Genomic DNA, 53,829 nt, shown 5'->3' with positions numbered 1-53,829 from the left:
GCCGTGAGCGCAGCTCGGCGGAGTTCGGCAGGCCGGTCAGCGAGTCGTGCGAGGCGCGGTGGGCGAGCTGCAGCTCGCGCCGCTTGCGCTCCTCGATGTCCTCGACGTGGGTGAGCAGGAAGCGGGGGCCGTCGGCGGCGTCCGCGACCACGCTGTTGCGCAGCGACACCCAGACGTAGCTGCCGTCGCGGCGGCCGAGGCGCAGCTCGGCACGGCCGCCCTCGGCCGAGGTGCGCAGCAGGGTGCCGATGTCCTCGGGGTGCACCAGGTCGGAGAAGGAGTAGCGGCGCATCGCGGAGGCCGGGCGGCCGAGCAGCCGGCACAGGGCGTCGTTGGTGCGCAGGATGCGGCCGTGCTGTTCGCCGCCCATCTCGGCGATGGCCATGCCGGACGGCGCGTACTCGAACGCCTGCCGGAAGCTCTCCTCGCTGGCGCGCAGCGCCTGCTGCTCGCGCTCCAGGCGGACCAGGGCGCGCTGCATGTTGGAGCGCAGCCGGGCGTTGCTGATCGCGATGGCGGCCTGGAAGGCGTACATCTGGAGGGCCTCGCGGCCCCAGGCGCCGGGCCGCCGGCCGTTGCGCGGGCGGTCGACGGATATGACGCCGAGCAGTTCGCCGCTGGAGCCGCCCGCTCCGCCCGGCGTGTACATGGGGGCGAAGAGGCGGTCGGAGGGGTGCCACTCGTCCTCGAAGCGGGGCGCCGGGCCGTCGGTGAACCACTGGGGCACATCGTCGTCGTCCAGCACCCAGCCCTCGGTGTGCGGTATGAACACGAGGTCGCCCCAGCGCTCGCCCATGCCCAGGCGCCGGTCCCATGCCTCGCGGGAGCCGACCCGGCCGGTGATCAGGGCTTCGGCGGCGGAGTTGCCGGCGAACGCGGCGACGACGAGATCGCCGTCGGGGCGTACCAGGTTCACGCCCGCCATCTCGTATCCGAGGGCGTTGACCACGCCGTCGGCGACGGTCTGCAAGGTGTCCGCCAGGCTGCGCGCCGTGTTCATGTCCGCCATGACCTGGTGCAGCTGCCGCAGGGACGCAAGACGGACGTACGGCTCCGACTCGGTCTCCATGCTCGCCCTCCCCCCGAGACCTCGCAGCGAATCAAGGGTCGTCGTCTTCGGCGCCTCGTGGTTGCTCCAGCAGTTTCACCGCCACTGAATCACAGCGCGCTGCTCACCCGGTACACAGGGTCAACAATTCCTGCCCCTTGTGACTCAAGTCACAGCAAAACGTGAACAACTGGGCGGGGTTTCAGCGTTTTCCGAGCGTTCACCGCATGGCCTCTTTCCGGTCCCGCTCCGCCGCTGGTCCTAGGACCCGGCTCGGGCTCGGGCCCGATGCGTCGGGCACAGAGCGCAGACTAGCGTTTCCGGCGTGCTGAAGACGCCTTCTCCCGCCGCCCTCACCGCTTCCGGGCATGCTGAGGGGGTGAGCAACGACGAGTTCCGGGCCGCGATGTCCCGGCTGGCCGCGGGCGTGGTCCTGGTGACCGCGCAGGAACCGCCGCTCGATCCCGACGACCCGGACGCGCCGGGCGTGGAGGACGTCGGCATGACCGCGACGGCCTTCCTGTCGGTCTCCCTCGATCCGCCGCTGGTGCTGGTCAGCCTGCGGGAGGGCTCGCGCATGGACGAACTGCTCGCCGAACAGCCACTGTGGGCGGTATCGGTGCTGGCCGAGAGCCAGCGGCACATCGCGGGCCGCTTCGCCATGAAGGGCCGCATCAGCGACCGGCTCCTGTTCGAGGACATCGCGTACACCCGAGGCGAGGTCACGCACGCCCCGCTGGTCGGCGGCGCGCTCGCGACCCTGGAGTGCCGCACGGAGCAGCGGGTGGCGGCGGGGGACCACACCCTGGTCATCGGGCGGGTGCTGACGGCGCGGGTGCCGAGCGCGGAGGGCGGCCCGCTGACGTATTACCGGGGCCGCTACCGGCAGTTGGGCTGAGCCCTCGACGCGCGAGGAAGGGTCCTACCCCCAGTCGCGCCCCGCGCGCCCGCGCTTGGTCTCGGCGCGCTGCTTCTTCTCCCGCAGCCGGCGCTCGTTGATGCCCCGCGGTATCCGGGTGGGCCTGCGGGGCTTGGGCGGGGGCGCGCTGGCCTCCGCGAGGAGCGCGGCGAGGCGGACGGCGGCGGTCTCGCGGTTGCGCCACTGGGAGCGGTGCTCGGACGACCGTACGGTCACCACCCCGTCGACGAGCCGGGTGGCCAGCCGCTCCAGGGCGCGCTCCTTCCACACCGGCGGCAGCGCCTCGGTGGCGGCGAGGTCGAAGCGCAGCTCCACCTGGGAGTCGCTGGTGTTGACGTGTTGCCCACCGGGCCCCGAGGACCTGGAGAAACGCCACATCAGCTCGGCCTCGGGGAGCGAGACGGAGCCGCGGATGACGTAAGGACCGGACATGCCCTCCATGTTCCCGGCCGGGGCCCGTCCACGTCATCCGGATTTCCCGGATCCCGCGGAGAAGTCCGGGTAAAAAAGGTAAAGGGGCGCGGAACCACCGGGACCCCCCTGGACGTTCTTCCGGGTGCCGGTAGCTTCGTCGGCACGCACAGGGACAACTAGGAAGGGACTCCCAACATGGCTGTAAGCCTGTCCAAGGGTGGCAACGTCTCGCTTTCCAAGGAGGCTCCGGGCCTGACGTCCGTCACCGTGGGGCTCGGCTGGGACGTCCGCACCACCACGGGCACGGACTTCGACCTGGACGCCTCCGCCATCGCGGTCAACGCGCAGGGCAAGGTCTACTCGGACGCCCACTTCGTCTTCTTCAACAACAAGCAGACCCCGGACAGCACCATCGTGCACACCGGCGACAACCGCACCGGCGAGGGCGCCGGCGACGACGAGTCGATCAACGTCAACCTGGCCGGCCTCCCGGCCGACATCGACAAGATCGTCTTCCCGGTCTCCATCTACGACGCGGAGAACCGCGGCCAGAACTTCGGCCAGGTGCGCAACGCCTACATCCGCATCGTCAACCAGGCCGGCGGCGCGGAGATCGCCCGCTACGACCTGTCGGAGGACGCCGCCACCGAGACGGCCATGGTCTTCGGCGAGCTGTACCGCAACGGCGCGGAGTGGAAGTTCCGCGCGGTCGGCCAGGGTTACGCCTCGGGCCTGGTCGGCATCGCCCAGGACTTCGGCGTCAACGTCTGACGTACCGCGCCTGCGCCCTTCCCCGCCCGAGTACCGGGGAAGGGCGGCAGACGGCGCGCCGAGCGCGAACACGGCGGCGCCGCACCGGCAGCGGTACCGGCATCCCCGGTCACGGGTGGGCCGGTTTGCCGTCGCCGTACAGCCAGTCCTTCCAGATCCCACCGAAGTCCTCGTCCGGGAAGCGGTGTCCGACGAACGCCGTGAAGTCCGCGGTGCTCGCGTTGCCGTAGCGGTGGGCGGCCGGCCAGGCGCGCAGCAGGGCGAAGAAGGCCTTGTCGCCGACCTTCTGCCGGATCTTGTGGAGCACCATCGCACCGCGCTCGTACACCGGCGACCCGGAGATGTGCGCGGCGCCGGAGGGGTTCGCGGGCGGGAACGCCCAGAGCGCGCTGTCGTGGGCCCGGTAGTAGTACTGGAAGGTCTGCTCGGCCGTGTCCCCGCCGTGGTCCTCGTCCCACAGCCACTGCGCGTAGGTGGCGAACCCCTCGTTGAGCCACATGTCCCGCCAGGACGCGGGGGTCACGCAGTCGCCGTACCACTGGTGCGCGAGCTCGTGGACGAGGGTGCCCAGCTCCGGCGCGCCGGGGAAGACCGGGCGGTTCTGGGTCTCCAGCGCGTACCCCGCGTCGTCCGGCCGGTCGATGATGACGCCGACGGAGGAGAAGGGATAGGGCCCGAACGTGTCCTCCTCCCACTTGACGACCTCGGGAAGCTTCGCGAGGACACCCGCGCTCGGCCCGGCCTGGGTCGGATCGACCGCGGTGAGCACCGGCAGCCCGCCGGGGCCCTTGGACCGGGCGATGCCGAAGTGCCCGATCGCGACGGTGGCGAGGTAGCTCGCCATGGGCTGCGCGGTGTGCCAGTGGTAGCTGGTACGGCCGCCGCGGGTGGACTGGTCCGCCAACTCGCCGTTGGACACGGCCTGCAGGCCCTTGGGGACGGTCACGGTGATGTCGTACGTGGCCTTGTCGGAGGGATGGTCGTTGCCGGGGAACCACGCCATGGATCCGACCGGCTCGCCGAGTCCGAGCGCGCCGTCGGCCGTGGGCAGCCAGCCCTCCGCGGAGCCGTCGGGGTCGGTGAGGGTGCCGGGGACGCCGGAGTAGCGGACGGTCGTACGGAAGGTCCGGCCCTTGCGCAGATCGTCGTGCGGGCGGACGGTGAGTTCCTGCCCCGCCCGGTTGTAGCGGGCGTCCCGGCCGTCGACGCCGACCGAGTCCACGTGCAGCCCGGAGAGGTCCAGGTCGAACGCGGACAGGTCCTTGGTGGCGCGGGCCGTGATGACCGCCGTACCGGTGAGGCGGCGGGTGGCCGGGGTGTAGTCCAGGGTGAGGGCGTAGTGGCCGACGTCGTACCCACCGTTGCCCGCCTTCGGGAAGTACGGGTCGCGCACGCCCGCGCCACCCGGTGTGCCGCGCACCCCGCTCCCGCACCCGGTGCCGGCCAGGGTGAGCACCAGCGCGACCACGGCGGCCGGTACCAGGCGTACGGATCTGGACATGTCAGCGATCTTAGGCGGAAGCGGATCACGGGGGGAGTCGGCTCCGCGGGCGGGTCAGGCACCGCTTCGCACGCCGCCCGCCTGCGGAAACGCCTCCGGGACACAGCCGGCTCACAGGAAGGGCCGGAGTCCGGGACCGGCACCGCGCCCGGCGTCCCCGCGCCGCCGTGACACCATCGGTCCGTGCTCGATATCGGCTACGCCCTCTCCAACCGCTTCCCCGATCCCCCGCAGACCGACTACCGCCGCGCGGACGTCCGCGCGCTGCGGCACGATCTGTTCTGCGGCGACGTGTACCTCGCGGACACCAAGACGGACCGGGAGCTGTCCACGGCCTGGGGATGGGTGCCGGTGCTGGACTTCGCCTGGGCGCTGTGCGACATCGTGGAACGGCTCGACCGGGATCCGATGGGCTCCCGCGCCGCCCGGCCGCAGCGGGCGGAGCTGGACTTCACCGAGTCCAGTGACCGGATGCTGTTCGAGCGCCGCTTCGGCTGGGTCGACATCGCGGCCGACTGGCAGCCGCTGGACGAGGCCCCCCTCTCCTTCGCCCACGCCGAACTGCGCCGCGAGGCACGGGACTTCCTCCAGGACCTGGTCGCCGACCTCGTCGACCTGCACGAGGACCTGGGCGAGAACCCGGCGATCTGGACCCTCCAGGCCCGCTTCCCCCGCGTCGCGTAAGGCCCCGCCCCCCGCCGTACGCCTCCTACTCCACGCGTATCCCGAGCGCCGCCGCCAGCGCCGGTGCCAGGTCGAGGAGCTGGCCGGTGTCGATCACCGCGCCGGACAGCCGGTCCAGACCCCGCGCGATCTCCAGCGGGGCGGCGCCGCGCAGATCGACGTCCTTCAGCGTGGCCCCGGTGAGGTCCGCGCCCTTCAGCGCGCAGTCCACGAACTCCACCCGCTCCAGGCGGGCGCTGCCGAAGTCCGGTTCGACCAGGACACAGGACTCGAAGACGACGTCCCGCAGCCGGGCCATGCGCAGATTCAAGTAGTCGATCTTGCCGCCGCGCACCACGACCCGCTCCAGCACCGCGCCGTGCAGCTGGGTGCCGCCGAGGCGCGGGTCGGTCAGCTCGACATCGCGCAGGGTGGCCTCGGACAGGTCGGTGCCGACCCCGCGCAGGCCGGTGAGCGCGCAGTCCAGCACGCGGGCGTGGCGCAGCCGGGTCCCGTCGGCCGCGCAGCCGCGCAGGGCGCAGTCCATGAACCGGGCGCCCGCCGCGTCCTGGCCCGTCAGGTCCGCGTCGCGGAACTCCAGCCCGTCGTAGTCCCCGTCCGGGTCGAGCCCGTCGCCGGTCCACGGCCGCAGCGGCGGCAGCCGCAGCTCCGGCCGCCGTGCGCTCCGTCCCACCCGGCTCCCGCCGGTCGTTCCCCTCGCCATGGGTCCCATGCTGCACCCCGCCACTGACAATCGTCCTCACCCGAAGCCGTCCGGGTCGCGGCACCCAGATGCGATACGTCCCGATCCATGCTGTTCTGGCCAGATGAGCATCGGCCGAACGGGTGAGTTCCGGGCCGCCGCGGAGGGTACGGATCCGCACCGCTGGTGGGGGCTGGTCGTCATCGCCCTGGCCCAGCTGATGGTGGTCCTGGACGCCACGATCGTGAACATCGCGCTCCCCTCCGCGCAGCGCGCCCTGCACATGTCCGACGGCAACCGGCAGTGGGTGATCACCGCGTACACCCTCGCCTTCGGCGGGCTGCTCCTGCTGGGCGGCCGGATCGCCGATCTCGTAGGGCGAAAACGCGCCTTCGTGACCGGTCTGACCGGCTTCGCGCTCGCCTCCGCGCTCGGCGGGGCAGCGACCGGCTCCGGGATGCTGTTCGGCGCCCGTGCGCTGCAAGGGGCCTTCGCCGCCGTGCTCGCGCCCTCCGCGCTGTCCCTGCTGACCACGATGTTCACCGACCCGCGCGAGCGCGGCAGGGCGTTCGGCGTCTTCAGCGCGCTGGCGGGCAGCGGTTCGGCGATCGGGCTGATCGTCGGCGGGGTGCTCACCGAGTACCTGACCTGGCGGTGGTGCCTGTACGTCAACGTGCCCATCGCGGCGCTCGCGGTCTTCGGCGCGTTCACGCTGCTGCGCGACCGGCCGGGGCACGGCGACGTCCGGCTCGACGTGCCCGGCGCCCTGCTGGGCTGCGGAGGTCTGGCCGCGATCGTCTACGGCGTCGGTGAGGCCCAGCCGCGCGGCTGGACCGCACCGCTGGTGCTCGCGACGCTGGCGGCCGGGGTGGCGCTGCTCGCGGCGTTCGTGTGGTGGCAGGCACGCGCGCCGGACCCGCTGCTGCCGCTGCGCATCCTGCGCAGCCGGGACCGGGCGGGATGCCTGCTGACGATGGCGTTCGCGGTGATCGGCATGTTCGGGGTGTTCCTGTTCATGACCTACTACCTCCAGGTCGTCCTCGGCTACTCGCCGTTCCGGACCGGGCTCGCCTTCCTGCCGATGACCGCCATGATCCTTGCCGGGGCCACCCAGATCTCGGCGCGGCTGCTGCCCCATGTGCCGCCGCGGCGGCTGCTGGTGCCGGGGATGCTGCTGGCGGCGAGCGGGCTGCTGCTGCTCACCCGGCTGACCGTGCGCTCCTCCTACGCCGCGGAGATCCTGCCCGCCCTGCTGCTGCTCGGGCTCGGCATGGGGCTGACCTTCATGCCGGTGTTCGCCACCGCGACGGCGGGGGTCGCGCCGCGGGACGCGGGGATCACCTCCGCGACCGTCAACACCGCCCAGCAGGCCGGCGGTTCGATCGGTACGGCGCTGCTGAACACGATCGCCACCACCAGTGCCGCGTCCTATGTCGCCGCCCGACCGCACCGGCCCGGCGCGGTCCCGGCCGGCACCGTGCACGGCTACGCCGTCGCCATCGGCTGCGCCGCCCTGATCATGCTCGTCTCCGCCCTGACCGCGGGCCTCATGGTGACCGCCCCGGCACCGAAACACGGCATGCGGGCCGGCCGCCCGGTGCGGGAGCCGGTGGGCTGAGAACGGGACGCGCCCCGATCTCGTCGATCGTCCTGTTCACCGGCGCGGACGAGGGCGCGGAGCCGGCGCCCCGAGCCGGAACCGTCGTCGCACCCGGTGAGCGGCAGGCCGCAGGCGGCTGTCGCGGCGACGTCGCCATGGCGAGGCGGACGCGGTCGTTCATCTGGTCGGCCGGCCCCTCAGTGCCGTCCCGCCACCCGGTCCGCCGCCTTCGCGAGCCGCGAGGACTCCGTCGCCGGGCGGCGGCGTTCGCGCTGATCGGCGGTGTGGTAGGTGGCGTACATGCCGTGGACGCCGAGCCAGCGCAGCGGCTCGGGCTCCCACTTGCGGACCTTGTGGCCGACCCAGGGCAGCTCGGTGAGTCCGGTGCGGCCGGCCTGCCCGGAGTCCTGCTGGACGAGGTCGCGCAGGGTGCGGGCGGCGAGGTTGGTGGTGGCCACCCCGGAGCCGACGTAGCCGCCGGCCCAGCCGAGCCCGGTGGCGCGGTCGAGGGTGACGGTGGCGCACCAGTCGCGCGGCACACCGAGGACACCGGACCAGGCGTGGGTGACGGCGACCCCGGCCAGGGACGGGAAGAAGCGCACCAGGATGTCCCGCAGCGCCTCGACCGTCGCCCGCTGGGTGCGGCCGTCGTTGTCCGTGCGGGAGCCGAAGCGGTACGGCACCCCGCGCCCGCCCAGCGCGATCCGGCCGTCGGCGGTGCGCTGCGCGTACATGTAGGCGTGCGCCATGTCGCCCAGCGTCTCCCGGCCCGCCCAGCCGATCGCCGCCCACTGCTCCTCGGTCAGCGGCTCGGTGGCGATCATCGAGGAGTTCATCGGCAGCCAGGTCCGCTTCTGGCCCTTGAGCGAGGCGGTGAAGCCCTCGGTGCAGCGCAGCACGTAGGGGGCGCGGACGGTGCCGTAGGGGGTGACGGCGTGCTTGGGGCGGATCTCGGTCACCGGGGTCATCTCGTGGATCACCACGCCCAGCGCCTCGACCGCCGCCGCCAGTCCCTTGACCAGCTTCGCCGGGTTCAGCCGGGCGCCGTGCGGGGTCCAGGCGGAGCCGACGGCGTCCGCGACCCGGATCCGCTCGGCCGTCTGCCGGGCGCCGTACAGCTCACGGTCCTTCTCCCCGTACGACAGCTCGTGCTCGTGGAACGCCTTCAGGCGGGCCAGTTGCGCGGGCGTCGTGGCCACCTCCAGGACACCGCCCTTGTGCACGTCGGCGTCGATGCCCTCGGCCTCGGCGACCGCGATCACCTCGTCCACGGTGTCGTTCATCGCCTGCTGGAGCCGTACCGCCGCCTCGCGGCCGTGCAGCTTCGCGTAGCGGTCGCGGCCCGCGATGCCGTTGTACAGCCAGCCGCCGTTGCGGCCGGAGGCGCCGTAGCCGCAGAACTTCTGCTCCAGGACGGTGATCCGCAGAAAGGGCGCGGCCTTCTTCAGGTAGTACGCGGTCCACAGGCCGGTGTAACCGCCGCCGACGATCACCACGTCGGCCGTGGCGTCACCGGGCAGCGGCTCCCGCACCGCCGGGAGGCCGTCGTCCGCGTACCAGAAGGAGATGCCACCGTTCACGACACTGCTCGCCGAGCTGCTCATGGCCGGGAACCTAACCCCTGAGCACGGTCAGTGTCTCCTTCGGATTCCATGCTTTTCCGCGGCCTCTGGTCAGCGGATAGCAGGCCAGGCCGATCAGCATGGCGAGGAAATGCCCGATGTCGGTGAAGGTGGGCGAACCGGCCACGGGCAGCGCGAAGACGGCGAGGACGACGGCGAGGTAGGCGTAGCGCCAGGGGGGCGCGATGCGGTAGGTGAGCACGGCGACGACGCCGGCCAGGGCGTAACTGACCCCGATGTCCAGGGTGTTGACCGCCGAGTGGGGCGCGATGCCGTCCCGGATCGCCTTCAGCAGCAGGCCCTCGCTGACCAGGGAGGCGAGCACATGGGAGGCCGCGCACACCAGGAGCCAGCGGGCGGTGCCGAGCCAGCGTTCGGCCGGGGCGTGGAAGACGGTGTACAGGAACGCGTACGGCAGCCAGTGTCCGCCGTCGATCCACATCGCGCTGGTGACCAGCACCCGCAGCGGGGTGCGGGACAGCTCGTGGATGTTGGTGGACCTGCGGCGCAGGAAGTGCTGCTCGAAGCCGGGCGACATGTGGTGCACCGCGACGGTGGTGACGAACAGGACCGCGAGCCAGACGTAGGTGCCCGGGGCGCTGCGGACGTAGCCCGCGACCGCCCCGAGTCCACGGCGGAAGGGGCCGGCTCGGGTCACGCCGCCAGTATGCGTCGACTCGCGCGGACACGCCGCCGATTGGCCTATCCACACATCTACGGATTATTCGGTCATAACGTACCCAGTATGAAGAGATGTCACCTCGCTTACGCCGCTAGTGCCGTCGCGGCCCTCGTCGGTACGGGAATCGGACCGGGCGCCGCCCCCGCGGCAGCCCTCCACCAGACCCTCGTGGTCCACCAGGGTGAATCGATCCAGCGGGCCGTGAACCACGCGCGGCCCGGCGACACCGTGCTCGTGCTCCCCGGCACCTACAAGGAGAGCGTCACCATCAGCACGCCCCGCGTCACCCTGCGCGGGACGGGCGCGCACACCGTGATCGAGCCCGCCGCGAAGACGACGGCCGGCCCGGCGGCGGGCAAGGACACCAAGGCCACCAAGAGCTGTGCCGAGGGCGGCAACGGCATCTGCGTGATCGGCACCAAGACGACGAACGTCGAGGGCGTCACCGTCGCCGACCTGAAGGTGACCGGCTTCGCCCGCGCCGGGGTGTTCGGCATGGCGACCGACACCATGACCGTGCACGGCGTCCAGGCCGTAGGGAACGCCGTATGGGGCATCGCCCAGGAGCGGTCCGTGCACGGGAGGATCACCGGCAACTACGCGCAGGGCAACGGAGACGCGGGCGTCTTCCTCGCCAACACCATCACCGAGGAGGCCGGCGCCCTCGACACCCGGCAGACGGTGATCGACCACAACCGGCTGGAGGACAACCGGATCGGCGTCACGGTGCGGCGGCTGCGCAACCTCTCGGTGGCCGAGAACCACATCGAGGGCAACTGCGCCGGCGTCTTCGTCGTGGGCGACGAGAACAAGCCCAAGGCCGGTGACCTGGAGGTCGCCTACAACGACGTCACCGAGAACAACAAGTTCTGCGCCAAGACCGACCGGCTGCCCGCCATCCAGGGCTCCGGCATCGTGCTGACCGGCGCCGAGAAGACCGCGGTGGACGGCAACCGGGTCACCGGCAACTCGGGCAAGTCCCCGCTGTCCGGCGGCATCGTGCTGTTCAAGAGCTTCGTCGGCGTCACCAACGACCACAACCGCGTCAGCGGCAACGCGCTGGCCGGCAACGCCCCCGCGGACCTGGTGAACACCGAGACCAAGGGCATCGGCAACAGCTTCGACCACAACGCCTGCCGGGTCTCCAAGCCCGCCGGCCTGTGCTGACCGCCCGACCCCGCCCCCGCTGGACCGACGCACGCCGAGAACGAAGGAAGGCGGCAGATGACCACCGCTGAGACGGCACCGCCGAACCGGGCCACCGCCGAGGCCCCGACCGCCCCGCCCCCGCCGATGCGGCTGCGCGAACTCGCCTTCGGGGCGGCCCTGTCCGCCGCCGTACGGGCCGCCGCCCGCCTCGGCGTACCCGACGCCCTCGGGGACACCCCGCTGAGCGCCGAGGCCCTCGCGGCCGCGGTGGGGGCCGAACCCGGCCCGCTGCGCCGCATGCTGCGGGCCCTGGCCTGCTACGGCGTCTTCGCCGAGCGGCCCGACGGCACCTTCGCGCACACCGACATGTCCCGGCTGCTGCGCGAGGACGACCCGAACAGCCTGCGCGCCATCGCGCTGTGGTGCACCGAACCGTGGACCTGGGCCGCCTGGCCCAAGCTGGACGAGGCGGTGCGCAGCGGCCGCAACGTGGTGGAGGGCCTGTTCGGCAAGGAGTTCTTCACCTACCTGAACGAGGACGCGCCGGAATCCGCGGACGTCTTCAACCGGGCGATGACCCGTTCCAGCGAGCAGTCGGCACGGGAGGTCGCGGCCCTGCTCGACCTGTCGGGCGCCGCGTCCGTCGCCGACCTCGGCGGCGGCCAGGGCCATGTGGTGGCCTGCCTGCTCGACAAGTACCCACAGCTGCACGGCAGTCTGCTGGACCTGCCGCGCGTGGTGGAGAACGCGCTGCCGCGGCTGCGCGAGGGCGGCGACCTGGCCGGCCGCGCGCAGATCGTGCCGGGCGACATCCGCGAGGCCATCCCGGTCAAGGCGGACGTCTACGTCATCAAGAACATCCTGGAGTGGGACGACGAGAGCACGGCCCGGCTGCTGCGCAACGTCGTCCAGGCGGGCGGCCCCGGCACCCGCGTGATCGTCATCGAGAACCTGGTCGACGACACCCCGTCGATGCGGTTCAGCACGGCGATGGACCTGCTGCTGCTCCTCAACGTCGGCGGGGCCAAGCACACCACCGACAGCATGGTGAGCCGGCTCACCGCAGCGGGGCTCGACGTGGACGGCGCCCGGCCGGTGAACCCGTACCTGCACGCGTTCGAGTGCCGTGTGAGGGCGTGACCGCGGAGCCGTACCCGAACCGTCGGTCGCCGGGCCCGTCGCACCACGGGCCCGGCGACCGATGTCCGTCCGGATCGAACGCGCGTATCAGGAGCGCTCCCAGACGTAGAAGCGGCGCGCCATCGCGTCCTTGGGAGAGCGCCAGGTCTCCGGGTCGTACGCGCTGACGTATGCCGTCAGCCGTTCGCTGACGTCCCGGAACTCGGGGTGTTCGGTGACCTTGGCGATGGCCGGGCCCGGTTCGCGCTCGGACTCGATGAGGTGCATGTACACATCGCCGAACTGGAAGAGACTGCGCCGGGTGACGCCCACCAGCTGGGGCAGCTCCCCCCGGTCGGACTCCTCGAAGATCTTCGCGATGTCGGGGGCGGAGCCCGGAGCCATCCGGGCGACGATCAGGGCCTGGTGCACGGTGCTTCCCTTCGGGTGCGATGGCGCTCAGTCGGCGAGCGCCGGGGCGGGCCGGTGTCCGGCGGCGGCCTTCTCGATCTTGTCGCGGATCAGGGCCATCTGGACCTTCGAGTTCTTGTTGATGTTGTCGGTCATCCAGTCGTCGTCGACCGGGGCCTCCGGCTTCATCGCGAAGTCCTGCGTCCACACCATGCGGGTGCCGGCCGGGACCTCCTCGTAGGCCCAGTGGATGTCCATGTGGGCGAAGGGACCGGTCTCCACCCGGCGGGCCCGGACGGTGCGGGTGGCGCGGTCGGGCTCGCGCTCGGAGACCCAGCTCCAGACGGTGCCGTTCTCGTCCGGGTGCATGGTGAGCCGGAAGGTGGTCTTCTCGCCCTCCCGCTTGAGCACCTCGACGGCCGCGTACTCGCTGAACAGCTGGGGCCAGCGCTCCAGGTCGTTGGTCATGTCCCAGACCAGGTCGAGCGGGGCCGCGATGGTGATCTCGTTCTGGGTGTGTCCTGCCATGTCAGGCTCCTGCCATCAGCGTGTTGTTGACGAGGTTGAGGAACTGCTGGGGGGTCTTGCAGCGCTCGGCGTCCACCGGCATCGGGGTGCCGTGCTCGTTCTCCAGCTCGCCGACGATGCCGAGCAGGCCGAGCGAGTCGACGCCGAGGACGTCGAAGCCGGTGTCCGGCCTCTCGTTGAGCTGCTCCGGGCTGACCGTGACCCCGGCCGCCTTCTTCATGAGGGCTGCGAGTTCTTCGACGGTGATCTTGGACATTGCTCTCCTCCTTTGCTGTTCACCGCGCGCTGGGGTGCCGCAGCACCAGCGCCGAGTTCGACCCCATGAGGCCGCGGCTGAGGACCAGCGCGGTACGCGGCTGGGCGACGCGGGCGCGGCCGGTGACGAGGTCGAGGTCGTGGCAGACGTCGTGGACGTTCGGGGTCGGCGGGATCAGGCCGTGCTCCATCGCGAGGACGGCCGCGGCGGTGTCCAGGACGGGGGCCGCGCAGTAGCCGCGCCCGGTGCCGGTCTTGGGCGCGGTGACCGGCACCCGGCCGCCGTGCGCGCCGAGGGCGTCGGCGATGGCCAGCGCCTCGGCCCGGTCGGCCGCCGGCACCCCGAGGGCGTCGGCGAAGACGACGTCGACCTCCTCGGGCGCGCACTCGGCCTCCGCCAGCGCCTGCCGGATGGCCTGGGCGAGGCCCGCGCGGGACTCCTCCCAGCGGGAGGCGCCGGTGAAGGTGGCCGCGTGCCCGGCGACGAAGGCCCGGATGTCGGCGCCGCGGGCGCGGGCGGCACCGGCGGCCTCCACCACGAGCATCGCGCCGCCCTCGGCGGGCACGAATCCGCACGCGTCCTTCGTGAACGGCCGGTAGGCGCGCTCCGGTTCGCTCGACCGGCTCAGCTCCGCGTAGCCCAGCTGGCAGACCATCGAGTACGGCGCGAGCGGGGCCTCGGTGGAGCCGGCCACGATCGCGTCGGTGCCGCGCCGCACCGCACGGGCCGCGTGCGCGAGGGCGTCCAGACCGCCGGCCTCGTCGGAGGCGACGACCGAGCAGGGGCCCTTGAAGCCACGGCGGATGGAGACCTGGCCGGTGCTCGCGGCGTAGAACCAGGCGATGGACTGGTACGGCCCCACGAACCGGCTGCCCTTGCCCCACAGCCGCTGCAGCTCGCGCTGGCCGAACTCGCCGCCGCCGGAGCCCGCCGCGGTGACCACCCCGATGGAGTACGGCGACTGGTCGGTGTCGGCCTGGCCGAGCCGGGCGTCGCTGAGGGCGAAGTCGGCCGCGGCCATGGCGTAGTGGGTGAAGCGGTCGGTCTGGACGAGGAAGCGCTCCTCGATGGTGTCCGCCGCGTCGAAGGCGCGGACCTCGCCGGCCACCTTCAGCGGCAGGCGCTCACAGCCCTCGCGGGTCACCCGGTCCAGGACGCTCAGTCCCTCGTGGGTGGCCTTCCAGAAGGTGTCGGTGCTGATGCCGTTGGGCGCGACCACGCCGATGCCGGTGACGGCCGCACGCCGGTCCTGGGGTTCGCTCATCTCGTCCTCACTCCCTCGGCCGGGTCAGGATCACCGCGGACTGGAAGCCGCCGAACCCGCTGCCCACGGAGAGCACGCTGGTCAGCTTCCGCTCGCGAGCCGTACGCGGCACGTAGTCGAGGTCGCACTCGGGGTCGGGGGTCTCGTAGTTCGCGGTCGGCGGTACGGCCTGCTTGGCCAGGGCCAGCACGCAGGCGACCAGTTCGATGGCGCCGATCGCCCCGAGGGAGTGGCCCACCATGGACTTGATGGAGCTCATCGGGGTGTCGTAGGCGTGCTGCCCGAGCGCCCGCTTGACGGCCGCCGTCTCGTGGCGGTCGTTCTGCCGGGTGCCGGAGCCGTGCGCGTTGACGTAGTCGATCGCCGTGGGGTCGAGCCGGGCCTGGTCGAGGGCGGTCGAGATGGCCCGCGCCATCTCCAGGCCCTCCTTGGTCAGACCGGTCATGTGGTAGGCGTTGCCGAAGGTCGCGTAGCCGCCGAACTCGCAGTAGACGTGCGCCCCGCGGGCCCGTGCGTGCTCCAGCTCCTCCAGGACGAGCACCGCGCCGCCCTCGCCCATGACGAAGCCGTCACGGTTGTTGTCGAAGGGCTTGGAGGCGTGCGCGGGGTCGTCGTTGTTCGGTGACGTGGCCTTGATCGCGTCGAAGCACGCCATGGTGATGGGGGATATGGGCGAGTCCGACGCACCGGCTATGCAGATGTCGGCCCGTCCCTCCTGGACGGTGTGGAAGGCGTAGCCGACGGCGTCCAGGCCCGACGTGCAGCCGGTGGAGACGGTCTGCACCGGACCCTGGGCGCCGAATCGTTCCGCCACCGCGGAGGCCGCCGTCGCCGGGGTGAAGGCCCGGTGCAGCTGCGGCTGGGCCCGCTCCGGGTCCACGTCCCAGCGCTCGCCGCCATGGCTGACCAGCACGTAGTCGTGCTCCAGACGGGTGGTGCCGCCGACCGCGGTGCCCACCGACACCGCGATCCGCCAGGGGTCCTCCCGCGCCAGGTCCAGGCCCGAGTCGCGGACCGCCTCGTCGCCCGCGACCAGGGCGAACTGGATGTAGCGGTCCGCCCGTGCCACCTGTTCGGCGTCCAGGCCGTGCGCCGCCGGGTCGAAGTCGCACTCGGCGGCGATCCGTGAACGCAGCTGGGAGGGGTCGAAGAAGGTGATGCCCCGCGTCGCGGTCCGGCCGTTCGCGAGCAGATCCCAGAACGCGGGGGTGCCGATGCCGCCCGGAGCGACGATGCCTATGCCGGTGACCGCCACGCGCCGGGTCATGACCGGACCCCTCCGCCGTCGGCGCCCGCCCCGGCCGGCTCGGCCCCCGGCTCGGTCAGCACCGCGGCGGCGCCGATCACCGACGTCTCCTCGGTGTCGACGTGCCCGAGCTGCGGGCGGGGCGCCAGCGGGCCGAGGTGGAAGACCATCCGCGCCTCCACGTCGCCGACGTTGCGGAACCGGTGGCGCATGTCGATGGGGATCATCAGCCCCTGCTCCGGGCGCAGCACGTGTGTCTCGCCGTCCAGGTCGACCTCCAGCTCGCCGCAGACGACGTAGACGAACTCCTCGGAGTAGGGGTGGTAGTGCTCACCGATGCGGTCGCCGGGCTGCACGATGGCCACACCCATGAAGCCGCTGGTGGAACCGACCGTGGCCGGGGTGAGCATGGCGCGCAGATCACCGCCGCGCCGCGTGTTGGGCTCGACCTCGCTGAGGTCCACGATTCTGGGACGGGGTTTGATCACGACATTCCTCCGGTGGATGTGATCGGGCTTCGGTGGGTGTGATCGGGCCGCCGGGTGTGGCCCGGAGAGCGGACGGGGCCGCTCAGACGGCCGGCGACCGGCGGTCGGTGACCAGCTCCATCCGGGCGGCCTCGCCGGCCAGCAGCTCGCGCACCTCGGCGGCCAGCGCGGCGTCGCCGGGCAGCGGGTCCACGTCCGCGCCCTCGGCGGCGAGGTCCACCAGCCGCACCACGACGTCCTCGCGCTCGAAGACCGTGCTGCGCAGCACCTGGCTCGACGGGTCGTCGGCGGCCGCCGAGTCCGCCTTGGCGAGCAGCTCGGCGAGCTTCATCCCGCGGCCCGCCCTGGCCGGGTAGTACAGGGCCCGCCGGGTGCCCTCGGGCCGGTCGTCCGCCATCACGTGGTGCACGGCGGGCAGCGCCGCGCGGGTGAAGAACAGCCGGGCCGACTCCTGGTCGTTCAGGTCCCGGTCCTGCTCCAGGTAGGGGTTGATGGCCTCCTCCACGGCCCGCACCTCGGGCGAGCGCGACACGTGCCGCAGCGCGGCCAGCAGGTCGCCGCGCACCTCGATGGCGCGCACCACCCGGTTGCCGTGCATGAACAGCGAGGTGCGCAGCAGCCGCGTGGAGTCGTCCACCCGAGGCTCGGGCGCCGCGTAGTCGGCGAGCAGCTTGGCGACCTTGTCCTCGGTGCCGGGCTTCACGGTGAAGGTCAGCGCGTGCCGGATCACTCCGTCGCCGATCCGCACCTCCGTCTGGAGCCGGCCGCGGGCGGGCGCGTCGGTCTCGTAGGCGCGGCCGGTCTCGCGGACGATGTGGAAGCGCAGCGAGCGGGTGTTGCGCACGCAGGAGTGCAGCGGCTCCACCATCCGCACGTGCTCCTCGCTGTTCACCCAGGTGAGGAACGGCGGGGCGCTCTCCCACTCGCTGGTGATGAGCCATTGGGATGGATTCTCGATGGACTGGCAGAGTTGGTCGCTGACATGGCCGGGCACCGACGCAACCTGGTTGCAGAGCTGCTCGTACGCCTCCAGGAACTGCTGCTGCGCGCCGTCGAAGACGTCGACCAGCAGGACGACCCGGAGCCGCGAGCCGTCGAACACGGACTGGGAGACACGCTTCGACGCGTCGCGCGCCGGTACTTCTGACAGGCGTTCAGAGGTGGTGGTCATGGTGCGGGCATCTCCTTGGCGGGGGATCTCGGGTGCGCCGGTCACCGCCGTGACGCGACGTCAGCGCTTCTTGATCCTGTGCCGACGCCGGTAAGCCCGCGACTCGTAGGAACCACGTGGGTGATCCCGTGCGCAAATGGCCCCAACAACGGTGATACCGGGCAAGAGACTCACAGGCGCCTTGTACGCACCCCTGCCTCTGGAGGCTCGATGCATCACACAGCCGACCACCGGGTTCCCGTCCTCATCGTGGGCGGCTCTCTGGTGGGCCTGTCCACGTCCCTGTTCCTCGGCCGCCTCGGCGTGCGCCACATGCTCGTGGAACGGCACTCCGGGACCTCGCACCACCCGCGCGGACGCGGCAACAACGTGCGCACGATGGAACTCTTCCGGGTGGCCGGCATCGAGCCGGACATCAAGGCGGCGGCCTCCCTGCTCGCCGACAACCACGGCATCCTGCAGACCCCCACCCTCGTCGGCGACGCCGGCGAATGGCTGTTCAAGGAGATCGACCCCGGCGGCGGCCTGCGGAGGTTCAGCCCCACCTCCTGGTGCCTGTGCAGCCAGAACGACCTCGAACCCGTCCTGGTGGACAGCGCCCGCGAACTCGGCGGCGACCTGCGCTACCACCACGAGATGGAGTCCTTCGAGCAGGACGCCGACGGGGTGACCGCCGTCGTCCGCGACCGCTCCACCGAGGAGCGCTACACCGTACGGGCCGACTACCTCGTCGCCGCCGACGGCCCCCGCAGCCCCGTCCGCCGCGCCCTCGGCATCGGCCAGAGCGGCCCCGGCGATCTGTTCGCCAACGTCAGCGTCACCTTCCGCTCCACCCGGCTGGCCGACGTGGTGGGCGAGCGCCGCTTCATCTGCTGCTACCTCACCCACCCGGACGCCGACGGCGCCCTGCTGCCCGTCGACAACAAGGAGCGCTGGGTCTTCCACGCCCCCTGGCACCCCGAACACGGCGAACTGCTGGAGGAGTTCACCGAGGAGCGGCTCCAGCGGCACATCGCCGCCGCGGTCGGCGTGCCCGACCTCGATGTGCGGATCACCGGAATGGCGTCCTGGCGCGCCGCCGAACGGGTCGCCGACTCCTACGCGCGGGGCCGGGTCTTCCTCGCCGGCGACTCCGCCCACGAGATGTCCCCGACCGGCGCGTTCGGCTCCAACACCGGCATCCAGGACGCCCACAACCTCGCCTGGAAGCTCGCCGCCGTCCTCGACGGCTGGGCCGGTCCCGCGCTCCTGGACAGCTACGGCGCCGAGCGCCGCCCGGTCGCCGTCGCCACCAGCGCCCGCGCCTCCGCCCGCTCCGTCGAGCACAGCCACCCCGGCTTCGCCCCGGCTCCCGGCGTCGGCGGCGCCAAGCGCGGCGGCATCCTCAACGTCGTCCTCGGCTACCACTACCCCGAGGGCGCCGCCGTCGGCACCGACCCCGAGGCGCCGGTCGTCCCGGACGCCCTCTCCCTCACCGGCCGCCCCGGCACCCGCGCCCCCCACCTGTGGCTGCGCCAGGCCGCCCGCCGCCTGTCCACCCTCGACCTGTACGAGCGCTCCATGGTGCTGCTCACCGACGCCCCGGACGACGCGGGCTGGTACGAGGCCGCCCGGCGCGTCGCCGCCCTGGACGGGGTACGGCTCGACGCCTACCGGATCGGCCCCGGCGGCGACGCCGACCTGATGTACGACACCGAGGGCGACGACTGGGCCGAGCTGCACGGCGTCGGCACCGACGGCGCGGTCCTCGTCCGCCCGGACGGCTTCGTCGCCTGGCGCGCCGAAAGCGCCTCCCCCGACCCCCAGGCCGCCCTCCGCGAGGCCCTGAAGACCGTCCTGCACCGGCCCTGACCTGCCCCCACAACCCCACAGGGCCGCCCAACCGGGCGGCCCTGTGCCATACGAGCCCCCTGTCGGATTCGAACCGACGACCTTCGCTTTACAAGTTCGACCTCGCCTCGGCTGAGTCGGAGCGCACCACGCGCACGAGTGCCGTAAGTGTCCGCCGGTCGTCACCACTGTTCGTGGGCGTTGATGTCAACGTTGGATGTCAACAGAACAGGTCCGGGACGGGGCAGACCTCCAATGGCTCGCCCGGCCGGTCGACCCAACCCAACCAAACATGCCGTTAAGTGCACCGCCACAGCGTCCGGCAAGTCCGCCGGACTGCATGGGCTGGCTGCACTCGGGACAAGCAGGCGCTTCGCCGGTCACGTGGAGCACCCGTAACGGAGTGACTGCTTCGTCCTGAAGCAACTTGGACAGGGTTTCTGCCTTGTTTCGGGCGCGTGTTACTTGCACTGCTTATCAACAGGCGTCCGCACTCGTCCACCGTTGTCCGTCCGCGTTGTCACGCAGTTAGACACTCATCGGTCATTGTGGCCCGGTGGGCTCAAGGCTGCCGACCATACTGTACCAATGCCCCAATATGCCGTTGCAGACTGGCCTGTCGCTCACCGTCTTTCGGCGAAGGCATCGTCGATGCTGGCATCCCAGATCATCAACAGGCTGAAAGGGACGCTGTCTTTCGAGTCACAGAAACCCTGTACGCTTCATGAAGCATCCACCTCATCAGAACTCGAGGAATCCCAATCCCCATCGACTGCCGCTTGAATTTCATTCTCCAGGCTTCTGCGGAACTGGTCTATCTCGTAATCGACCTGTTGTAGCTCTTCGTGGACGATTCTCGCATGCACGCGAGCCCCTTCGAGTGTTTTTGTTACGTCAGTCAATTCCTTCTTGGCCTGATTAGCTGCGGTGGGCTTAGCCGCCAGGTAGTCACGCAGGTTCTTCTGTTGAGCCTTGTAAAATCTAATCTGATGTCCAGCATCCGCCACCAATTGCCGAGCCTGCTCACGCCTAACAATTAGCTCTTTGGCGCGCTCAAACGCCTCGGAGGACTCGTCGCCATCTTCACGCATTCTTTCCAGTAGCTCATCAAGTGTTCTCGCGCGAGCTACTGAAACGCGCATTCCTTGTGTTTTGGGGGTCGACACTGAGTTACTGGGGGCGCTCAGTGCGACGGCCTCTAGGGTCTCTTTACTGACCTCGGCCCCTAGGTGCTCTTGAGCGAGCGCGAGGAATTCACTGGGACGCAGAAGATAGAAGGGCACTCCTGCCCTATCTTTCATTTCGGTCACGAGCTCCGGCCTAGGCCCCAGTCGGTACTCTCTATCTCTCCTAACCCAGTCTTCTTTGTTGTCACGAGTGACGAAGAGTATCGCCCTTGATCCGCGACCGGCCTCTTTGATGATTTGTTCCCAAAGGACTAGGTCGCCAATGGCTCGCGACTTGTCCTTATGTGCGTCACAATAGCCTGGGGGAATCTTCTTTTCAAACCTAATGTCCGCCTGTTTGCTTACGGCATCCAACTCGTCTGCAGACAAGGGGGGTCCAACCCTGCCTGCAAGCATTTCATCTACGGCGCGCAGGATGTGATCATCACGCAGTGCGCTTGCAATGGTGATATCGGAAGAGTCGCGCATCGCAATAACATCTCTGACGATGCTTGCAATTGATTTACTGAGCTCATTTGCCGCGTTAGAGAACCTGTCCTGTGGCGCTCCGCATGCTTCCCTAAGACGCTCCAGAGACCCGAACGCCTGTTTCTTAATGGCGTCAAACTCTTCCAGAAAATTCTTGTAAAGCGCCGCCTGGTCGCGAATCGCATTAAATCGTCGCTCATGGAACTCTTGGCCCACTCGATGAGGGATCCAGAGTCGCTCCCCTGCCGCCCTGAAAGCGTTAATCTGCTCCGTTCGAACATCGGGGATCACGCGATACAGATCAAGCAAGACGTTTGCATCTAAGACGACAGTGGCCTCTTTAAGCGCTTTCTCTAGCTCGGCAGCAGACGGGTTATAGTGCCCCGGAAACCAATCTCTGAGATTGCCTGCCGACAAAACTTCTTCCTGGCTCACTGCCACCCCCGAGCGTCTAGATGAACAGGTACTCTATCGGATCTCTTGCGCGGTTTCCTGTAGTCCAGGACCACTCATCGACAAGGTCGGCGGAGCGGCTTTGGGCTGGAGCTGCTTTGGGGCGAGTGATCATGGCCCCGTAAGCTTGCGGCGCGTCGGGCAGTCTGTGGACCTGCCCGGTAAAGCACGACGTTGGGGCCATGATCTTAGAGGCTCGCGCCAAAGCGGCTGCCTAACTGGCCGTTCTCTATCCGTTCGTGTGCTCGGTCTGCTTCGAACGGGGTCCTGGATCGGGTGAGTTGGGTGACGTCGAGGCATGAAGGAAGGGCCTCTTGGTAGCTCGCGGTTGTCGAGTCCAGCGAGAAGCAAGAGGCCCTGTTGTCGAAGTGTCGCGTGGTCGCGGTAGCCGGGTCCAGTCCGTCCACTCCTGGGTGTGACTGTCTCGCCCATAGGTTCGGGAACGCGGCCGACCGGCCGGAGCGCCGCCCCCGGTACGGCTCGGACATGAGCGATGCCGAGTGGGCCCTGGTGCGGGACCTGCTCCCGGTACCGGGATGGCTGGCGGGCCGGGGCGGCCGTCCGGAGAGCTACTGCCACCGGCAGATGATCGACGCCGTGCGCTACCTCGTCGATAACGGCATCAAGTGGCGGGCGATGCCGTCCGACTTCCCGCCCTGGCCACGGGTGTATGCCTTCTTCGCCCGCTGGCGGGACACGGGACTGGTGACCGAGCTGCACGACCGGCTGCGCGAGGCCGTCCGCCTGTCTGAGGGCCGCAGCCCGGAGCCGAGTGCGGCGGTCGTGGACTCGCAGTCGGTGAAGGCGGACGCCACCGTCACCCTCACTTCGCGGGGATACGACGCCGGGAAGGAAATCAATGGGCGCAAGCGCCATCTGCTCACCGACACCCTCGGGCTCCTGCTCGCCGTGCTGGTCACGCCGGCCTCCACGACCGACCGGGACGCTGCTCGCATCCTGCTGCCCGCGGCAAAGAATCACTTCCGGCGGCTGGCGCGCATCTGGGCCGACGGCGGTTACACCGGCCACCTCACCGACTGGACCACCCAGCACCTCGGAGTCGTCCTCGACATCGTCCGCCGCAGCGACGATGCCAGTGGCTTTGAGGTCCTGCCCCGCCGTTGGGTCGTCGAGAGGTCCTTCGCCTGGCTTTTGCGTAGCCGGCGCCTGGTCCGTGACTACGAACGGCGCACCGACACCAGCGAGACCGTCGTCCTGTGGTCGATGACCATGCTCATGAGCCGCCGCCTGGCCGCCCAGTGCCGACAGCGTCCTGCTCCGGCGCGGGCAGCATGAACCTGCCCGATTTCTCCTCGATCAGCCAGCCCCGTTCCACCAGCCGTTTCAGCCGGGCCCGCGCTCCTTCGATACGAGAGGCGGAGGCGCTGTCCCAGCCCAGCACCACCGCGGCCCGCCGGGCACCCAGCCCATCGGCTCCCGCCTCCAAGGCGGCGGCCATCAAAGCCTGGTAGTCCACCGACAGCACCTCGATGTCGGCCGCGTCCTGGCGGTGCGGCACCGCCCGGCGCGGACCCACCGGCTTCCGCTGCGACACGACGGCCACGGCGGGCGCATCCTCCTCGGCCAGCGCCTCCAGATACTGCTCCAGGCCGATCACCCGGCGCCTGAGCACCTCTTCGGCCTCTGCCAGAGCCGCCCGCACTCGCTCCAGCTCGGCTTCGAGATCCTCCACCCGCACCATCGCGGCCTTCTGCCGCGCTTCCAACACCGCCCGCATCGACGCCATCCGCCACCCCCACGACATCTCGGTCAGCAACGGACCGAGGCTTCCGCGCCAGTCGCCATCTCATGCTGGACCAGCGGAAACCGCACATGAGGTTCGGAAAGAGAACGACGTCTAAAGCCGTGGAGCCGACCGCCCCAGCCACAGGGTTTCTTCCCACGCCATGCCCGCAGCCGCCGAGCGCGCCGCCTGGCGCGGCCAGCCGGGGCGAAGACAGGAGGCAGGCCGCGCCGCAGAGGCGGCGCGCGCCCGCGCCGTGCGCGGGCCTTGAACCCGTAGAGAAAGTTGTAACTCACTCTGTCGAGTGGGGCTTGAACTCGTTCGCGCACGCCGGAAGTTCGGCGCCCTGGCGGTGGGCGAGAGGAAGGAAGAGCGCTGGTCGGATCGTCCACGTGATCCGGGTCTTGGCGTGGGTCACTGACACCGTGCACGGCTCGGCGCGCAGCAGGGCTCGTCGGGTCTCGATGCGGCCCTCGTACAGCCACTCCCATGCTTCGTCCGAGGCGTCCGCGTCCAGCGCGGGTGAGATCGTGCGGAGTGCGACCGCTACCCAACGGTCGGCCTGTGGTGCCGAGTAGGCGTCGAACGATGCCAGCAGTGCCGGCGGCTGCCGCTCGGCCAGGTCTTCGGTCCAGCACTCACACCAGAAGCCTCGTTTCAGCACGAGCGTCCTCCCCATCGAGGGTCCGCGTACAGCTCCGCGGTGACTGTGTAGCCCTGGTCGCCGCCGTGGACGACCACCCGGTGAGCGATGGTGCTGACCATGTCCAGGCCCCGGCCGTGTTCCGCGTCGTAGTCCTGGTGCTCGATCTTCGGGGCCGTGTCCGTGCCGCCGTCGTCCGTGACCGAGACCGCGATGACCTGAGCGGAGACCGCGAGGGCCAGGTGGAAGATGCCGGAGTCCAAGCCGCTCGCGGTGTGGCGGATCGCGTTGGTGCTCAGCTCGCTCACGATGAGTGCGGCGTCGTCCGCCAAAGGGGAACCACGGAGGATGTCGCGGGTCCAGCGGCGGGCTCGGTTCACTTCTTCCGGGATTCCTGGGCAACTCAGTCCCCAGACCCTGGCCGTGCTCATATACTCGTGCATACGAGTTCCTTCGTGCTGGTCGCCATGTGCAGCGGGTTCGGGCTAGACGAGTTTCACGCCGTCGTGGGCGCGGACGGCCGGCGGGGTCGTCGCGTCGAGTGCGTCAAGGACGCGGATCGCGTACGCCTCGTCGGCGAGCTCGGTGACCTCTTCACGGGTGGCCCAGCGCAGTGCGCGGGTCTCCACGCCGGTGGTGGGCGTGCCGTCGGCGGCCTGGCAGCGGAAGACCAGGGAGACGATCAGGCCCTTCATGTTCTTGTAGACGCCGGTCAGGGTCGCCGGAAGTGCGATCTTGATGCCGGTCTCTTCGAGGACTTCGCGCTGGAGGGCTTCCGGGATGGTCTCTTCGCGTTCGAGGACACCGCCCGGCGGTTCCCAGTGGCCGTTGTCCCGGCGCTGGATCAGGAGGGCCCGGCCCTGGTCGTCCACGACGACCCCGGCGACGCTCACGGAGTGCGGGCGTTCTGTACTCACGTTCCTCGGCCCTCTCGGCTGGCTAGGCTCACACCGTAGCAACGCAGCTCACCCACTCGTCTAGATATCTAAAGGAGTACATGTGAGTCCCCTCCCCTCGGGCCTGCTCGGCGATCTCGACCCCACGAGCGACCGCGCGGTCTTCAGGCAGATCGCCGACCACCTGCGCGAAGCCATCGACCGCGGGCGGTTCCGCGAGGGGGAGAAACTGCCCTCCGAAGCCGAGCTTGTCGAGCACTTCGGCGTCTCGCGGATGACGGTCCGCAACTCCTTCTCCATCCTCCAGGGTGAAGGGCTGGTCCACGCCGAACACGGCAGGGGCGTCTTCGTACGGCCACGACCGCCCGTACGGCGGCTCGCCTCCGACCGCTTCGCCCGGCGCCACCGGGAGCAGGGCAAGGCGGCGTTCATCGTGGAAGCCGATGCCGCCGGCAGCCACGCCACCGTGGACAGCCTGGAAGTCAAGGAAGAGAAGGCCGACCAGGAGATCTCCACACGTCTCGGGGCCGTGCGGCGGGTTCTCGCACGGCGGCGCCGGTACCTGCTCGACGGGAAGCCGGTCGAGTTCGCCACCTCCTACCTCCCGCTCGACATCGCCCGCGGAACCCCCATCGCCGAACCCAACCCCGGCCCCGGCGGCATCTACGCCCGCCTCGAAGAACTCGGCCACCACCTCGACCACTTCGACGAGGAGATCCGCGCACGGATGCCCACCCCGACCGAAGTCAAGACCCTCCGGCTCGCCCCCGGCGTCCCCGTCATCCACCTCGTCCGGACCGCCTTCGACACCGAGGGACGGGCCGTCGAGGTCTGCGACACGGTCATGGCGGCGGACGCCTACGTCCTGTCCTACCAGCTCCCGGCGACCTGATCCCATGGGTGGCGGAGGGAGGTCGGTAGCAGTGGAGAGCTGGTGGCTCACGCAAGGAAACCAGCTCGTGGGCACGCTGCGGTTGGATCAGTCCGACATGTTCTGGACGGACTGTCGATTCGAGCCTGGCCCCGGATGGCCGGCGATCTGCCCACTGTTCGCGGCCTCGCGGGATGCCTGGTTGGCGCATGACCTGGAGGCCGCGTCGGCCGCAGAGGCGCGCATCAGCCAAGCAGACCTCGTCCTTATCCCGAATGGGGACAGGGAGCCAACGAGGGACTTCGTGGTCCGCATCCACGGAGACCGAGCCCGACTCAAGCGGTGAGTGCGGGGCGCTCCAGGTCTGGCGGCTTGGAACTCGTGCACCCCAACACCCCTTCTCGTATAGGCGAGTGCGCGAGTTGTATGGCGAGGTGATCCCGCGATCCCGATCAAAGGGTTCGCAAGAGTGTGCCACCGCGTCAATGACGAAGCCTCCACCAAGATGGCGCTCGGCGACATCGCACCCGAAGCGGTGCATGCGGCCTGCCCCATCGCCCCCGAACGCCCCGGCCTGGCCGTGGCGGGCGACACCTCCGGCGACTGGTCCCGCATCCGCACGCCGTACCTCTCCCTCGGCGACGCCGCCGAGACCTGCCAGGAATCGGCGTACCTGGTGCCCGACCTGGCCGCGCTGAAGCCCTTCCGGCCGGACGTACCCATACGCCCGGTCGAGTCCGCGGCACCCGTCGTCCTGCCCCCCGGTCACCGACTGACCTTCCCCGCCCGACTCCGGAAGGAGCCGCATCATGCGCGCCCGCCTGGCCCGCGTCGACGCGGTACTCGTCCAAGCGCTCATCGCCGCCGCGCTGTCCTTCGCCCACCTCCACGACCTCGCCATGGCGGCCGGACAGGACGGGTGGAAAACCTGGGCCTACCCCGTCTCCGTCGATCTGCTGCTGGTCGCCGCCTGGCGTCGACTGCGCTCCGGTACGACCAAAGCGGCGGCCTGGTGTTGGTTCGTCACCCCACTCGCCGCCTCCCTCGGCGCCAACGCCGGCCTCTTCGACCTCGGCAATGCCCCGGCCTGGCTGCGCATCCTCGTCGCGGGCTGGCCCGCCGTCGCCTTCCTCGGCGGAACCCTCCTCGCCCACACCGCGCCCGAGACAGACCCCGACACCGAAGTCATCGAGGGCGAGGAGGACCAGGAGGACGAGCCCGAAACCGCGCCCGAACCGCCTGCCCAACCGGCCATCGAGGCACCGACACAGACCCCACCTGTACCGGTCCCATCCGCCCTGGTCGAACACGCCCACAAGGTCGCCGCCGAGCATCACGCCCGCACCGGTGCCCCCATCGACACCCCGACCCTCCGCGCCCGCCTCGGCCTCCCGGCCCCCAATGGTCGAAGCCATCGCCGCGCACATCTGAAGATGCGCCGGAGGCCGGCGGCGGGATGGAGATCCTGGGGCACAGCCAGATCAGCATCACCATGGACGTGTACACGCACGTGGCCTCGGACACGCAGCGCGAGGCCATCAGCCACATGGATCGCCTGCTCAGGCGGCGTGTCGAGCGGGAGTGACCGCCCGCGTTGATGTCACCCGTGGATGTCGAACGCCCCGGACCGATCATCGGCCGGGGCGTTCGCGCTGTTCAATCCAAGAGCCCCCTGTCGGATTCGAACCGACGACCTTCGCTTTACAAGAGCGGCGCTCTGACCAGCTGAGCTAAGGAGGCGTGCCGCGCGTGCTGCGCGGGCGTGCCTGTGCAGTGTACCCACGTCACCTCGCGGGCCCGTCGAAAATTTCCGCGAAGTTCACCGGCGCCCGTGTACTGACAGACCGCGTGGCCGCCGGGTACGGTCTCGAAGCGGTTCACTCGCGTGGACCGCGCAACCACCTTCCTACAACGGATCGTCCGGCACGTTCCTGCCGGTAGAAGGGGGCCCATTCACCATGGCCACTGTCACGTTCGACCAGGCGACCCGGATCTATCCGGGCTCCACCAAGCCCGCCGTCGACAAGCTCGACATCGCGATCGAGGACGGCGAGTTCCTCGTCCTGGTCGGCCCGTCCGGCTGCGGCAAGTCCACCTCGCTGCGGATGCTCGCGGGTCTGGAGGACGTCAACGCCGGCGCCATCCGCATCGGCGACCGCGACGTCACCCACCTGCCGCCCAAGGACCGGGACATCGCCATGGTGTTCCAGAACTACGCGCTCTACCCGCACATGACCGTCGCCGACAACATGGGCTTCGCGCTCAAGATCGCCGGCGTCAACAAGGCGGAGATCCGGCAGAAGGTCGAGGAGGCCGCGAAGATCCTCGACCTCACCGAGTACCTCGACCGCAAGCCGAAGGCCCTGTCCGGCGGTCAGCGCCAGCGTGTCGCGATGGGCCGCGCGATCGTGCGCGAGCCCCAGGTCTTCCTCATGGACGAGCCGCTGTCCAACCTGGACGCCAAGCTCCGCGTCTCCACCCGCACCCAGATCGCCTCGCTCCAGCGCCGGCTCGGCATCACCACCGTCTACGTCACCCACGACCAGGTCGAGGCCATGACGATGGGCGACCGCGTGGCGGTCCTCAAGGACGGTCTGCTCCAGCAGATCGACACCCCGCGCAACATGTACGACAAGCCCGCCAACCTCTTCGTCGCCGGCTTCATCGGCTCCCCCGCCATGAACCTGGTCGAGGTCCCGATCACCGACGGCGGCGTGAAGTTCGGCAACAGCGTGGTGCCCGTCAACCGCGAGGCCCTCAAGGCCGCCACCGACAAGGGTGACCGCACGGTGACCGTGGGCGTGCGCCCCGAGCACTTCGATGTCGTGGAGCACGGCGGCGGCGCGGCGGCCTCCCTCACCAAGGACGCCGCCGACGCCCCGGCCGGCCTCGCCGTCTCGGTGAACGTCGTCGAGGAGCTGGGCGCCGACGGCTACGTGTACGGCAGCGCCGACATCGACGGCGACCTGAAGGACCTGGTCGTGCGCGTGAACGGCCGCCAGGTGCCGGAGAAGGGCGCCACCCTGCACGTCGTCCCGCGCCCCGGCGAGACCCACGTGTTCTCCACGTCCACCGGCGAGCGGCTGTCCGACTGAGCCCTCCCCGGCACCCTCCCGGCAGAGGGCCCCGCGGTACTCCGCGGGGCCCTCTTCGCATGATCGTTACGGAACCTGGCGTCAACCCGTTACCCAGAAAACCGTCCTTTCTCATCCCCCGTAAGAGTGACGGAACGTCCTCGCCTCATCACCGGCCGCTACCCTCACACGCGTGAAGCACTCCATCACCACTCAGACGCGACGCAGCCACCGGGGCCCTGCCCGCCGGGTCGGCCGCTCCCTCGCCCTCGTCCTGCCCGTCGTCCTGGTGCTCTCGGGAACCCTCGCGGTCACCCGGGTCAACTGGACCGGAAGCCCCGCCGGCTCGGTGCTCACCGCCTCGGACATCACCACCGCGCAGACCGCCCCGAAGGCCGCCGCCCACGCCCCGGAGGACGTGCTGCGCGACCGCCTGCTGGGCGAGCTGCACGAGAAGAATCCGGGCGTGGTCCTCACCCACCTCCAGGAAGCCGTCAACGGCCATCCCTCGCTGGCCCGGCACTGCACCTCCATCGCCCGCTCGCTCGGCCGGGCCGCGGTGCGCATCTACGGCGCCTCGCGCGCCCAGTCGTACGCGCGCCCGGTGTGCGACACCTCCTTCGCGACCGGGGTGCTGGCCGCACGCGGCTGAACCGGGCACGGGGCGCCACGTACAGTGCGGTTCATGACCCATCCGAACGCCGCGTCGCGCCCCACTCAAGCCGTGATCCTGGCCGGTGGCCAGGGCTCACGGCTGCGTCCGTACACCGACGACCGGCCCAAGCCGATGGTCGAGATCCCCGGCACCGGCACCCCGATCATCGGCCATCAGCTCGCCTGGCTCGCCGAGGAAGGTGTGACGGACGTGGTGGTCTCCTGCGGCCACCTCGCCGAGGTCCTCCAGGACTGGCTGGACTCGACCCCCCTGCCGGTCTCCGTGCGCACCGTCGTGGAGACCGAGCCCCTCGGCCGCGGCGGCGGCCTCCGGTTCGCCGCCGCGCACCTCCCCCACCCGGACCGGTCCTGGTACGCCACCAACGGCGACATCTGGACCCGTTTCTCCCTGCGGGACATGGCCGACTTCCACACCGAGCGGGACGCCGTGGCGACGCTGGCGCTGGCCCGGCCGCGGATCCCCTGGGGCGCGGTGCGGACCGACGGCTTCGGGCACATCACCGACTTCATCGAGGCCCCGCCGTCCACGTTCGAGATCAACGCCGGTGTGTACGTCTTCTCGCCGGAGTTCACCACTCTGCTGCCCGAGCGCGGTGACCATGAGCGCACCACGTTTCCGGGGCTCGCCCGCGACCGGAAGCTCGCGGGCTTCCCGCTGCCGCAGGGCGCGTACTGGCGGGCCATCGACACGGCGAAGGATCTGACCGAAGCGGCCAAGGAGTTGGCGGGCCTGGGCCGGTAGCCCACGCAAAGGAGGGGCCCGGTACCGCGAAGGTACCGGGCCCTCTTTCCGTCGCCGTCCGTCAGCCCAACAGGCCCCCCAGCACGCCCGGTTGGCCCGTGGAGGAGCCGCCGCTCGACGTGGCGGCGCCGCCCGGAGCGGAGCCACCGGAGGTGGTGGAGCCACCGGAGCCGCCGGTCGGGCCCGCCGTGGTGCTGGGGGCGCCGCCCGTGGGGGCGGACTGGCGGGACGGGAGCCGGCCCGTGGTGCCCTGGGTCGCGCTCGGGGTGGTGGCCGTACCGCCCGCCGTGTGGCTCGCGCCCGGAGGCGTGGCGGAGCCGGAGGGGCTCGCGCCGGCCGTGGCGCCGCCCGAGGGGGCGGTGGACGCCGACGGGTTGCTCTTGTGCCGGGTGCTGGGCTCACCGGGAAGCGGGGAGCCGGGGACGTTGTTGCGTGGGGCCTCGCCGGGGCCGGGCACGACCACGCGGCTGGAGTCGCGGACCGCGCCGCCGAGCAGCGAGCCCACCAGCAGGGTGACGCCGACGGTCAGCGCGGTGATCAGGGCGCCGCGGCGCAGTACGTAGCGGCGCAGCTCCCAGATGTCGGAGCGGGGACCGAGCCGCCGCCAGGCGCTGCCCGCGAGCCGGCCGTCCACCGAGTAGACGGGGGCGCCGGCGATGATCAGCGGGGACCAGGCCGCCAGGTAGATGATGTCCGGGGCGTCGTACGCCGGGACCGTCTTCCAGCTCACCGTGACGATCAGCGCGGCCGACAGCAGCACGCCGACCACCGCGGCCACCCGCTGCCAGCAGCCGAGGATCGTCAGCACGCCCACGACGACCTGGAGGAAGGCGATCACCAGCCCGGAGCCGACCGGGTGGTGCAGCGCGAACTGGCGCAGCGGCTCGGCGACTTCCCAGGGGTGCAGGGTGTCGAGCCAGGTGACCATGGAGCCGCGCTTGCCGCCGTCGAAGTAGACGGGGTCGCACAGCTTGCCCATGCCGGCGTAGATCGAGATGAAGCCCAGGAAGATGCGCAGCGGGAGCAGCACCACGCCGAGGTTCATCCGGCGGCCGGGGTAGTACGCGTGCCGGGCCGGGTCGTCCCCGTGCCGCTTGGCGCGGCGGGGGGCGTCGAGATCGTCGTCGAGGTCGCCGTCGTGGTCCGCGGGGTACGGCGGGAACGATTCCGTGGGGTCGTCGTCATAGCCCCCGTACGCGTCCTGGCGCCCGAAGTCCGGCTGCGGGTACGGCGGTTGGTCGTACGACCCGGTGCGCATGTGCGGCAGGAGGCGGGTGCCCCCGTCGTCGTCGGCGGAGGTGCGCTGGTGGCCGACGACGGGGGTCTCGACGGTCTGCTCCAGCGCGTCGTACGTCTCGTCGTAGCCGGTGGTGCCGACGCGCGGGATGACGCGGGTGGCGCCGGTGTCGGACTCCTCGGCGTGCCGGACGATGCTGCCCCGCACGGCCTGGAGGAGCCGGTGGGCGCCGGTGTCGTCCGGTGCGGAGCGGCCGCTCCACACGACGGGACGGCGACGGCCGGCGCCGGGACGGGCCGCCGAGGCCGCGACGGGCATCCGGGCGGTGTCCGGGGCGGCGCTGAGATGGCGGGCGATCCGGGCGGACCGGGTGCGACCGGCCGCCGCGCCCAGCTGCACGCGGAAGCTGGCGTGGTTGACGATGATCTGCGCCGGGTCGCTCGGCACCTTCACCATGCTCAGCGCGGGAGCGTCGTCGAATCCCGACGAGCGGTCCCCCGTGGGTGTGCGGGGTGTTCTGGTGTCCACACTCATCTAACCGAGTGACGTGGAGTTAGGACACTGCTTTGACCGGCCGGATGTGTCCGGGCCCCGTCAAAGCAGCGTCGAACGCCATATGGACGCCGGAATTCCCGCGTAAGGGTGAAGTTCCGGACGGGTGTTCAGCCCCGTCGGCGCGTCGTCGCGACGGCTCAGCTCCGCCTGCGGGCGGCCTCGTAGAGCACGATGCCCGCGGCCACACCGGCGTTGAGGGACTCGGTGCCGCCCGGCATCGGGATGCGCACCCGGAAGTCGCAGGTCTCGCCGACGAGCCGGGACAGGCCCTTGCCCTCGCTGCCGACCACGATCACGACCGGGCCGGACAGGGCCTCCAGCTCGCCGAGCTCGGCCTCGCCGTCCGCGGCCAGACCGACGATCGTGACGCCCGCCTTCTTGTACTGCTCCAGGACACGGGTGAGGTTGGTGGCGCGGGCCACCGGCGTGCGGGCGGCGGCACCGGCGGAGGTCTTCCAGGCACCGGCGGTCATACCGGCCGAGCGGCGCTCGGGCACGACCACGCCGTGGCCGCCGAACGCGGAGACCGAGCGGACGACCGCGCCGAGATTGCGCGGGTCGGTGACCCCGTCGAGCGCGACGACCAGCGGGTCGGCGCCCTCGTCGGCGGCGGCGTCCAGCAGGTCCTCGGGGTGCGCGTACTCGTACGGCGGGACCTGGAGGACCAGGCCCTGGTGGTTCAGGCCGTTGGTCATGCGGTCCAGCTCGGGGCGCGGGGCCTCCATGAGGTTGATGCCACCGCGCTCGGCGGCGAGTTGGAGAGCCTCGCGGACGCGCTCGTCGTTGTCGATGAACTGCTGCACGTACAGGGTCGTCGCGGGGACGCCCTCGCGCAGCGCCTCGACCACCGGGTTACGGCCGACGACCAGCTCGGACGCCGACCTGCCGCCGCCCCGGCGCGCTTGCGGGCGGCCCTGCGAGCGGCGGACCTTCGCGGCGGCGGCGCGCTGCTTGGCGTGCCCCTTGCGCATCTCGGCGGGCGGGGTCGGGCCCTTGCCCTCCAGACCCCGGCGCCGCTGGCCGCCACTGCCGACCTGCGCGCCCTTCTTGCCGGACATGCGGCGGTTGTTCGCGGCCATGAGTCACCTGTTCCGTGAGCTTTGTTCGTACGTACGTCTTATGCAGTGTGCCGCCCGGACGGCCGGGCGGCACAATCGATCAAGGGGCGCCCGCGCCGGCTAGCGTGCGCCCAGGGTCCAGCGCGGGCCCTGCGGGCTGTCCTCGATGGCCAGTCCGGCCTGCGCGAGCTGGTCGCGGATGGCGTCGGCGGTGGCCCAGTCCTTGCGGGCGCGGGCGGACTCGCGCTGGTCGAGGACGAGCCGTACGAGGCTGTCGACGACGCCGTGCAGGTCCTCGCCCTGACCGGACTCGCCGGCCCAGTGCGCGTCCAGCGGGTCGAGGCCCAGGACGCCGAGCATGGCACGGACCTCGGCGAAGCGGGCCACCGCGGCGTCCTTGTCGTCGGCGGCGAGCGCGCTGTTGCCCTGCCGGACGGTGGTGTGCACCACCGCGAGGGCGCCGGGCACGCCCAGGTCGTCGTCCATCGCCTCGGCGAAGGCGGGCGGCACCTCGGCGGCGGGCTCGACGCTCTTGCCGGCCAGCTCGGTCACCCGTTGCAGGAAGCCCTCGATACGGCCGAACGCGGCCTCCGCCTCGCGCAGGGCCTCCTCGCTGTACTCGATGGTCGAGCGGTAGTGCGGGGTGCCCAGGTAGTAGCGGAGCACGATCGGCCGCCAGCGCTTGACCATCTCGGAGACCAGCACGCTGTTGCCGAGCGACTTGGACATCTTCTCGCCGCTCATGGTGACCCAGGCGTTGTGCACCCAGTACCGGGCGAACTCGTCGCCGAAGGCCTTGGCCTGCGCGATCTCGTTCTCGTGGTGCGGGAAGATCAGGTCCAGGCCGCCGCCGTGGATGTCGAAGGCCGAACCCAGGTACTTGTGGGCCATCGCCGAGCACTCCAGGTGCCAGCCCGGCCGGCCCCGCCCCCACGGCGTCTCCCAGTCCGGCTCGCCCGGCTTGGTCGCCTTCCACATCGCGAAGTCACGCGGGTCGCGCTTGCCGGTGATGCCCTCCTCGGCGGGCTGGCGCATCTCGTCCAGGTCCTGCTTGGACAGCTCCAGGTAACCGGGCCAGGAACGCACGTCGAAGTACACGCTGCCGTCGGCCTCGTAGGCGTGCCCGCGCTCGATGAGCGTGCGCATCATCTCGACCATCTCGGTGACATGGCCGGTGGCACGGGGTTCGTAGGTCGGCGGGAGGCAGCCCAGGGCGGTGTAGCCGTCGTTGAACGCCCGCTCGTTCTCGTACCCGATGGACCACCACGGGCGTCCCTGCTCCCGCGCCTTGGCGATGATCTTGTCGTCGATGTCCGTGACGTTCCGGACGAACGTCACCTCGTGGCCGCGGTACTCGAACCAGCGGCGCATGATGTCGAAGTTGAGGCCCGAGCGGATGTGCCCAATGTGCGGGGCCGCCTGCACGGTGGCACCACACAGGTAGATCGAGACACAGCCCGGCTTGACCGGGTCGAAGTCACGGATCTGCCGGGCGCTGGTGTCGTACAGGCGAATAGTCACCACTCCAGAGTAGTGGCCCCTGCCCAGTGCCTCACGCCCCTTCCCCTGTTTACGGCACGGCCGCCGCGCGGCGACCGGCCCTTCGCCACCTCGACCCGCGTCTCCCCGGCGCTCAGAGCTGCCCGATCACCTTGCGGGGAGTGATGCGCACGACGACTCGTTCGGCGTCCTGGGAGGACTGGGGGTTGAACTCGGCGTACTTCTTGCCCGTGTACTTGAGGCTCAGTTCGTCGATGAGGTCCTGGCCGCCGTCGGTGGTCAGTTCGGCGGTGCCGCGGATCTCGGCGTACTCGTAGGGCTGCTCGGGGTTCATGACGACGACGGTGACGCGGGGGTCGCGGTCGAGGTTCAGCTTCTTGCGGCGGTCGACCGTGGTGGAAAAGAGGAGCTGATCGCCGTCGCGCTTCACCCAGACCGGCGACATCTGCGGACTGCCGTCGGGCTGGATGGTGCCGACGACGATGAACACCTTGCCGTCGAGCAGGGACTTGAGCCGGTCGGACAGGGCGGCGGGCATGGATACCTCCGGAGGGCCGCGGACGGTGACTCTCCGGGTACCCTCGCACGCTCCCGGCTCACCCGCACCAGGAGAACGGGCTTTTCAGGGGCGTCCGCACAGGGGAGCGGAGGTTCAGGCCGTCCGCGCACGTGAGAGCGCGGGTCTCAGGCCGTCCGCACCACCAGTGCCGTCGCCACCGCCATCAGTCCCTCGTCGCGACCGGGGAAGCCGAGGCCGTCGGTCGTGGCGCCGGAGACGGACACCGGCGCGCCGGCCGCCTCGGAGAGGATCTTCTGGGCCTCGTCCCGCCGCTTGCCGATCTTCGGGCGGGGGCCGATCACCTGCACGGCGACATTGCCGATGGTGAAGCCCGCCGCGCGCACGATCCGCGCGGCCTCGGTCAGCAGCGTGACCCCCGACGCGCCCGACCACTCGGGCCGGCCGGTGCCGAAGTGCTGCCCGAGGTCGCCGAGCCCGGCCGCGGAGAACAGCGCGTTGCAGGCGGCGTGCGCGACCACGTCCGCGTCGGAGTGCCCGGCCAGCCCCGGCCCCTCGCCCTCCCACTTCAGGCCGGCGCACCACAGCTCGCGGCCCTCCTCGAAGGCGTGGATGTCCGTGCCGATGCCGACCTGGGGCAGCACCGTCTCAGTAGCCATCGTTCAGCCTCCTGCGGGCCAGGACCGCCTCGGCGAGGACCAGGTCCAGCGGGCGGGTCACCTTGAACGCCTCCTCGTGGCCGGGGACCGTCACCACCGGCAGGCCCAGCTGCTCCACCATGCTCGCGTCGTCCGTGACGTCATCGGTCACCGTCTCGTGGGCGCGCACCAGCGCCGCCCGGTCGAACCCCTGCGGCGTCTGCACGGCCCGCAGCCGGGCCCGCTCGGGCGTGGCCACGACCGGTTCGGGGGCGCCGGGCTCGGTGGCCGGCTCGACCTCCTTGACGGTGTCGGCCAGCGGCAGCGCGGGCACCACCGCCGGGGCGCCGGCGCGCACGGCCTCGATCACGGCGTCGACGGTGTCGACCGGGACCAGCGGGCGGGCCGCGTCGTGGACGAGGACGACGCCGTACTCCGGCGGTACGGCCGCGAGGCCGAGCGCCACCGACTCCTGGCGGGTGTCACCGCCGGGCACCACCACGAAGTCGGTCCGCTCGGGCAGCGCGTGCGCGTCGAGCAGCGACTTCACCTCGCCGGGCCCGTCCGCCGGGGCGACCACGACGACGAGGGAGACATGGCGGGAGGCGGCCAGGGAGTGGACCGCGTGGATGAGCATCGGCATGCCGCCGAGCGTCCGCAGCGCCTTGGGGGCGCCCGGTCCGAGCCGTACGCCGCGGCCGGCGGCCGGGATCACGGCGGCGACGGGGGCCTGCGCGGGCGGCGCGGCGGGCGAGGAAGGCGATTCGTCAGACATCGGTTCCTGTCAGGTTTGTGTGCTCGACCTAGTTGGGTATGGCCTTCAGGAGTGCCGGGCGCGACGCCTTGACCGGACCCTTTCCGTGACCCTGGTCGAGCCGCCCACCTGGGGCCCGGCACCTCGAGTATCGGGGGCCCGCTCCGTTTTCAGGGGCTTTCCGGGGGGTACGCCACAGACGGCGCCGCGGGGACGAACATGCCGCAGCGCCCGGCGACAAAAACGAATGTCATCGGGCACCGCGGCATTTTCGCTGTGCTGCGAAGGTGCGAGAGCACTGTGCTGAGTGTGCGGGAGTGGGGGCGAGGGACAGGGACCGATCAGTTCATCAGTCATTGGCCGGGAATCGCCGCCCACGGCACGGGCACGTCAGGAGGCGAGCACCTCGTCGAGCAGGGCCTCGGCCTTGTCCTCGTTCGTGTTCTCCGCGAGAGCGAGCTCGCTCACCAGGATCTGGCGGGCCTTGGCGAGCATGCGCTTCTCACCGGCGGACAGTCCGCGCTCGCGCTCGCGACGCCACAGGTCGCGCACGACCTCGGCGACCTTGATGACATCGCCGGAGGCGAGCTTCTCCAGGTTTGCCTTGTAGCGACGGGACCAGTTCGTGGGCTCCTCGGCGTACGGCGCGCGCAGCACCTCGAAGACCCGGTCCAGTCCGTCCTGACCGACCACATCACGCACGCCGACGAACTCCGCATTGTCCGCTGGCACACGCACCGTGAGGTCACCCTGGGCGACCTTCAGCACCAAGTAGGTCTTGTCCACGCCTTTGATCTGGCGAGTTTCGATGGCCTCGATCAGCGCGGCCCCGTGATGGGGATAGACCACGGTGTCGCCAACCTTGAACGTCATGTGACAGGTACCCCTTCCGTGGCTATCCAGGGTAACACGGATACGGCGTCTTCTGAATGGCGTTTTCGCAGGTCAGGGCATATCTCGGGGCTTGACAACAGCAACCGGAACGTGCTGTGCGGGGCCTCCGGAAGCGGGAATTCGCAGGTGGGAGGGGCTGTCCGGACCGGGCGAAACGCGCCCGTCACACACCTCGGGCACGCACTCCGAACGGGGAAACATCCCGATTTGTCCACTTCCTAGCGTACGACTTCCGCTACTCCGTTCGGAGGCCGCGGGGCCGAGTCGGCCGATTCAAGAATTGATCAGTGACGGCCGGACGGGTGATCCGGTGATCAATTCCGGGATGGCCACGCATTCCTTCACGGAAATTTTGCGCGCGGTTATGCGAATGGGGTACCACCGCCCCGGCAAAGCGGCTGGAGAGGCCCTTGTGACCGCCGGGGCCCTCGCGGTGCCGTCCGTCACGTACCCCCACCTGGCGGGAAGCCCGGCGCGAGGGGGAGGGTCGGGTGCGATCGCATGGGGACGGCTCGGTAACCTGAAGCCGCCGACAGACACTTAGGGTGGCTTTACAAGGAAGCCGCCCCTGCGTTCAAGGAGTTGCCGCCGCCGTGAGCAGCAGCCTTCGACGCGGCGCCCTCGCCGCTTCCGTCATTGTCTTCTCGATCGCCTCGCTCGCCGCTTGCGGCGCCGGCAACGACTCGCAGACGCTCGAGGTCAAGCCGGACAACGCGGCGACCAGCGTCGGCGACATCAAGGTCCAGAACGCCCTGGTCATCACCCAGCCGGACCCGAAGTCGACCGGCCCCGCCGTGGTCTCCGCGACGCTGTTCAACTCGGGCAACGGCGACGAGACCCTCCAGTCGATCAGCATTCCGGGCACCAGCGACACCGTGAAGCTGACCCCGGCCAAGGGCGGCAACCTGACCGTCCCGGCGCACGGCTCCCTGATCCTGGGCGGCCAGGGCAACGCCTCCGCCGAGATCCCCGGCGGCCACCAGAGCGTGCAGGACGGCAACGCGCAGCCGGTCACCTTCACCTTCAGCAAGGCCGGCGCGGTGAGCCTGCGCGCCTTCGTGGTCCCGGCCACCAGCTACTTCGACAAGTGGGGCCCGTCCCAGCTCCCGTCCACCCCGGCCACCAACTCCCCGGCCCCCGGCGCCACCGCCTCGGGCAGCACCAAGCCGGGCAAGCACGGCAAGCCGAACCCGTCCGCGAGCACGGGTGCCGCGGGCTCCACGGGCACCACCGGCTCCACCGGCCCCGGCACGGCCCCGAGCGACTCCGCCTCGCAGTCGACCGGCACGGGTCACTGAGCGGTCGTACGGCCCTTCCGCATACGCGTGGACGGTTTACGGCTCGAATTTGTAGCCCAGGCCGCGCACCGTCACCAGGTAGCGCGGAGCGCCCGGATCCGGCTCGATCTTGGCGCGCAGGCGCTTGACGTGGACGTCCAGGGTCTTCGTGTCGCCCACGTAGTCGGCGCCCCAGACCCGGTCGATCAGCTGCATCCGGGTCAGCACCCGGCCGGCGTTGCGCAGCAGCATCTCCAGCAGGTCGAACTCCTTGAGCGGCAGGTCGACCTTGGCGCCGGCGACCGTCACCACGTGCCGGTCGACGTCCATGCGGACCGGGCCGGCCTCCAGGGCCGCCGGGGTGACCTCCTCCGGCTCGCCGCGGCGGCGCAGCACCGCGCGGATGCGGGCGACCAGCTCACGGGAGGAGAAGGGCTTGGTGACGTAGTCGTCGGCTCCTATCTCCAGCCCGACCACCTTGTCGATCTCGCTGTCCTTGGCGGTCACCATGATCACGGGGACGTTCGAGCGGCCGCGCAGCTGGCGGCACACCTCGGTGCCGGGCAGGCCCGGCAGCATCAGGTCGAGCAGGACGAGGTCGGCGCCGTTGCGCTCGAACTCGTCGAGGCCGTCGGGTCCGGTGGCCGCCACGGCGACCTCGAAGCCCTCCTTGCGCAGCATGTAGGACAGAGCGTCGGAGAAGGACTCCTCGTCCTCGACGACGAGCACTCGGGTCACGGAAGGACCTCCGGGGAGGGAAGCGGTTCGTACGGGGATGGCTCGCTGGGACCGGTCTCTTCGTCGAGGCCGGGGTCCGGGTGCTGGAGCGCGCGGTCGCGGGCCGCGCCCGCCTCCGGCAGCCTGAGAGTGAAGGTGGAGCCCTGGCCTTCGGCGCTCCAGACGGTGACCTCCCCGCCGTGCGAGGCGACCACGTGCTTGACGATGGCGAGCCCCAGGCCGGTGCCGCCGGTGGCCCGCGAGCGGGCCGGGTCGACCCGGTAGAAGCGCTCGAATATGCGCTCCTTGTCCTTGTCCGAGATGCCGATGCCCTGGTCGGTCACGGCCAGCTCGATCATGTCACCACCGGGGGCGCTCACCCGGCGGACGGCGATGCCGACGCGGGTGCGGGCCGGGGAGTAGTTGACCGCGTTCTCGACCAGGTTGCCGAGGGCGGCGGCCAGCTGGCCCCGGTTGCCCCAGACGTGCAGGCCGGCGGCGCCGCCCGCCCGTCGCCCGCCGGCACCCTGATCGAGCCCGTCGGGCACGCCGACATTCGTGACCATGGTGATCTGCTTGGTGCCCGCCTGGTGGCGGCAGCGGTCCACGGCCTCGGCGACCAGCTCGTCCACCCGGACGGACTCGGCGTCCTCGAGGGGGTCGTCGTTCTGCACCCGCGACAGGTCGATGAGCTCCTGCACCAGGTTGGTCAGCCGGGTCGCCTCGATCTGCATACGGCCCGCGAAGCGCTCCACGGCCTCGGGGTCGTCGGAGGCGTCCATGACGGCCTCGGACAGCAGGGAGAGGGCGCCGACCGGGGTCTTCAGCTCATGGCTCACGTTCGCCACGAAGTCGCGTCGTACGGCCTCGATCCGGCGGGCCTCGGTCAGATCCTCGACCAGCAGCAGGACCAGCCGGGAGCCGAGCGGTGCGACCCGCGCGGAGACGGCGAGGGCCTCGCCGCGTCCGCTGCCGCGCCGGGGCAGATCCAGTTCGACCTGGCGTATCTCACCGTCACGCCGGGTGTCGCGGGCCATCTGGAGCATGGGCTCGATGGAGAGTCTGCCCCCGCGCACCAGCCCGAGGGCGTAGGCGGCGGAGCTGGCCTTGACGACGGCGTCGGCCTCGTCGAGGACCACGGCGGAGGAGCGCAGTACCGAGAGAACGGTGTCCACGCCGGGCGGGAGTACGGGATCTGTGTGCAAGGAAGTCCTGGTCGGTCGCTTCTGGTCGCGTTCGCTCCAGCGGAACGCCAGCATGGCGATGACGCCGGTGAGCACCCCGGCGATCGCTGCCGCTGCGGCGACCGCCGCGTTCACGTCCATGCCACCAGGTTAGGCACGGGGTACGACATGCCCACAGCCGATCGGGTGCGACCTCGAACACTCGTCGCCCAGAGTTCACCTAGGGGCCAGTACCGGTTCATTTGGGGAGCCGGAAACGGACGCGTACGGGGCACACCGTGGGAGCGTGGGGTTCGCACCGCCGGTTCTGCCGCCGGGCCCCCGGACCACGACCCCCGGAACACGTATGACGAGAGGGAACCCTGATGCGGGACGCGTACCACGAGGAACTGGACTCGATCGGCGACGGTCTGGTGGAGATGGCCCGGCTGGTCGGCTCGGCGATCGGGCGCGCCACGACCGCCATGCTGGACGCCGATCTCAAGCTCGCCGAGAGCGTGATCGAGGCCGACCAGAAGGTCGACGAGCTCCAGCACGACCTGGAGGCGCGGGCGATAGCACTGCTGGCCCGGCAGCAGCCGGTGGCCACCGACCTGCGCATCGTCGTCACGTCGCTGCGCATGTCGGCCGACCTGGAGCGCTCCGGCGACCTCGCCCAGCACGTGGCGAAGCTGACCCGGCTGCGCTTCCCCGAGCGCGCCGTCCCGCAGGACCTGCACGCGACCATCCTGGAGATGGGCCAGCTCGCGCAGCGCCTGATGGCCAAGGCCGCCGAGGTCATCGTGACCAAGGACGTCGACCTCGCGCTCCAGCTGGAGCAGGACGACGACGAGATGGACCTGCTGCACCGCACCCTCTTCCAGCACCTCATCGACGACCGCTGGAAGCACGGCATCGAGACGGCCGTGGACGTCACCCTTCTCGGCCGCTACTACGAGCGTTACGCCGACCACGCGGTGGCCGTCGCCAAGCGCGTGGTGTACCTGGTGACCGGTGAGCACGCGGACGAGATCCAGTCCGACATCCAGCCGGTGACGGGGGCGGAGGGCGCGTAGGCCCTGGCCGGGCGGGGTGGGGGCCTGCTCCGCCTTGGTACCGGGTGGGGGCCGGTCGCCGGGCGGGCCCACGGGCGCGAAGACCGGACCCCGACGGCCGAACGCCGAGTACGACGCCTCCGTGCGCCGTTGATGCGCCCGGCCGGTTGGGCATGAAATGGGTGAGGGCATGCCTGCCCCGGCAACTAGGCCCCGGCGTCTAGGAGGGACCCATGACCGACTCCCCCAGCACCACCCCCGACCCCGCGCAGGAGCGCGAGACCGAGCAGCCCGCGAAGATCAGGGGGCTGCCGCTGGTCGCCGCGTGCGGCTGCGGCTCCGGCTGCAGCTGCGGCTGCCAGTCGGGCGCGCCCTGCCAGTGCGGCTGACGGCGGAACCGCCGTAGGGCCGGTACGAACTCCCTTCGTACCGGCCCTTTTCCGTACGGCACCACGCCTGTAGGGGTTCAGCCGCAGCCGGTCGCACCGTCGGCGTGACGGCGCCGCCGGCACCTACGCCCGCTTGAACCCGTGGCTGCGCTCCACCTTCGCCACGTGCAGCGTGTACCTCTCGTACCACTCGGCCCGCCCGCGCTCCTGTGCCGCACGGTGCTCGGCGTTGCTCCGCCATTCCGTGAGGGCGTCCGCGTCTCGGAAGTACGCGACGGTGATGGACAACCCGCCGGGCGTCTGCGCGTGATCCGCCCCCAGGAATCCGGGGACGTCCTTCACCAGGTCTTCCATGCGCGCGTTGGTCTCGCTGTAGCCGCTTCGGTCCTCGGTCGGGATCGCGGTGAACACAGCGGCGTAATAAGGAGGTTCAAACGCCTCGACGGGCACGACGGCCACTTCGGAATGTTCGCTCATGCCGCTACGGTGCGTCAGGCCACGCCCGCCGCTCCAGTGTCTTTCCCGAACGGGATCGATCAGGGATCCGACTTTTTGCCAAGGGTCCATCCCACGACGCGCACCGCCCGGTCGCGCAGTCGAGGAAGTCCCGCCAGGTGGCCATGGCGCCGTCCACGTCACCTTGGCGCAGCCGCACCCAGCCGCCAACGGCCTGGAAAGTAGTGGGCTGCCCAGGAGTCGCCGACGTCCACGGCGGCCGGCCTGGAGAAGACCGACCAGGACATCTCCGCGCGGCGGCGCCGGTACCTGCTCGAGGGGAAGCCGATCGAGTTCGCCGCCTCTTACCTGCCGGTCGACATCGCGCGTGGGACGCCCATCGCCGAACCCGACCCCGGACCCGGCGGCATCTACGCCCACGGACGGCCCGTCGAGGTCTGCGACACGGACATGGCGGCGGACGCCTACGTCCTGTCGAACGCCTACGTCCTGTCGTACTGACTCCCGGCGACCTGACCACAACCACCACCGCCAAGCAAGCCCCCCGCCCACGGACACACCGCAGGCAGAGGGCTTGATCAGTAAGGCGGAAGGGTGGAGTTACTTCTTCTTGCCCTGGTTCTTGACCGCCTCGATTGCTGCTGCGGCTGCCTCCGGGTCGAGGTACTTGCCGCCCGGAGTCAGGGGCTTGAAGTCCGAGTCGAGTTCGTAGGCGAGGGGGATGCCCGTCGGGATGTTCAGGCCCGCGATGTCGGCGTCCGAGATGCCGTCCAGGTGCTTGACCAGGGCGCGCAGGGAGTTGCCGTGGGCGGCGACGAGGACCGTGCGGCCGGACAGGAGGTCCGGGACGATCGCGTCGTACCAGTAGGGGAGCATCCGGAAGACGACGTCCTTCAGGCACTCGGTCCTCGGGCGCAGCTCCGGCGGGAGGGTCGCGTAGCGCGCGTCGTCGAACTGGGAGAACTCGGAGTCGTCGGCCAGCGGGGGCGGCGGGGTGTCGTACGAGCGGCGCCAGAGCATGAACTGCTCCTCGCCGAACTCGGCCAGCGTGGCCGCCTTGTCCTTGCCCTGGAGGGCGCCGTAGTGGCGCTCGTTCAGGCGCCAGCTGCGGTGGACCGGGATCCAGTGGCGGTCCGCGGTCTCGAGGGCCAGCTGGGCGGTGCGGATCGCGCGCTTCTGGAGGGACGTGTGGACCACGTCGGGCAGGAGGTCGGCGTCCTTCAGGAGCTCGCCACCGCGGACTGCCTCCTTCTCGCCCTTCTCGTTCAGGTTGACGTCCACCCAGCCGGTGAACAGGTTCTTCGCGTTCCACTCGCTCTCGCCGTGGCGGAGGAGGATCAGCTTGTACGGTGCGTCGGCCATGCCTCAGAGCGTAATCCACGGCCACCCGGCACCGGTGCGGCCGACCGGTGGGCGGGACGCCGGGGGCCCGGTAAATCCAGTGGTCGATGTCAGACCCCATGAGTAAGTTGTGCGAGCGCCAGCAGCCACTTACCGATCCAGGCGTCAGCCGCACACCGCCCCAGGGGGTCCCCTCATGCCCGCCGCCCGTCTCGGACGCGCCGCCCGGAAAGCCGTGTCCGGGCTCCCCCGTGAGTTCTGGTGGCTGTGGACCAGCACCCTCGTCAACCGGCTCGGCGCCTTCGTGGCCACCTTCATGGCCCTCTACCTCACCCTCGACCGCGGCTATTCCGCCTCGTACGCCGGTCTCGTCGCCTCCCTGCACGGGCTGGGCGGGGTCGTCGCCTCGCTCGCGGGCGGGGTCATGGCCGACCGCGTGGGGCGGCGGCCCACCCTGCTCGTCGCCCAGTCGGCCACCGCCGCCGCCGTCGCGCTGCTGGGGTTCATGACCGACCCGGTCGCCATCGCCGGCGTCGCCTTCCTCGTCGGCGTGGCCTCCAACGCCTCCCGCCCGGCCGTGCAGGCGATGATGGCCGACATCGTGCGGCCCGAGGACCGGGTGCGGGCCTTCTCGCTCAACTACTGGGCCATCAACCTCGGTTTCGCCGTCTCCGCCGCGGCGGCCGGGTTCATCGCCGAGTTCAGCTATCTCGCCGGGTTCCTCCTGGAAGCGGGCATGACGGCCGCCTGCGCCCTCGTCGTCTTCCTGAAGGTCCCCGAGTCCCGGCCCGTCGCCCCGGTCCACGAGGACGAGCCCCGGATCGGCCTCGGCACCGTGCTGCGCGACGGGCGCTACATGGCCGTCGTCGGCCTGTCCTTCCTCGTCGCCCTGATCTTCCAGCAGGGCGATGTCGCACTGCCGGTCGCCATGGGCCGCGCCGGGTTCACGCCCGCCGACTACGGCGTCGCCATCGCCGTCAACGGCGTCCTGATCGTCGCCCTCCAGATCCCGGTCACCCGGTTCATCGAGCACCGCGACCCGCGCACCCTGCTCGTCGTCTCCTCGCTCCTCGCCGGATACGGCTTCGGGCTCACCGCCTTCGCCGGGTCCGTCGGCGCCTTCATGGCGACCGTCTGCGTGTGGACCCTCGCCGAGATCGTCAACGCGCCGACCCAGACCGGCCTGGTCGTCCGCCTCTCCCCCGTGCACGGCCGCGGCCGCTACCAGGGCGTGTACACCCTGTCCTGGTCCGTCGCCGCCCTGGTCGCGCCCCTGATGTCCGGCCTGGTCCTCGACCGGTTCGGGGCGAAGTGGCTGTGGGGGACGTGTGCCGCCCTGGGGATGGCCGCCGGGCTCGGGTACGCCCTGCTGATGCGCGGACCGGGGATGCGCGAGGACCCCGAGGGCGCGGGTCGTACCGCGGACGGCCCTGTCGTCGCCTCCGCCGGTGGCGCCGCTCCGGAGCGCTCGCCGGTCGTGTGACAGCCTCCACCGGTCATGTGACGCAGGTCACTTTCGGTCCTGTCACATTCGCGGCACCCCTTTCCGTCCATGAGGTGAAGCAGCAGCGAGCTGTACGACCCGACACAGGAGCACAGCACCATGGACGCCCGTCTGAACCTGATGACCAACCCTGTCACCGGCACGTTCCTCAAGTACGTCAACTCGGCCGGGAAGGTGCTCTCGGACTCCACCCTGCCGTTCGCGACGCAGGAGCTGGTGAAGCTGCGGGCCAGCCAGATCAACGGCTGCGGGTTCTGCACCGACATGCACAGCAAGGACGCCGCGGCCGCCGGGGAGAGCGCGCAGCGGCTGCACCTGGTCGCCGCCTGGCGGGAGGCCACGGTGTTCACCGAGGCCGAGCGCGCGGCGCTGGAGCTGACCGAGCAGGGCACCCGGATCGCGGACGCGGCCGGCGGGGTGACCGACGAGGCGTGGGCCCAGGCCGCCCGGCACTACGACGAGGAGCAGCTCGCCGCCCTCGTGGGCCTGATCGCCGTCATCAACCTGTACAACCGCGTGAACGTCCTCGTCCGGCAGCCCGCGGGCGACTACCAGCCCGGCATGTTCGGCTGACCGCGAGGAGCCGGAGGCGGCCGGTACGGGGGTCCGGCCGCCTCCCGGCGGGGGCGCGCGTCAGGGGTGCATGCGCGCCCCCTTCAGCACCTTGTCCACCGCGTTGCGCGGCCCGTAGACCGCGAGCCCGACCAGATCCAGATCGGCCGTCGGTACGGCGCGTACGGCCGCGCGGTTGTCGCGGTCGTTGCCGGTGGCGAACAGGTCCGCGGTGAACACCGCGCAGGGCAGGGACCGGCGGAGCGCCCGCCCGTGGGCCGCGCGCAGGGTCTCCTTCTCACCCTCGAAAACCAGCACCGGCTGCCGGAACATGGGCAGGTACCGGGTGCCGTCCGCGTCCTCGTAGGGCTCGCCGACCACCTCGGGCAGCGTCGCGCCCAGGCCGCTGACCAGGAACGCGGTGACGTTCAGCCGCTGCCAGGGGGCGAGGTCCGCGCGCAGCAGCACGGCGATCTTGGTGTCGAAGCGAAGGGGGCCGGCGGCGCCGGAGGGGATCGGTCCGGGGGCGTCGGAAGGGGTCGGTCCGGAGGTCGGGGTGCTCATGGGATGAGACTGCCGATCGCCCCGCCGCAGGGTCTTGTACGTTGTTTGCATGACCGCGAGCAAGGCCGCGCGCGGGGCTCCGGGCCGGGCTCCCGGCGGGGAAGTGAGCGCGTGGCGTCCGCGGGTGCCGGGCGTCACCGAGGTCTTCCACGCCCATTTCACCGAGTACGCCTACCCGATGCACGTCCACGACGCCTGGACGCTGCTCATCGTGGACGACGGCGCGGTCCGCTACGACCTGGACCGGCACGAGCACGGCACCCCCCTCGACACGGTCAGCCTGCTGCCCCCGCACGTGCCGCACAACGGCTCCCCCGCCACCCCCGGCGGTTTCCGCAAGCGGGTCGTCTACCTCGACAGCAGCCGGCTCGGCGAGGAGCTGATCGGGGCGGCCGTCGACGGGCCCGATCTGCGCGATCCGGTGCTGCGGCTGCGGGTCGGGCAACTGCACGCGGCCCTCGCCCGCCCCGGCGACGAGCTGGAGGCGGAGAGCAGGCTGACGCTGGTCGGGGAGCGGCTGCGGGCGCATCTGCGGCGGCGCGCCGAGCCGCCGCGGCCCCGACCGGACCCACGACTCGCGCGGCAGCTCAGGGAGTTGCTGGATACGCGGTTCACCGACGGCCTCTCGCTCGCGGAGGCGTCCGGGGCGCTGCACGCCCATCCCGCCCATCTCGTACGGGCGTTCAGCGGCGCGTACGGCATCGCCCCGCACCAGTACCTGATGTCACGCCGGGTCGGCCGGGCCCGCCGGCTGCTGCTGGACGGGCTGCCGCCCGGCGAGGTGGCCGCCCTGACCGGGTTCTACGACCAGGCCCATCTCACCCGGCATTTCCGGAAGTTGGTCGGGGTGCCGCCGGGCCGCTACCGGAGCGGGGCGCGGCCGGCGCCGTAGTCCCCGAAGCTCACTCGGCCGGGCGCTCGACGAGGTGCTTGAAGGCGTCCAGGTTGCGGGTGGACTCGCCGCGGGAGACGCGCCAGGCGTACTCCTTGCGGATGGAGGTCGCGAAGCCCAGCTCCAGCAGGGAGTTGAAGGCGCCGTCGGCCGCTTCCAGGACCTGGCCGAGGAGGCGGTCGATCTCGTCGGGGGTGACGGAGGCGAGCGGGAGGCGCGCGGTGACGTAGACGTCGCCGAGGCGGTCGACGGCGTAACTCACGCCGTACAGCTTGAGGTTGCGCTCCAGGAGCCAGCGGTGCACGCCCGCCTCGTTCTCGTCGGGGTGGCGCACGACGAAGGCGTTCAGGGAGAGGGAGTGCCGCCCGACGAGGAAGGAGACGGTGGTGGACAGCTTCTGCGTGCCGGGCAGCTTGACCACGTAGGTGCCGGGCTCGGGGTTCTCCCACTCCAGTTCGGCGTCCTGGAAGACGGCCTCCAGGACCTGTCCGGCCTTCTCGACATCACCCATGGTGGGAGCGTACGCGACGGCGGTACGACTGGACCGCGGCCGTGTACACGTCGGCGGTCGCCGCGGCCGCCGCGTCCCAGCCGAAGGACCGGGCGTGCCGGGCGGCGGCCTCGCCCATGCGCGCGGTGAGGGCCTGCTCGTCGGCGAACCGGGCGAGGACGCGCGCGTAGTCGGCCGGTTCGTGCCCCTCGACCAGGAAGCCGGTCTCGCCGTCGCGCACCGCGACCGGGAGCCCGCCGACGGAGGCGGCGAGCACCGGGGTGCCGGCCGCCTGCGCCTCGATGGCGACCAGCCCGAAGGACTCGCTGTAGGACGGCATGACCAGCACGGACGCGGCCCGGAACCAGTCCGCGAGCTGCTCCTGGCCGACGGGCGGGCGGAACCGTACGACGTCCGCGATGCCGAGCCGGGCGGCGAGCTTCTGGAGGCCCTCGGGCTTGGCGAGGCCGCTGCCGCTGGGCCCGCCGACGACGGGGACGAGGATCCGGGAGCGCAGCTCGGGGCGGTCGTCGAGGAGGACGGCCACCGCGCGCAGCAGGACGTCCGGGGCCTTCAGGGGCTGTATGCGGCCCGCGAAGAGGGGGATCAGGGCGTCCTTGGGCAGGCCGAGGCGGGCGCGGGCGGCGGCCCGGCCGTCGGCGGGGCGGAAGCGCTCCAGGTTCACGCCGGGGTGCACGACGGCGACCGCGCCGGGGTCGGCGTCGTAATAGCGGACGAGTTCGCCGGCCTCCTCCTCGGTGTTGGCGATCAGCCGGTCCGCGGCGGCGACGATCTGGGTCTCGCCGATGACCCGTGCGGCGGGCTCGGGGCGGTCGCCGGCGGCCAGGTTGGCGTTCTTGACCTTGGCCATGGTGTGCATGGCGTGCACCAGGGGGACGCCCCAGCGCTGGGCGGCGAGCCAGCCGACGTGGCCGGAGAGCCAGTAGTGGGAGTGGACCAGGTCGTAGTAGCCGGGGCGGTGGCCGGCCCATGCCTGCATCACGCCGTGCGTGAAGGCGCACAGCTGGGCGGGCAGCTCCTCCTTGGCGAGGCCCTCGTACGGGCCCGCGTCCACGTGCCGGACCAGGACGCCGGGGGCGAGCTGGACGGTGGGCGGCAGATCGCCCGCGGTGGCGCGGGTGAAGACCTCCACCTCGATGCCGAGGGCGGCGAGCCGCTGGGCCAGCTCCACGATGTAGACGTTCATGCCGCCCGCGTCGCCGGTGCCGGGCTGGTGCAGGGGCGAGGTGTGCACGGAGAGCATCGCGACCCGCCGGGGCCGGCGGAGCAGCCGCAGCCGGGGCGCGGCGGACGGGGAGCGGCGCCCGAGCCTGCTGGCGTACTGGCTCACGTGGCGTTCCTCCTTGCAGCGGGCATGCCGGACGGAGGACTCGCCTGCGCCCTCCACGCAGGTGCAACAGCGGGCGGGGGGCCCGCCATTTCCGGTACAAGCCGCTTTACCGAATCATTACCTTGCTTGGCTCGACCCCGTCCCCCTTTACCCTCGTACTCATGTCGACCCGCGCACCCGCCCGCCGCCCCGTCGGGACCGTGACGCGCGGCACCACCAACCCCAACCGGCTGCGCCGCATGGACCGCTGGATCGCGGCCGTCCACGGCGCCGAGCTGCGCCGCGCCGCCGAGCCGGTCGCCGTCGACCTCGGGTACGGCGCCGCCCCCTGGACCGCCGTGGAACTGCTCGGCAGGCTGCGCACCGCCGCCCCGGCCACCTGCGTCGTCGGCATCGAGATCGAGCCGGAGCGGGTCGCGGCGGCGCGGCCGTACGAGCGCGAGGGGCTGGTCTTCCGGCACGGCGGCTTCGAAGTCCCGGTGGCCGGGCACCCGCTGCTGATCCGCGCGGCCAACGTGCTGCGCCAGTACGACGAGGACCAGGTCGCCGCCGTCTGGGAGCGGCTGTGCGCGCGGCTGGCACCGGCGGGCGGCGCCTCGCGCGGGGGGCTGCTGGTCGAGGGGACGTGCGACGAGATCGGGCGGCGGCACGTCTGGGTGGCGCTCGGGCCCGAGGGGCCGCGGACCGTCACCTTCGCCACCCGGCTCGGCTCCCTGGACCACCCCTCCGACCTCGCCGAACGGCTGCCGAAGGCGCTGATCCACCGCAATGTCCCCGGCGAGCCGGTGCACGCCTTCCTGCGCGACTTCGACCGCGCCTGGGCGGCCGCCGCGCCGTACGCCGCGTACGGCGCCCGGCAGCGCTGGCTGCGCGCGGTACGCGACCTGACCGCGGACTGGCCGGTGACGGACACGCCGGCCCGGTGGCGGCAGGGTGAAGTGACCGTGGCGTGGGGGGCTTTGGCACCGCGGAGCTGAAGCGGGGCTGAAGCAGGACTGAAGCGGGGCTGAACCCGCCGAAACCACCCCTTCGGGTGGACGGACAACGGAACGAACCCGGCGCGCCGTTCGTCAGACGGGCGGGGTGATCGTCGTCGGCGCCGGGCGTGGGGGAAATCCGACTTTCCTCACGGCCTCTGTCGCTTTGCGCCCGGCCGTGGCACGATCCCTCAGGCACCCGTAAGTTACTGACGGTAAATCAGCTGGGGGGTAGGTATGGGTACGGGCAAGCGCGGTCTGCTCGCGGCCGCCCTGACCGTGGTCTGCGCGGTGGCCGTACTCGCGGCACCCGGTACGGCGCTCGCCGCCCCGGCACCCCCGCAGGACGCCGGCGCGACATCGAATCCGAGCCCGAGCCCGAGCCCGCGCCCCGTCCCGGACAAGGACCTGGAACAGGTCCGCGAGAAGCTGGACAAGCTCTACCACGACGCGGCCGTGGCCACCGACGCGTACAACGCGGCGGAGGAGAGGGCCAAGAAGCAGTCAGCCGAGATCGCCTCGCTGGCCAGGAAGATCGCGGCCGGGCAGCGCAGGCTCGCCCAGCTCAAGGACCAGGCGGGCGCGGCGGCGCGGGAGCAGTACCGCACCGGAGGGGTGCCGCCCACGGCGCAGTTCCTGCTCAGCGACGACCCGGACCAGTTCCTGGACGGCGCGGGGCTCGTCCTGCAGAGCCAGCAGGCGGCCAACCACCTGATCGGCGAACGGACCGACGCCCAGCAGCAGTTGCGGGACTACGCCGCCGACGCCGCCGCCCAGGGCAAGAAGCTGGACGCCGACCGCAAGGCGAAGGCGAGCGCCAAGAAGAAGATCCAGCAGCAGATCGACGCCGCGGAGAAGCTGGAGTCGTCGCTGGAGGAGAGGCAGCGGGAGCGGATCGCGCAGCTGGAACAGCAGGCCGCCGTGAAGGCGCAGACCGCGTGGCTGGACACCGGCATCCTCGACCGGATCCACGGCAAGGCGTCCGCGGCGGGCGAGAAGGCCGTGGCGTTCGCCATCGCCCAGCTCGGCAAGCCGTATGTATGGGGCGCCGCGGGACCGGACTCCTTCGACTGCTCGGGGCTGACCTCCCAGGCGTGGGCCGCGGCCGGCCATCCCATACCGCGCACCTCCCAGGAGCAGTGGCAGCAGCTCAAGCACATCGACGTCAAGGACATGCGGCCCGGCGACCTCGTCGTCTACTTCGACGACGCCAGCCATGTCGCCCTGTACATAGGGGACGGCACGATCATCCAGGCCCCGCGTCCGGGGCGCTCGGTGACGGTCGCGGGCGCGGGTTCGATGCCGATCCTGGGGGTCGTACGACCGGACGCGTGACGGCGGGGGCCGGGGTGCCGCGGCCGGGGCGGGTGCGCTAGCGGTCCGGCTGTGAGCGGGGTCGCGTGAGCCGCGTTATACGGCTTTCGTCCCGGTGACGCGGGTCATGTGACCGACCCCACCGCCAACCCCCGTGCAAACCGGGGCAGGACGTGAGCTTCGTCATTCCTCGGCGCCCGGTTCCCTGTCCAACTGCGGTACGGAAAGCGGCATATGACAGCGTCCCGAGCCGGAGCGACGCGGCTCACACCATTCCATCGGGGTGGCCGCACCCGCTATGGTCACCCGACGGTGGGTCGAGACCCCTCGACACCGCCGCGCCCTCGGGGGGAGGGAAGGAACCCAGGACGATGCCCGTACCCGTACCGCGGCAGAGAGCGATCCCGGCCGTGGAGAGTGGTCAGGCGCAGGCCGCCGGCGCCGTCGGCGGCCCCCTCAAGGAAGAGGCCCACCGCGACGCCGCGCCCATGAGCGGCGCCACTCTCACCCTGCTGCTGATCGAGGACGACCCGGTCGGCTCGCCGATCGTGCCCGAACTGCTGGACTCGTCCGGCAAGCCGATCCGCGTACGCACCGCCCGCAACCTCACCGAGGCCGAGCGGCTGCTCACCGACGACGTCCACTGCATCCTGCTGGACCTGGCGCTGCCCGCGCCGGGCGGCAGCGACACCGACGACGAGCTGGCCGTGCTGCACCACGTCCTCCAGCTCGCGCCCCGGCACGCCGTGCTCGCGCTGACCGCCTCCGGCGACGCGGAGCGCGGCGCCGAGGCCGTGCGCGTCGGCGCGCAGGACTACCTCTTCCGGGACGAACTGGACGGCCGCCTGCTCAGCCGCGCCATCCGTTACGCGGTGGAGCGGAAACGGTCCGACACCGCCGAGCGCCGGCTGACCGAGAGCCGACTGCGGGCGCAGGAGAACCGGCGCCTGGAGCGGGGACTGCTGCCCACACCGCTGCTCGACGGCTCCTCGCTGCGGTTCGCGGCCCGGTACCGTCCGGGCCGCTCGCGCGCGCTGCTCGGCGGCGACTTCTACGACGCCGTGCGCACCCCCGACGGCACGGTGCACGCCATGATCGGCGACGTCTGCGGGCACGGCCCGGACGAGGCCGCGCTCGGCGTGGAGCTGCGGATAGCCTGGCGGGCGCTGACCCTGGCGGGGCTGTGCGGGGACCAGCTGCTGGGCACGCTCCAGGAGGTGCTGGAACACGAGCGCGCGGACGAGGAGATCTTCGCGACGCTGTGCACGGTGGACATCGCGCCGGACGGCCGCCACGCGGGCCTGTGCCTGGCCGGCCATCCTGCCCCGCTGCTGGTGCGCCCCGGCGTGCCCGCGCGGCTGCTGCCGTACGACGACAACGGTCCCGCGCTCGGGCTGCTGCCCGGTGCCCGCTGGTCGCGGATGCAGGTGGAGCTGGGCCCCGAGTGGAGTCTGATGCTCTACACCGACGGGCTCATCGAGGGCCGTGTCGGGGCCGGCGGGGAGCGGCTCGGCCAGGACGGCATGGTGGAGATGATCCGCCGCCAGCTCGCCGAGGGGTTGCGCGGCGAGGAACTGCTGCGGGCCGCGGTGCAGGAAGTGCGCCGGCTCAACGAGGGCGAGCTGACGGACGACGTGGCGGTGGTCTTGCTGGACCGGCTGGCGTGACGGCGTAGGGGGTGACGGCGCAGGCGGGCCGTTCCCCGCGGCCCTGCCGGAGCGGCTATGCGGGAACGGCCCTGCCGGAGCGGCGGGCGGCTTTCAGCGTCCGCCGTTCCAGGGGCCGTACGGGCCGTCGCTGCTGCTGCCGCCGCGGCGGCCGAAGCCCTTGCCGCCGCCCGTGACCTGCCTGACGGCGGGGCGGACGTCCACGATGTAGACGATGCTGGCCACCGCGCCGGCGATCGGCAGGATGGACAGGATCGAGAACAGAATGCTGACGACCAGGGCGATGGCCAGGATGATCAGCCAGAAGACCTTGTTGTTCTTGTCGGCCGCGCGGAAGGCGTCCTCGCGGCGCACGGAGGCGTCCACGAGCGCGAACGCGGCCAGGGCCATGAGGACGATCTTCAGGATCCCCATGAATCCCGCGAAGCCCAACATCAGCATGCTCGCCACCGCCCCTGTCCGCTGTTCGGTCCCTTTGCCGCAACCGTACCCATAGAACGGGCGGAACGGGCCGGACACCCCAAAGATGCCCGGCCCGTGACGGTCCGCGCGATCACTTGGCCGGCGGAGTGGGCTTCTTCGCCGGGGTCGTCTTGCGGGCGGTCGCGGCCTTCCTGGCGGCGGCGGCCTTCTTCTCCGCGGCGGCCTCGGGCGTGGCGACCTTGGGGCGGCCGGCCTCGTCCCTGACCTCGACGGGCTCGGGCTTGCCCTCGACGGCGATGGCCAGGGACGAGGCCGGACACCCCAAAGATGCCCGGCCCGTGACGGTCCGCGCGATCACTTGGCCGGCGGAGTGGGCTTCTTCGCCGGGGTCGTCTTGCGGGCGGTC

At 71.1% G+C, this 53,829-nt stretch carries 55 protein-coding genes, 2 tRNA genes and 4 pseudogenes (1 of these 61 running past the window's edge); 25 read left to right on the top strand and 36 right to left on the bottom strand.

What is annotated here, in order from left to right:
* A protein-coding gene (cdgB, locus tag ACZ7EC_RS18850; RefSeq protein WP_471063853.1) for a diguanylate cyclase CdgB crosses the window boundary here: on the bottom strand, window positions 1-1,069 show its 5' portion. 581 nt of this gene lie to the left of the window's left edge; 1,069 of the gene's 1,650 nt are visible here — the first part of the coding sequence; it begins with the start codon at window positions 1,067-1,069; its stop codon lies off the left edge, out of view.
* A gap of 304 nt (window positions 1,070-1,373) precedes the next feature.
* Here cdgB and ACZ7EC_RS18845 point away from each other — a divergent pair, with 304 nt between their 5' ends.
* Window positions 1,374-1,946, top strand: coding sequence for a flavin reductase family protein (locus ACZ7EC_RS18845; RefSeq protein ID WP_471063852.1), 573 nt, complete (start codon window positions 1,374-1,376; stop codon window positions 1,944-1,946).
* A 24-nt stretch (window positions 1,947-1,970) separates the two neighbouring features.
* Here ACZ7EC_RS18845 and arfB read toward each other — a convergent pair whose 3' ends face one another.
* Complete coding sequence (gene arfB, locus ACZ7EC_RS18840; protein WP_471063850.1) at window positions 1,971-2,408, bottom strand: alternative ribosome rescue aminoacyl-tRNA hydrolase ArfB; 438 nt, start codon at window positions 2,406-2,408, stop codon at window positions 1,971-1,973.
* A gap of 168 nt (window positions 2,409-2,576) precedes the next feature.
* Here arfB and ACZ7EC_RS18835 point away from each other — a divergent pair, with 168 nt between their 5' ends.
* Window positions 2,577-3,152 carry a TerD family protein gene (locus ACZ7EC_RS18835; protein WP_471063848.1) on the top strand — a complete coding sequence of 192 codons (576 nt, stop codon included), beginning with the start codon at window positions 2,577-2,579 and terminating at the stop codon, window positions 3,150-3,152.
* 109 nt (window positions 3,153-3,261) lie between these two features.
* Here ACZ7EC_RS18835 and ACZ7EC_RS18830 read toward each other — a convergent pair whose 3' ends face one another.
* The gene (locus ACZ7EC_RS18830; RefSeq protein ID WP_471063846.1) at window positions 3,262-4,653 is read right to left on the bottom strand and encodes a M1 family metallopeptidase; all 1,392 of its coding nucleotides are present in this window, start codon (window positions 4,651-4,653) and stop codon (window positions 3,262-3,264) included.
* A gap of 183 nt (window positions 4,654-4,836) precedes the next feature.
* Between ACZ7EC_RS18830 and ACZ7EC_RS18825 the strand changes: the two genes are divergently transcribed.
* A complete protein-coding gene (locus tag ACZ7EC_RS18825) occupies window positions 4,837-5,337 on the top strand; it encodes a hypothetical protein (RefSeq protein ID WP_471063844.1) in 501 nt (166 codons plus the stop codon).
* Between the two features lie 25 nt (window positions 5,338-5,362).
* Here the strand turns inward: ACZ7EC_RS18825 and ACZ7EC_RS18820 are convergent, their stop codons facing one another.
* Window positions 5,363-6,040 (bottom strand): pentapeptide repeat-containing protein, encoded by a 678-nt coding sequence (locus ACZ7EC_RS18820; RefSeq protein WP_471063842.1) that lies wholly within the window; start codon window positions 6,038-6,040, stop codon window positions 5,363-5,365.
* 103 nt (window positions 6,041-6,143) lie between these two features.
* Between ACZ7EC_RS18820 and ACZ7EC_RS18815 the strand changes: the two genes are divergently transcribed.
* Entirely contained in the window at window positions 6,144-7,637 is a 1,494-nt protein-coding gene (locus tag ACZ7EC_RS18815) for an MFS transporter (protein ID WP_471063840.1), read from the top strand.
* A 179-nt stretch (window positions 7,638-7,816) separates the two neighbouring features.
* Here the strand turns inward: ACZ7EC_RS18815 and ACZ7EC_RS18810 are convergent, their stop codons facing one another.
* Window positions 7,817-9,223 (bottom strand): NAD(P)/FAD-dependent oxidoreductase, encoded by a 1,407-nt coding sequence (locus ACZ7EC_RS18810; protein WP_471063838.1) that lies wholly within the window; start codon window positions 9,221-9,223, stop codon window positions 7,817-7,819.
* Between the two features lie 10 nt (window positions 9,224-9,233).
* Complete coding sequence (locus ACZ7EC_RS18805) at window positions 9,234-9,899, bottom strand: rhomboid-like protein (RefSeq protein WP_471063836.1); 666 nt, start codon at window positions 9,897-9,899, stop codon at window positions 9,234-9,236.
* An 87-nt stretch (window positions 9,900-9,986) separates the two neighbouring features.
* Here ACZ7EC_RS18805 and ACZ7EC_RS18800 point away from each other — a divergent pair, with 87 nt between their 5' ends.
* Window positions 9,987-11,090: a right-handed parallel beta-helix repeat-containing protein gene (locus ACZ7EC_RS18800; protein ID WP_471063835.1), complete on the top strand. Its 1,104-nt coding sequence runs from the start codon at window positions 9,987-9,989 to the stop codon at window positions 11,088-11,090.
* A gap of 57 nt (window positions 11,091-11,147) precedes the next feature.
* Complete coding sequence (locus ACZ7EC_RS18795; protein WP_471063833.1) at window positions 11,148-12,212, top strand: methyltransferase; 1,065 nt, start codon at window positions 11,148-11,150, stop codon at window positions 12,210-12,212.
* Between the two features lie 87 nt (window positions 12,213-12,299).
* On the opposite strand, the gene ACZ7EC_RS18790 is transcribed toward ACZ7EC_RS18795, so the two are convergent.
* From ACZ7EC_RS18790 to ACZ7EC_RS18760, 7 genes are all read right to left on the bottom strand, one after another.
* Window positions 12,300-12,623, bottom strand: a complete 324-nt coding sequence (locus ACZ7EC_RS18790) for a TcmI family type II polyketide cyclase (RefSeq protein WP_471063832.1) — start codon at window positions 12,621-12,623, stop codon at window positions 12,300-12,302.
* 27 nt (window positions 12,624-12,650) lie between these two features.
* Complete coding sequence (locus tag ACZ7EC_RS18785; RefSeq protein WP_351880300.1) at window positions 12,651-13,130, bottom strand: SRPBCC family protein; 480 nt, start codon at window positions 13,128-13,130, stop codon at window positions 12,651-12,653.
* Between the two features lies 1 nt (window position 13,131).
* Window positions 13,132-13,386, bottom strand: a complete 255-nt coding sequence (locus ACZ7EC_RS18780) for an acyl carrier protein (RefSeq protein ID WP_397985310.1) — start codon at window positions 13,384-13,386, stop codon at window positions 13,132-13,134.
* Window positions 13,387-13,405: 19 nt separating this feature from the next.
* Complete coding sequence (locus tag ACZ7EC_RS18775; protein ID WP_471063830.1) at window positions 13,406-14,650, bottom strand: ketosynthase chain-length factor; 1,245 nt, start codon at window positions 14,648-14,650, stop codon at window positions 13,406-13,408.
* A 7-nt stretch (window positions 14,651-14,657) separates the two neighbouring features.
* Complete coding sequence (locus ACZ7EC_RS18770; protein WP_471063828.1) at window positions 14,658-15,917, bottom strand: beta-ketoacyl-[acyl-carrier-protein] synthase family protein; 1,260 nt, start codon at window positions 15,915-15,917, stop codon at window positions 14,658-14,660.
* Complete coding sequence (locus tag ACZ7EC_RS18765) at window positions 15,914-16,384, bottom strand: cupin domain-containing protein (protein WP_471063826.1); 471 nt, start codon at window positions 16,382-16,384, stop codon at window positions 15,914-15,916. The genes ACZ7EC_RS18770 and ACZ7EC_RS18765 overlap by 4 nt, the downstream gene beginning before the upstream one ends.
* 82 nt (window positions 16,385-16,466) lie before the next feature.
* The gene (locus ACZ7EC_RS18760) at window positions 16,467-17,555 is read right to left on the bottom strand and encodes a SchA/CurD-like domain-containing protein (protein ID WP_471063824.1); all 1,089 of its coding nucleotides are present in this window, start codon (window positions 17,553-17,555) and stop codon (window positions 16,467-16,469) included.
* A gap of 210 nt (window positions 17,556-17,765) precedes the next feature.
* Between ACZ7EC_RS18760 and ACZ7EC_RS18755 the strand changes: the two genes are divergently transcribed.
* Window positions 17,766-19,406, top strand: coding sequence for an FAD-dependent oxidoreductase (locus ACZ7EC_RS18755; protein WP_471063822.1), 1,641 nt, complete (start codon window positions 17,766-17,768; stop codon window positions 19,404-19,406).
* Window positions 19,407-19,459: 53 nt separating this feature from the next.
* Here the strand turns inward: ACZ7EC_RS18755 and ACZ7EC_RS18750 are convergent.
* Both ACZ7EC_RS18750 and ACZ7EC_RS18745 read right to left on the bottom strand, forming a co-directional pair.
* Window positions 19,460-19,518 (bottom strand) — tRNA-Ser (locus tag ACZ7EC_RS18750).
* Between the two features lie 589 nt (window positions 19,519-20,107).
* Complete coding sequence (locus ACZ7EC_RS18745; RefSeq protein ID WP_471063820.1) at window positions 20,108-21,475, bottom strand: PIN-like domain-containing protein; 1,368 nt, start codon at window positions 21,473-21,475, stop codon at window positions 20,108-20,110.
* 504 nt (window positions 21,476-21,979) lie between these two features.
* Between ACZ7EC_RS18745 and ACZ7EC_RS18740 the strand changes: the two genes are divergently transcribed.
* A complete protein-coding gene (locus ACZ7EC_RS18740) occupies window positions 21,980-22,789 on the top strand; it encodes an IS5 family transposase (RefSeq protein WP_471063818.1) in 810 nt (269 codons plus the stop codon).
* On the opposite strand, the gene ACZ7EC_RS18735 is transcribed toward ACZ7EC_RS18740, so the two are convergent.
* The 4 genes from ACZ7EC_RS18735 to ACZ7EC_RS18720 form a co-directional block, all read right to left on the bottom strand.
* Entirely contained in the window at window positions 22,728-23,231 is a 504-nt protein-coding gene (locus tag ACZ7EC_RS18735; protein ID WP_471064260.1) for a hypothetical protein, read from the bottom strand. The two genes, ACZ7EC_RS18740 and ACZ7EC_RS18735, sit on opposite strands and share 62 nt — an antisense overlap.
* Before the next feature lie 298 nt (window positions 23,232-23,529).
* Window positions 23,530-23,901, bottom strand: coding sequence for a hypothetical protein (locus ACZ7EC_RS18730; RefSeq protein ID WP_471063816.1), 372 nt, complete (start codon window positions 23,899-23,901; stop codon window positions 23,530-23,532).
* Window positions 23,895-24,323 carry an ATP-binding protein gene (locus tag ACZ7EC_RS18725; protein WP_471063815.1) on the bottom strand — a complete coding sequence of 143 codons (429 nt, stop codon included), beginning with the start codon at window positions 24,321-24,323 and terminating at the stop codon, window positions 23,895-23,897. The genes ACZ7EC_RS18730 and ACZ7EC_RS18725 overlap by 7 nt, the downstream gene beginning before the upstream one ends.
* 42 nt (window positions 24,324-24,365) lie before the next feature.
* Window positions 24,366-24,773: an NUDIX hydrolase gene (locus tag ACZ7EC_RS18720; RefSeq protein ID WP_471064258.1), complete on the bottom strand. Its 408-nt coding sequence runs from the start codon at window positions 24,771-24,773 to the stop codon at window positions 24,366-24,368.
* Window positions 24,774-24,879: 106 nt separating this feature from the next.
* Between ACZ7EC_RS18720 and ACZ7EC_RS18715 the strand changes: the two genes are divergently transcribed.
* From ACZ7EC_RS18715 to ACZ7EC_RS18700, 4 genes and pseudogenes are all read left to right on the top strand, one after another.
* Window positions 24,880-25,668: a GntR family transcriptional regulator gene (locus tag ACZ7EC_RS18715; protein ID WP_471063813.1), complete on the top strand. Its 789-nt coding sequence runs from the start codon at window positions 24,880-24,882 to the stop codon at window positions 25,666-25,668.
* Between the two features lie 445 nt (window positions 25,669-26,113).
* Window positions 26,114-26,423, top strand: a pseudogene (locus tag ACZ7EC_RS18710) (FtsK/SpoIIIE domain-containing protein); the annotation flags it as partial.
* Between the two features lie 33 nt (window positions 26,424-26,456).
* Window positions 26,457-27,078 (top strand): annotated as a pseudogene (locus ACZ7EC_RS18705) (DUF2637 domain-containing protein).
* A gap of 25 nt (window positions 27,079-27,103) precedes the next feature.
* Complete coding sequence (locus ACZ7EC_RS18700; RefSeq protein WP_471063811.1) at window positions 27,104-27,232, top strand: integrase; 129 nt, start codon at window positions 27,104-27,106, stop codon at window positions 27,230-27,232.
* Between the two features lie 81 nt (window positions 27,233-27,313).
* Here the strand turns inward: ACZ7EC_RS18700 and ACZ7EC_RS18695 are convergent.
* Window positions 27,314-27,387 (bottom strand) — tRNA-Thr (locus ACZ7EC_RS18695).
* Between the two features lie 218 nt (window positions 27,388-27,605).
* Here ACZ7EC_RS18695 and ACZ7EC_RS18690 point away from each other — a divergent pair.
* The 3 genes from ACZ7EC_RS18690 (at window position 27,606) to ACZ7EC_RS18680 (ending at window position 30,138) form a co-directional block, all read left to right on the top strand.
* Window positions 27,606-28,742: an ABC transporter ATP-binding protein gene (locus ACZ7EC_RS18690; RefSeq protein ID WP_471063809.1), complete on the top strand. Its 1,137-nt coding sequence runs from the start codon at window positions 27,606-27,608 to the stop codon at window positions 28,740-28,742.
* A 172-nt stretch (window positions 28,743-28,914) separates the two neighbouring features.
* Window positions 28,915-29,373: a hypothetical protein gene (locus ACZ7EC_RS18685; protein ID WP_471063808.1), complete on the top strand. Its 459-nt coding sequence runs from the start codon at window positions 28,915-28,917 to the stop codon at window positions 29,371-29,373.
* Window positions 29,374-29,406: 33 nt separating this feature from the next.
* Window positions 29,407-30,138 (top strand): nucleotidyltransferase family protein, encoded by a 732-nt coding sequence (locus tag ACZ7EC_RS18680; RefSeq protein ID WP_471063806.1) that lies wholly within the window; start codon window positions 29,407-29,409, stop codon window positions 30,136-30,138.
* 61 nt (window positions 30,139-30,199) lie between these two features.
* Here the strand turns inward: ACZ7EC_RS18680 and ACZ7EC_RS18675 are convergent, their stop codons facing one another.
* The 7 genes from ACZ7EC_RS18675 to ACZ7EC_RS18645 all read right to left on the bottom strand — a co-directional run bounded on the left by ACZ7EC_RS18675 (window position 30,200) and on the right by ACZ7EC_RS18645 (window position 37,270).
* Window positions 30,200-31,909 (bottom strand): DoxX family protein, encoded by a 1,710-nt coding sequence (locus tag ACZ7EC_RS18675; protein WP_471063804.1) that lies wholly within the window; start codon window positions 31,907-31,909, stop codon window positions 30,200-30,202.
* Window positions 31,910-32,067: 158 nt separating this feature from the next.
* Entirely contained in the window at window positions 32,068-33,009 is a 942-nt protein-coding gene (rlmB, locus tag ACZ7EC_RS18670; RefSeq protein WP_471063802.1) for a 23S rRNA (guanosine(2251)-2'-O)-methyltransferase RlmB, read from the bottom strand.
* 99 nt (window positions 33,010-33,108) lie between these two features.
* A complete protein-coding gene (cysS, locus tag ACZ7EC_RS18665; protein ID WP_471063800.1) occupies window positions 33,109-34,509 on the bottom strand; it encodes a cysteine--tRNA ligase in 1,401 nt (466 codons plus the stop codon).
* Window positions 34,510-34,621: 112 nt separating this feature from the next.
* The gene (locus ACZ7EC_RS18660; protein WP_471063798.1) at window positions 34,622-35,026 is read right to left on the bottom strand and encodes a PPOX class F420-dependent oxidoreductase; all 405 of its coding nucleotides are present in this window, start codon (window positions 35,024-35,026) and stop codon (window positions 34,622-34,624) included.
* A 146-nt stretch (window positions 35,027-35,172) separates the two neighbouring features.
* Complete coding sequence (ispF, locus tag ACZ7EC_RS18655; RefSeq protein ID WP_397985296.1) at window positions 35,173-35,664, bottom strand: 2-C-methyl-D-erythritol 2,4-cyclodiphosphate synthase; 492 nt, start codon at window positions 35,662-35,664, stop codon at window positions 35,173-35,175.
* Window positions 35,654-36,418: a 2-C-methyl-D-erythritol 4-phosphate cytidylyltransferase gene (ispD, locus tag ACZ7EC_RS18650; RefSeq protein ID WP_471063796.1), complete on the bottom strand. Its 765-nt coding sequence runs from the start codon at window positions 36,416-36,418 to the stop codon at window positions 35,654-35,656. Before ispD ends, ispF begins: the two co-directional genes overlap by 11 nt.
* Before the next feature lie 369 nt (window positions 36,419-36,787).
* A complete protein-coding gene (locus ACZ7EC_RS18645) occupies window positions 36,788-37,270 on the bottom strand; it encodes a CarD family transcriptional regulator (protein ID WP_003953493.1) in 483 nt (160 codons plus the stop codon).
* Window positions 37,271-37,884: 614 nt separating this feature from the next.
* Between ACZ7EC_RS18645 and ACZ7EC_RS18640 the strand changes: the two genes are divergently transcribed.
* The gene (locus ACZ7EC_RS18640) at window positions 37,885-38,589 is read left to right on the top strand and encodes a copper chaperone PCu(A)C domain-containing protein (protein ID WP_471063794.1); all 705 of its coding nucleotides are present in this window, start codon (window positions 37,885-37,887) and stop codon (window positions 38,587-38,589) included.
* Between the two features lie 36 nt (window positions 38,590-38,625).
* Here the strand turns inward: ACZ7EC_RS18640 and phoP are convergent, their stop codons facing one another.
* Window positions 38,626-39,297, bottom strand: a complete 672-nt coding sequence (gene phoP, locus ACZ7EC_RS18635) for a two-component system response regulator PhoP (protein WP_467267396.1) — start codon at window positions 39,295-39,297, stop codon at window positions 38,626-38,628.
* A gap of 5 nt (window positions 39,298-39,302) precedes the next feature.
* On the bottom strand, window positions 39,303-40,610 hold the full coding sequence (gene phoR, locus ACZ7EC_RS18630; protein WP_471063792.1) for a two-component system sensor histidine kinase PhoR: 1,308 nt from the start codon (window positions 40,608-40,610) through the stop codon (window positions 39,303-39,305).
* Between the two features lie 224 nt (window positions 40,611-40,834).
* On the opposite strand from phoR, the gene phoU reads away from it, so the two are divergent.
* Window positions 40,835-41,524 (top strand): phosphate signaling complex protein PhoU, encoded by a 690-nt coding sequence (gene phoU, locus ACZ7EC_RS18625; RefSeq protein WP_471063790.1) that lies wholly within the window; start codon window positions 40,835-40,837, stop codon window positions 41,522-41,524.
* Between the two features lie 212 nt (window positions 41,525-41,736).
* Window positions 41,737-41,892, top strand: a complete 156-nt coding sequence (locus ACZ7EC_RS18620; RefSeq protein ID WP_397985292.1) for a hypothetical protein — start codon at window positions 41,737-41,739, stop codon at window positions 41,890-41,892.
* A gap of 123 nt (window positions 41,893-42,015) precedes the next feature.
* Here ACZ7EC_RS18620 and ACZ7EC_RS18615 read toward each other — a convergent pair whose 3' ends face one another.
* Window positions 42,016-42,369 carry an antibiotic biosynthesis monooxygenase family protein gene (locus ACZ7EC_RS18615; RefSeq protein ID WP_471063788.1) on the bottom strand — a complete coding sequence of 118 codons (354 nt, stop codon included), beginning with the start codon at window positions 42,367-42,369 and terminating at the stop codon, window positions 42,016-42,018.
* Window positions 42,370-42,615: 246 nt separating this feature from the next.
* Between ACZ7EC_RS18615 and ACZ7EC_RS18610 the strand changes: the two are divergent.
* A pseudogene (locus ACZ7EC_RS18610) lies at window positions 42,616-42,849 on the top strand (GntR family transcriptional regulator); the annotation flags it as partial.
* 99 nt (window positions 42,850-42,948) lie between these two features.
* Here ACZ7EC_RS18610 and ACZ7EC_RS18605 read toward each other — a convergent pair.
* A complete protein-coding gene (locus tag ACZ7EC_RS18605) occupies window positions 42,949-43,710 on the bottom strand; it encodes a phosphoglyceromutase (RefSeq protein WP_471063786.1) in 762 nt (253 codons plus the stop codon).
* A gap of 175 nt (window positions 43,711-43,885) precedes the next feature.
* On the opposite strand from ACZ7EC_RS18605, the gene ACZ7EC_RS18600 reads away from it, so the two are divergent.
* Both ACZ7EC_RS18600 and ACZ7EC_RS18595 read left to right on the top strand, forming a co-directional pair.
* Window positions 43,886-45,172: an MDR family MFS transporter gene (locus ACZ7EC_RS18600; protein WP_471063784.1), complete on the top strand. Its 1,287-nt coding sequence runs from the start codon at window positions 43,886-43,888 to the stop codon at window positions 45,170-45,172.
* A gap of 120 nt (window positions 45,173-45,292) precedes the next feature.
* Complete coding sequence (locus ACZ7EC_RS18595) at window positions 45,293-45,766, top strand: carboxymuconolactone decarboxylase family protein (protein WP_471063782.1); 474 nt, start codon at window positions 45,293-45,295, stop codon at window positions 45,764-45,766.
* Between the two features lie 60 nt (window positions 45,767-45,826).
* Here the strand turns inward: ACZ7EC_RS18595 and ACZ7EC_RS18590 are convergent, their stop codons facing one another.
* The gene (locus ACZ7EC_RS18590) at window positions 45,827-46,309 is read right to left on the bottom strand and encodes a DUF2000 family protein (RefSeq protein ID WP_471063780.1); all 483 of its coding nucleotides are present in this window, start codon (window positions 46,307-46,309) and stop codon (window positions 45,827-45,829) included.
* Window positions 46,310-46,358: 49 nt separating this feature from the next.
* Between ACZ7EC_RS18590 and ACZ7EC_RS18585 the strand changes: the two genes are divergently transcribed.
* Entirely contained in the window at window positions 46,359-47,201 is an 843-nt protein-coding gene (locus ACZ7EC_RS18585) for a helix-turn-helix transcriptional regulator (RefSeq protein WP_471063778.1), read from the top strand.
* A 10-nt stretch (window positions 47,202-47,211) separates the two neighbouring features.
* Here ACZ7EC_RS18585 and ACZ7EC_RS18580 read toward each other — a convergent pair whose 3' ends face one another.
* Window positions 47,212-47,712: a type III secretion system chaperone family protein gene (locus ACZ7EC_RS18580; RefSeq protein WP_471063776.1), complete on the bottom strand. Its 501-nt coding sequence runs from the start codon at window positions 47,710-47,712 to the stop codon at window positions 47,212-47,214.
* Window positions 47,705-49,042, bottom strand: coding sequence for a D-inositol-3-phosphate glycosyltransferase (gene mshA / locus ACZ7EC_RS18575; RefSeq protein ID WP_471063774.1), 1,338 nt, complete (start codon window positions 49,040-49,042; stop codon window positions 47,705-47,707). The genes ACZ7EC_RS18580 and mshA overlap by 8 nt, the downstream gene beginning before the upstream one ends.
* A 161-nt stretch (window positions 49,043-49,203) precedes the next feature.
* Between mshA and ACZ7EC_RS18570 the strand changes: the two genes are divergently transcribed.
* The 3 genes from ACZ7EC_RS18570 (at window position 49,204) to ACZ7EC_RS18560 (ending at window position 53,000) form a co-directional block, all read left to right on the top strand.
* On the top strand, window positions 49,204-50,019 hold the full coding sequence (locus ACZ7EC_RS18570; RefSeq protein WP_471063772.1) for a class I SAM-dependent methyltransferase: 816 nt from the start codon (window positions 49,204-49,206) through the stop codon (window positions 50,017-50,019).
* Window positions 50,020-50,256: 237 nt separating this feature from the next.
* Window positions 50,257-51,354 (top strand): C40 family peptidase, encoded by a 1,098-nt coding sequence (locus ACZ7EC_RS18565; protein ID WP_471063771.1) that lies wholly within the window; start codon window positions 50,257-50,259, stop codon window positions 51,352-51,354.
* Window positions 51,355-51,704: 350 nt separating this feature from the next.
* Window positions 51,705-53,000, top strand: coding sequence for a PP2C family protein-serine/threonine phosphatase (locus tag ACZ7EC_RS18560; protein WP_471063769.1), 1,296 nt, complete (start codon window positions 51,705-51,707; stop codon window positions 52,998-53,000).
* A gap of 93 nt (window positions 53,001-53,093) precedes the next feature.
* On the opposite strand, the gene ACZ7EC_RS18555 is transcribed toward ACZ7EC_RS18560, so the two are convergent.
* Together ACZ7EC_RS18555 and ACZ7EC_RS18550 are read right to left on the bottom strand one after the other, a co-directional pair.
* A complete protein-coding gene (locus ACZ7EC_RS18555) occupies window positions 53,094-53,441 on the bottom strand; it encodes a DUF2516 family protein (protein WP_471063767.1) in 348 nt (115 codons plus the stop codon).
* 112 nt (window positions 53,442-53,553) lie between these two features.
* Window positions 53,554-53,829: pseudogene (locus tag ACZ7EC_RS18550) on the bottom strand (hypothetical protein); the annotation flags it as partial.

Source organism: Streptomyces sp. NPDC037203 (genome assembly GCF_055605065.1).
This window is presented reverse-complemented; position numbering and strand designations above follow the sequence as displayed.

What these genes read in the sequence shown, in the direction of transcription:
- arfB (WP_471063850.1), bottom strand. Translation starts at nt 2,408, where the DNA reads ATGGAGGGCATGTCCGGTCCTTACGTCATCCGCGGCTCCGTCTCGCTC.
- ACZ7EC_RS18835 (WP_471063848.1), top strand. Translation starts at nt 2,577, where the DNA reads ATGGCTGTAAGCCTGTCCAAGGGTGGCAACGTCTCGCTTTCCAAGGAG.
- ACZ7EC_RS18830 (WP_471063846.1), bottom strand. Translation starts at nt 4,653, where the DNA reads ATGTCCAGATCCGTACGCCTGGTACCGGCCGCCGTGGTCGCGCTGGTG.
- ACZ7EC_RS18820 (WP_471063842.1), bottom strand. Translation starts at nt 6,040, where the DNA reads ATGGCGAGGGGAACGACCGGCGGGAGCCGGGTGGGACGGAGCGCACGG.
- ACZ7EC_RS18815 (WP_471063840.1), top strand. Translation starts at nt 6,144, where the DNA reads ATGAGCATCGGCCGAACGGGTGAGTTCCGGGCCGCCGCGGAGGGTACG.
- ACZ7EC_RS18810 (WP_471063838.1), bottom strand. Translation starts at nt 9,223, where the DNA reads ATGAGCAGCTCGGCGAGCAGTGTCGTGAACGGTGGCATCTCCTTCTGG.
- ACZ7EC_RS18800 (WP_471063835.1), top strand. Translation starts at nt 9,987, where the DNA reads ATGAAGAGATGTCACCTCGCTTACGCCGCTAGTGCCGTCGCGGCCCTC.
- ACZ7EC_RS18795 (WP_471063833.1), top strand. Translation starts at nt 11,148, where the DNA reads ATGACCACCGCTGAGACGGCACCGCCGAACCGGGCCACCGCCGAGGCC.
- ACZ7EC_RS18785 (WP_351880300.1), bottom strand. Translation starts at nt 13,130, where the DNA reads ATGGCAGGACACACCCAGAACGAGATCACCATCGCGGCCCCGCTCGAC.
- ACZ7EC_RS18780 (WP_397985310.1), bottom strand. Translation starts at nt 13,386, where the DNA reads ATGTCCAAGATCACCGTCGAAGAACTCGCAGCCCTCATGAAGAAGGCG.
- ACZ7EC_RS18775 (WP_471063830.1), bottom strand. Translation starts at nt 14,650, where the DNA reads ATGAGCGAACCCCAGGACCGGCGTGCGGCCGTCACCGGCATCGGCGTG.
- ACZ7EC_RS18770 (WP_471063828.1), bottom strand. Translation starts at nt 15,917, where the DNA reads ATGACCCGGCGCGTGGCGGTCACCGGCATAGGCATCGTCGCTCCGGGC.
- ACZ7EC_RS18760 (WP_471063824.1), bottom strand. Translation starts at nt 17,555, where the DNA reads ATGACCACCACCTCTGAACGCCTGTCAGAAGTACCGGCGCGCGACGCG.
- ACZ7EC_RS18755 (WP_471063822.1), top strand. Translation starts at nt 17,766, where the DNA reads ATGCATCACACAGCCGACCACCGGGTTCCCGTCCTCATCGTGGGCGGC.
- ACZ7EC_RS18740 (WP_471063818.1), top strand. Translation starts at nt 21,980, where the DNA reads ATGAGCGATGCCGAGTGGGCCCTGGTGCGGGACCTGCTCCCGGTACCG.
- ACZ7EC_RS18735 (WP_471064260.1), bottom strand. Translation starts at nt 23,231, where the DNA reads ATGCGGGCGGTGTTGGAAGCGCGGCAGAAGGCCGCGATGGTGCGGGTG.
- ACZ7EC_RS18725 (WP_471063815.1), bottom strand. Translation starts at nt 24,323, where the DNA reads ATGCACGAGTATATGAGCACGGCCAGGGTCTGGGGACTGAGTTGCCCA.
- ACZ7EC_RS18700 (WP_471063811.1), top strand. Translation starts at nt 27,104, where the DNA reads ATGGAGATCCTGGGGCACAGCCAGATCAGCATCACCATGGACGTGTAC.
- ACZ7EC_RS18690 (WP_471063809.1), top strand. Translation starts at nt 27,606, where the DNA reads ATGGCCACTGTCACGTTCGACCAGGCGACCCGGATCTATCCGGGCTCC.
- ACZ7EC_RS18680 (WP_471063806.1), top strand. Translation starts at nt 29,407, where the DNA reads ATGACCCATCCGAACGCCGCGTCGCGCCCCACTCAAGCCGTGATCCTG.
- ACZ7EC_RS18675 (WP_471063804.1), bottom strand. Translation starts at nt 31,909, where the DNA reads ATGAGTGTGGACACCAGAACACCCCGCACACCCACGGGGGACCGCTCG.
- rlmB (WP_471063802.1), bottom strand. Translation starts at nt 33,009, where the DNA reads ATGGCCGCGAACAACCGCCGCATGTCCGGCAAGAAGGGCGCGCAGGTC.
- ACZ7EC_RS18660 (WP_471063798.1), bottom strand. Translation starts at nt 35,026, where the DNA reads ATGCCCGCCGCCCTGTCCGACCGGCTCAAGTCCCTGCTCGACGGCAAG.
- ispF (WP_397985296.1), bottom strand. Translation starts at nt 35,664, where the DNA reads ATGGCTACTGAGACGGTGCTGCCCCAGGTCGGCATCGGCACGGACATC.
- ispD (WP_471063796.1), bottom strand. Translation starts at nt 36,418, where the DNA reads ATGTCTGACGAATCGCCTTCCTCGCCCGCCGCGCCGCCCGCGCAGGCC.
- ACZ7EC_RS18645 (WP_003953493.1), bottom strand. Translation starts at nt 37,270, where the DNA reads ATGACGTTCAAGGTTGGCGACACCGTGGTCTATCCCCATCACGGGGCC.
- phoR (WP_471063792.1), bottom strand. Translation starts at nt 40,610, where the DNA reads ATGGACGTGAACGCGGCGGTCGCCGCAGCGGCAGCGATCGCCGGGGTG.
- phoU (WP_471063790.1), top strand. Translation starts at nt 40,835, where the DNA reads ATGCGGGACGCGTACCACGAGGAACTGGACTCGATCGGCGACGGTCTG.
- ACZ7EC_RS18620 (WP_397985292.1), top strand. Translation starts at nt 41,737, where the DNA reads ATGACCGACTCCCCCAGCACCACCCCCGACCCCGCGCAGGAGCGCGAG.
- ACZ7EC_RS18615 (WP_471063788.1), bottom strand. Translation starts at nt 42,369, where the DNA reads ATGAGCGAACATTCCGAAGTGGCCGTCGTGCCCGTCGAGGCGTTTGAA.
- ACZ7EC_RS18605 (WP_471063786.1), bottom strand. Translation starts at nt 43,710, where the DNA reads ATGGCCGACGCACCGTACAAGCTGATCCTCCTCCGCCACGGCGAGAGC.
- ACZ7EC_RS18600 (WP_471063784.1), top strand. Translation starts at nt 43,886, where the DNA reads ATGCCCGCCGCCCGTCTCGGACGCGCCGCCCGGAAAGCCGTGTCCGGG.
- ACZ7EC_RS18595 (WP_471063782.1), top strand. Translation starts at nt 45,293, where the DNA reads ATGGACGCCCGTCTGAACCTGATGACCAACCCTGTCACCGGCACGTTC.
- ACZ7EC_RS18590 (WP_471063780.1), bottom strand. Translation starts at nt 46,309, where the DNA reads ATGAGCACCCCGACCTCCGGACCGACCCCTTCCGACGCCCCCGGACCG.
- ACZ7EC_RS18585 (WP_471063778.1), top strand. Translation starts at nt 46,359, where the DNA reads ATGACCGCGAGCAAGGCCGCGCGCGGGGCTCCGGGCCGGGCTCCCGGC.
- ACZ7EC_RS18580 (WP_471063776.1), bottom strand. Translation starts at nt 47,712, where the DNA reads ATGGGTGATGTCGAGAAGGCCGGACAGGTCCTGGAGGCCGTCTTCCAG.
- ACZ7EC_RS18570 (WP_471063772.1), top strand. Translation starts at nt 49,204, where the DNA reads ATGTCGACCCGCGCACCCGCCCGCCGCCCCGTCGGGACCGTGACGCGC.
- ACZ7EC_RS18565 (WP_471063771.1), top strand. Translation starts at nt 50,257, where the DNA reads ATGGGTACGGGCAAGCGCGGTCTGCTCGCGGCCGCCCTGACCGTGGTC.
- ACZ7EC_RS18560 (WP_471063769.1), top strand. Translation starts at nt 51,705, where the DNA reads ATGCCCGTACCCGTACCGCGGCAGAGAGCGATCCCGGCCGTGGAGAGT.
- ACZ7EC_RS18555 (WP_471063767.1), bottom strand. Translation starts at nt 53,441, where the DNA reads ATGCTGATGTTGGGCTTCGCGGGATTCATGGGGATCCTGAAGATCGTC.